Origin of the sequence: Corallococcus caeni, from assembly GCF_036245865.1 — a bacterium.
GTDB lineage: Bacteria > Myxococcota > Myxococcia > Myxococcales > Myxococcaceae > Corallococcus > Corallococcus caeni.
This window is the reverse complement of the sequence record NZ_BTTW01000005.1, coordinates 1-56992: the sequence shown is the minus strand read 5'-3', so window position 1 is coordinate 56992 and position 56992 is coordinate 1. Positions and strand designations below refer to the sequence as shown.

At 70.3% G+C, this 56992-nt stretch carries 47 protein-coding genes (1 of these 47 cut by a window edge); 21 read left to right on the top strand and 26 right to left on the bottom strand.

Annotated elements, in window-relative coordinates; all coding sequences use genetic code 11:
• Both dacB and AABA78_RS21610 read left to right on the top strand, forming a co-directional pair.
• Window positions 1-689 carry the end of a D-alanyl-D-alanine carboxypeptidase/D-alanyl-D-alanine endopeptidase gene (gene dacB / locus AABA78_RS21615; RefSeq protein ID WP_338265246.1) on the top strand. Its footprint begins 1549 nt before the window's first position, so 689 of the gene's 2238 nt are visible here — the last part of the coding sequence; the start codon falls outside the window, past its left edge; the stop codon is at window positions 687-689.
• Between the two features lie 252 nt (window positions 690-941).
• Complete coding sequence (locus AABA78_RS21610; RefSeq protein WP_338265244.1) at window positions 942-1460, top strand: single-stranded DNA-binding protein; 519 nt, start codon at window positions 942-944, stop codon at window positions 1458-1460.
• A 113-nt stretch (window positions 1461-1573) separates the two neighbouring features.
• On the opposite strand, the gene AABA78_RS21605 is transcribed toward AABA78_RS21610, so the two are convergent.
• Window positions 1574-2257 (bottom strand): succinate dehydrogenase/fumarate reductase transmembrane subunit, encoded by a 684-nt coding sequence (locus AABA78_RS21605; RefSeq protein WP_338265242.1) that lies wholly within the window; start codon window positions 2255-2257, stop codon window positions 1574-1576.
• 272 nt (window positions 2258-2529) lie between these two features.
• Here AABA78_RS21605 and AABA78_RS21600 point away from each other — a divergent pair, with 272 nt between their 5' ends.
• The 5 genes from AABA78_RS21600 (at window position 2530) to AABA78_RS21580 (ending at window position 10214) form a co-directional block, all read left to right on the top strand.
• Complete coding sequence (locus tag AABA78_RS21600) at window positions 2530-3423, top strand: Hsp33 family molecular chaperone HslO (RefSeq protein WP_338265241.1); 894 nt, start codon at window positions 2530-2532, stop codon at window positions 3421-3423.
• Window positions 3424-3585: 162 nt separating this feature from the next.
• Window positions 3586-4281 (top strand): phosphoribosyltransferase family protein, encoded by a 696-nt coding sequence (locus AABA78_RS21595; protein ID WP_171416008.1) that lies wholly within the window; start codon window positions 3586-3588, stop codon window positions 4279-4281.
• 43 nt (window positions 4282-4324) lie between these two features.
• Window positions 4325-6253, top strand: coding sequence for a selenocysteine-specific translation elongation factor (gene selB / locus AABA78_RS21590; RefSeq protein ID WP_338265238.1), 1929 nt, complete (start codon window positions 4325-4327; stop codon window positions 6251-6253).
• A complete protein-coding gene (locus AABA78_RS21585; RefSeq protein ID WP_338265235.1) occupies window positions 6250-8766 on the top strand; it encodes an ATP-binding protein in 2517 nt (838 codons plus the stop codon). The genes selB and AABA78_RS21585 overlap by 4 nt, the downstream gene beginning before the upstream one ends.
• The gene (locus tag AABA78_RS21580; RefSeq protein WP_338265234.1) at window positions 8763-10214 is read left to right on the top strand and encodes a sigma-54-dependent transcriptional regulator; all 1452 of its coding nucleotides are present in this window, start codon (window positions 8763-8765) and stop codon (window positions 10212-10214) included. Before AABA78_RS21585 ends, AABA78_RS21580 begins: the two co-directional genes overlap by 4 nt.
• Before the next feature lie 543 nt (window positions 10215-10757).
• Here the strand turns inward: AABA78_RS21580 and AABA78_RS21575 are convergent.
• Genes AABA78_RS21575 through AABA78_RS21545 form a run of 7 tightly spaced genes read right to left on the bottom strand, consistent with a single transcriptional unit; the run spans window position 10758 to window position 18976 of the window.
• Window positions 10758-12317 carry an NADH-quinone oxidoreductase subunit N gene (locus AABA78_RS21575; protein ID WP_338265231.1) on the bottom strand — a complete coding sequence of 520 codons (1560 nt, stop codon included), beginning with the start codon at window positions 12315-12317 and terminating at the stop codon, window positions 10758-10760.
• 15 nt (window positions 12318-12332) lie between these two features.
• Window positions 12333-14024, bottom strand: a complete 1692-nt coding sequence (locus AABA78_RS21570) for a complex I subunit 4 family protein (protein ID WP_338265229.1) — start codon at window positions 14022-14024, stop codon at window positions 12333-12335.
• On the bottom strand, window positions 14021-16246 hold the full coding sequence (gene nuoL, locus AABA78_RS21565) for an NADH-quinone oxidoreductase subunit L (RefSeq protein ID WP_338265226.1): 2226 nt from the start codon (window positions 16244-16246) through the stop codon (window positions 14021-14023). Before nuoL ends, AABA78_RS21570 begins: the two co-directional genes overlap by 4 nt.
• A gap of 25 nt (window positions 16247-16271) precedes the next feature.
• Complete coding sequence (gene nuoK / locus AABA78_RS21560; protein WP_171415993.1) at window positions 16272-16574, bottom strand: NADH-quinone oxidoreductase subunit NuoK; 303 nt, start codon at window positions 16572-16574, stop codon at window positions 16272-16274.
• A 26-nt stretch (window positions 16575-16600) separates the two neighbouring features.
• Window positions 16601-17107 (bottom strand): NADH-quinone oxidoreductase subunit J family protein, encoded by a 507-nt coding sequence (locus AABA78_RS21555; RefSeq protein WP_338265224.1) that lies wholly within the window; start codon window positions 17105-17107, stop codon window positions 16601-16603.
• On the bottom strand, window positions 17104-18447 hold the full coding sequence (gene nuoF, locus AABA78_RS21550; protein WP_171415988.1) for an NADH-quinone oxidoreductase subunit NuoF: 1344 nt from the start codon (window positions 18445-18447) through the stop codon (window positions 17104-17106). The genes AABA78_RS21555 and nuoF overlap by 4 nt, the downstream gene beginning before the upstream one ends.
• 40 nt (window positions 18448-18487) lie before the next feature.
• On the bottom strand, window positions 18488-18976 hold the full coding sequence (locus AABA78_RS21545) for an NADH-quinone oxidoreductase subunit NuoE family protein (RefSeq protein WP_171415986.1): 489 nt from the start codon (window positions 18974-18976) through the stop codon (window positions 18488-18490).
• 104 nt (window positions 18977-19080) lie between these two features.
• Here AABA78_RS21545 and AABA78_RS21540 point away from each other — a divergent pair, with 104 nt between their 5' ends.
• The 3 genes from AABA78_RS21540 (at window position 19081) to serB (ending at window position 22850) form a co-directional block, all read left to right on the top strand.
• Window positions 19081-19833, top strand: coding sequence for a TIGR02266 family protein (locus AABA78_RS21540; protein WP_171415984.1), 753 nt, complete (start codon window positions 19081-19083; stop codon window positions 19831-19833).
• A gap of 80 nt (window positions 19834-19913) precedes the next feature.
• Complete coding sequence (locus AABA78_RS21535) at window positions 19914-21566, top strand: serine/threonine-protein kinase (protein WP_338265217.1); 1653 nt, start codon at window positions 19914-19916, stop codon at window positions 21564-21566.
• Between the two features lie 78 nt (window positions 21567-21644).
• Complete coding sequence (serB, locus tag AABA78_RS21530; protein WP_338265216.1) at window positions 21645-22850, top strand: phosphoserine phosphatase SerB; 1206 nt, start codon at window positions 21645-21647, stop codon at window positions 22848-22850.
• Between the two features lie 15 nt (window positions 22851-22865).
• Here the strand turns inward: serB and AABA78_RS21525 are convergent, their stop codons facing one another.
• The gene (locus AABA78_RS21525; protein WP_338265213.1) at window positions 22866-23726 is read right to left on the bottom strand and encodes a GspE/PulE/PilB domain-containing protein; all 861 of its coding nucleotides are present in this window, start codon (window positions 23724-23726) and stop codon (window positions 22866-22868) included.
• A gap of 102 nt (window positions 23727-23828) precedes the next feature.
• Between AABA78_RS21525 and AABA78_RS21520 the strand changes: the two genes are divergently transcribed.
• Both AABA78_RS21520 and AABA78_RS21515 read left to right on the top strand, forming a co-directional pair.
• A complete protein-coding gene (locus AABA78_RS21520; RefSeq protein WP_338265210.1) occupies window positions 23829-24023 on the top strand; it encodes a CPXCG motif-containing cysteine-rich protein in 195 nt (64 codons plus the stop codon).
• Window positions 24024-24256: 233 nt separating this feature from the next.
• Window positions 24257-24703 (top strand): Hsp20/alpha crystallin family protein, encoded by a 447-nt coding sequence (locus tag AABA78_RS21515; RefSeq protein WP_338265207.1) that lies wholly within the window; start codon window positions 24257-24259, stop codon window positions 24701-24703.
• 123 nt (window positions 24704-24826) lie between these two features.
• Here the strand turns inward: AABA78_RS21515 and AABA78_RS21510 are convergent, their stop codons facing one another.
• From AABA78_RS21510 to AABA78_RS21485, 6 genes are all read right to left on the bottom strand, one after another.
• Window positions 24827-25456 carry a response regulator gene (locus AABA78_RS21510; protein ID WP_043321054.1) on the bottom strand — a complete coding sequence of 210 codons (630 nt, stop codon included), beginning with the start codon at window positions 25454-25456 and terminating at the stop codon, window positions 24827-24829.
• Between the two features lie 44 nt (window positions 25457-25500).
• Window positions 25501-26076 carry a KdsC family phosphatase gene (locus AABA78_RS21505; RefSeq protein ID WP_338266226.1) on the bottom strand — a complete coding sequence of 192 codons (576 nt, stop codon included), beginning with the start codon at window positions 26074-26076 and terminating at the stop codon, window positions 25501-25503.
• A 23-nt stretch (window positions 26077-26099) separates the two neighbouring features.
• The gene (gene kdsA / locus AABA78_RS21500) at window positions 26100-26936 is read right to left on the bottom strand and encodes a 3-deoxy-8-phosphooctulonate synthase (RefSeq protein WP_128794931.1); all 837 of its coding nucleotides are present in this window, start codon (window positions 26934-26936) and stop codon (window positions 26100-26102) included.
• On the bottom strand, window positions 26933-28582 hold the full coding sequence (gene pyrG, locus AABA78_RS21495; RefSeq protein WP_338265203.1) for a CTP synthase: 1650 nt from the start codon (window positions 28580-28582) through the stop codon (window positions 26933-26935). The genes kdsA and pyrG overlap by 4 nt, the downstream gene beginning before the upstream one ends.
• A gap of 87 nt (window positions 28583-28669) precedes the next feature.
• Complete coding sequence (locus AABA78_RS21490; RefSeq protein WP_120560722.1) at window positions 28670-28903, bottom strand: hypothetical protein; 234 nt, start codon at window positions 28901-28903, stop codon at window positions 28670-28672.
• Between the two features lie 327 nt (window positions 28904-29230).
• Window positions 29231-31000, bottom strand: coding sequence for an ABC transporter ATP-binding protein (locus tag AABA78_RS21485; RefSeq protein WP_338265200.1), 1770 nt, complete (start codon window positions 30998-31000; stop codon window positions 29231-29233).
• Window positions 31001-31127: 127 nt separating this feature from the next.
• Between AABA78_RS21485 and AABA78_RS21480 the strand changes: the two genes are divergently transcribed.
• Complete coding sequence (locus AABA78_RS21480) at window positions 31128-31976, top strand: aldo/keto reductase (protein WP_338265198.1); 849 nt, start codon at window positions 31128-31130, stop codon at window positions 31974-31976.
• On the opposite strand, the gene kdsB is transcribed toward AABA78_RS21480, so the two are convergent.
• A complete protein-coding gene (gene kdsB, locus AABA78_RS21475) occupies window positions 31969-32715 on the bottom strand; it encodes a 3-deoxy-manno-octulosonate cytidylyltransferase (protein WP_338265196.1) in 747 nt (248 codons plus the stop codon). The two genes, AABA78_RS21480 and kdsB, sit on opposite strands and share 8 nt — an antisense overlap.
• A gap of 105 nt (window positions 32716-32820) precedes the next feature.
• On the opposite strand from kdsB, the gene wecB reads away from it, so the two are divergent.
• Together wecB and AABA78_RS21465 are read left to right on the top strand one after the other, a co-directional pair.
• Window positions 32821-33945, top strand: coding sequence for a non-hydrolyzing UDP-N-acetylglucosamine 2-epimerase (wecB, locus tag AABA78_RS21470; protein WP_338266225.1), 1125 nt, complete (start codon window positions 32821-32823; stop codon window positions 33943-33945).
• Between the two features lie 107 nt (window positions 33946-34052).
• Complete coding sequence (locus AABA78_RS21465; RefSeq protein ID WP_338265194.1) at window positions 34053-35042, top strand: RluA family pseudouridine synthase; 990 nt, start codon at window positions 34053-34055, stop codon at window positions 35040-35042.
• Here the strand turns inward: AABA78_RS21465 and AABA78_RS21460 are convergent.
• The 7 genes from AABA78_RS21460 to purF form a co-directional block, all read right to left on the bottom strand.
• The gene (locus AABA78_RS21460) at window positions 35039-35836 is read right to left on the bottom strand and encodes an alpha/beta fold hydrolase (RefSeq protein WP_338265192.1); all 798 of its coding nucleotides are present in this window, start codon (window positions 35834-35836) and stop codon (window positions 35039-35041) included. The genes AABA78_RS21465 and AABA78_RS21460 overlap by 4 nt on opposite strands.
• Window positions 35837-35855: 19 nt before the next feature.
• Entirely contained in the window at window positions 35856-38990 is a 3135-nt protein-coding gene (locus tag AABA78_RS21455) for an efflux RND transporter permease subunit (protein ID WP_338265190.1), read from the bottom strand.
• Between the two features lie 28 nt (window positions 38991-39018).
• Window positions 39019-40212 (bottom strand): efflux RND transporter periplasmic adaptor subunit, encoded by a 1194-nt coding sequence (locus tag AABA78_RS21450; RefSeq protein ID WP_338265188.1) that lies wholly within the window; start codon window positions 40210-40212, stop codon window positions 39019-39021.
• A 30-nt stretch (window positions 40213-40242) separates the two neighbouring features.
• Entirely contained in the window at window positions 40243-41568 is a 1326-nt protein-coding gene (locus AABA78_RS21445) for a TolC family protein (RefSeq protein WP_338265186.1), read from the bottom strand.
• Window positions 41569-41737: 169 nt separating this feature from the next.
• Complete coding sequence (locus AABA78_RS21440) at window positions 41738-43105, bottom strand: sigma-54-dependent transcriptional regulator (RefSeq protein ID WP_338265184.1); 1368 nt, start codon at window positions 43103-43105, stop codon at window positions 41738-41740.
• Window positions 43102-44682, bottom strand: a complete 1581-nt coding sequence (locus AABA78_RS21435; RefSeq protein ID WP_338265182.1) for an ATP-binding protein — start codon at window positions 44680-44682, stop codon at window positions 43102-43104. Before AABA78_RS21435 ends, AABA78_RS21440 begins: the two co-directional genes overlap by 4 nt.
• 55 nt (window positions 44683-44737) lie before the next feature.
• Window positions 44738-46123 (bottom strand): amidophosphoribosyltransferase, encoded by a 1386-nt coding sequence (gene purF / locus AABA78_RS21430; RefSeq protein WP_338265179.1) that lies wholly within the window; start codon window positions 46121-46123, stop codon window positions 44738-44740.
• 166 nt (window positions 46124-46289) lie between these two features.
• Here purF and AABA78_RS21425 point away from each other — a divergent pair, with 166 nt between their 5' ends.
• Both AABA78_RS21425 and ypfJ read left to right on the top strand, forming a co-directional pair.
• Window positions 46290-47606, top strand: a complete 1317-nt coding sequence (locus tag AABA78_RS21425; RefSeq protein WP_338265176.1) for a neutral/alkaline non-lysosomal ceramidase N-terminal domain-containing protein — start codon at window positions 46290-46292, stop codon at window positions 47604-47606.
• Between the two features lie 144 nt (window positions 47607-47750).
• Window positions 47751-48608 (top strand): KPN_02809 family neutral zinc metallopeptidase, encoded by an 858-nt coding sequence (ypfJ, locus tag AABA78_RS21420; protein ID WP_338265173.1) that lies wholly within the window; start codon window positions 47751-47753, stop codon window positions 48606-48608.
• A gap of 16 nt (window positions 48609-48624) precedes the next feature.
• On the opposite strand, the gene AABA78_RS21415 is transcribed toward ypfJ, so the two are convergent.
• Window positions 48625-49056, bottom strand: a complete 432-nt coding sequence (locus AABA78_RS21415; protein ID WP_338265171.1) for a hypothetical protein — start codon at window positions 49054-49056, stop codon at window positions 48625-48627.
• A 350-nt stretch (window positions 49057-49406) separates the two neighbouring features.
• Here AABA78_RS21415 and AABA78_RS21410 point away from each other — a divergent pair, with 350 nt between their 5' ends.
• The 4 genes from AABA78_RS21410 to AABA78_RS21395 all read left to right on the top strand — a co-directional run bounded on the left by AABA78_RS21410 (window position 49407) and on the right by AABA78_RS21395 (window position 53226).
• A complete protein-coding gene (locus AABA78_RS21410; protein WP_338265169.1) occupies window positions 49407-50960 on the top strand; it encodes a parallel beta-helix domain-containing protein in 1554 nt (517 codons plus the stop codon).
• Between the two features lie 39 nt (window positions 50961-50999).
• Window positions 51000-52214: an SO2930 family diheme c-type cytochrome gene (locus AABA78_RS21405; RefSeq protein ID WP_338265166.1), complete on the top strand. Its 1215-nt coding sequence runs from the start codon at window positions 51000-51002 to the stop codon at window positions 52212-52214.
• A 78-nt stretch (window positions 52215-52292) separates the two neighbouring features.
• Entirely contained in the window at window positions 52293-52487 is a 195-nt protein-coding gene (locus AABA78_RS21400) for a hypothetical protein (protein ID WP_120620287.1), read from the top strand.
• A gap of 25 nt (window positions 52488-52512) precedes the next feature.
• Complete coding sequence (locus AABA78_RS21395) at window positions 52513-53226, top strand: S8/S53 family peptidase (protein WP_338265162.1); 714 nt, start codon at window positions 52513-52515, stop codon at window positions 53224-53226.
• Window positions 53227-53248: 22 nt separating this feature from the next.
• Here the strand turns inward: AABA78_RS21395 and AABA78_RS21390 are convergent, their stop codons facing one another.
• Window positions 53249-55363 carry a catalase gene (locus AABA78_RS21390; protein ID WP_338265161.1) on the bottom strand — a complete coding sequence of 705 codons (2115 nt, stop codon included), beginning with the start codon at window positions 55361-55363 and terminating at the stop codon, window positions 53249-53251.
• Between the two features lie 142 nt (window positions 55364-55505).
• Complete coding sequence (locus tag AABA78_RS21385) at window positions 55506-56525, bottom strand: NADP-dependent oxidoreductase (RefSeq protein ID WP_338265159.1); 1020 nt, start codon at window positions 56523-56525, stop codon at window positions 55506-55508.
• Window positions 56526-56992: the final 467 nt, after the last annotated feature.

Here is a 56992-nt window from a genome sequence, read left to right as displayed (position 1 = left end):
ACCTGGAGCTGGGCAAGCAGCGGGACCAACGCAACATCGGCTTCCTGCGCACCGCGTGGCGCAGCGAGCGCGACCCCGCCGTGCGCGCCGTGCTGGCGGAGAGCCTCTACCAGTCCAACCCGCACGACTACCTGGGCACGCGCACGCTCCTGGACAGCTACTCCGCCACGGATGACGTCTACGGCCGCCTGCGTCAGGTGGCCCACGCCCTGTCGGTGGGCGTGCCCGGCGTGAGCAGCATGGTGGAGCTGGCGTCCGGCGGGAACACGGAGGCCCTGGCCCGCGTGCTGGAGCTGTGCCGCGCGGCGGACGTCGCCCGTGATGCGCAGGCGCAGGAGGAGCTGGTGGACGGCCTGGGCGAAGTGGCCCGCACGGCCCCCGAGGAGCTGGTGGCCACCCTGCGCGCCGCGAGCCCCGCCGAGCGCGACGCGACCGTGCCGCTGCTGGCCCAGGGCCTGGTGAAGGCCGGTGACACCACGCACCCGTTCTGGAAGTCCCTGCGCAAGCTGGGCTCCGGCGGGACGGATGCGCAGCTCGTCGCCTTCGCCAAGGGGCTGGACTCCACCCTCACCACCAAGACGGCCGAGGCCCGGACCTCCCAGCGCGCCCAGCCCGTCCAGGTGGTCGCGCCCGCGTCCGCCACGCCCAACGTCGTCCCCGCCTCCGGCGTCCTCCGCCCGGGCGGGTAGTCCGCTTCACGCCGCACCGCCGCCCGGACGCCCCGCGTCCGGGCGGGGGGTTCCCCCCCATCATTCCCAAGTCCCTGGAATCCCTGGCGCCTCCCGCCCGGGGAGCAGGCAGGCGTGCGTCCCCACTGGCCCTGGCCGTTTTGTGGCCGGGGGAATGTCAGTGGTGGATGCTATGGGCTGAAGGACCTGTCGGGGCGTGTGGCCTCGCAGGGTGCACCTGACCCGTCGGTGGGTCAGGTATCGGGAGGAAACATGGCTGGAGGCGTGAACAAGGTCATTCTCATCGGCAATCTCGGGGCGGACCCCGAGGTGCGCTTCACCCCGGGCGGTCAGGCCGTGGCGAACTTCCGCATCGCGACGAGCGAGAGCTGGAACGACAAGAACGGCCAGAAGCAGGAGCGCACCGAGTGGCACCGCATCGTCGTCTGGGGAAAGCTCGCGGAGCTGTGCGGCGAGTACCTCAAGAAGGGGCGGCAGTGCTTCGTCGAAGGCCGTCTGCAGACGCGCGAGTGGATGGATAAGGAGAACAAGAAGAACTACACCACCGAGGTCGTCGCCACCTCCGTCACCTTCCTCGGCGGCCGTGACGCCGGTGAGGGCTACAGCGGCGGCGCGAGCAATGGCGGTGGGCGCCGGCAGCAGCAGGGCAACGGCGGCTACTCCCAGGGGCGTGACGACTACGGCCAGCCGCCTCCCATGGGCATGGACGACGGTGGCGGCATGGGCGGTGGCGGCCACGGCGGCGCGGCGGACGAAGACATCCCGTTCTGACGCCTGGGGCCTCTGCCCTTGAAAAGCGAACCGGCCGCTCCTGGATGTCAGGGGCGGCCGGTCGTGTTTTCAGGGGGCGCTTCGGTTGAAGCGCCCCGGCCTCGCGGCCTGCTTCAGCCGACGTCCAGGCCCGCCGGGCCGTACGCCGCGCCCGCCGTGTAGAGGGCGTAGATGGCGCCCCAGGACATGGCCAGCAGGAGGAGGAAGATGAGGATGGAGACGGGCTCGAAGCGGCGCATGGAGCGGTCGCTCGCGAGGATGCCCCAGCCCATGCCGAAGGTCTGCAGGCCGTTGGCCAGGTGGTACGCGGTGCCCAGCGTGCCCAGCAGGTAAACCATCAGCGTGGGGCCGTGGTAGTGCATCTCCCGCGCGATATCCATGAAGGGCTCCGCGTGGCCCTCCACCAGGCGCGGGTGCAGGAACGCCAGCCAGATGTGCGCGCCCAGGAACGCGAGCACGCCCAGGCCGGCCACGCGCTGCACGATGTACTTGAGGTTGCCGTAGTTGTTGTAGGCGAGGTTGTTGGGCTTCATGCTGAAGATGCGCACCAGCCCCCACGCCGTGTGGATGAGCAGCGGCAGCATGACGATGATGAACGTGAACGCCTGGGCGAACGGGTTCGCGTACTCCGTCACCGACTTTTCCCACGCCGTCGCGCCGTAGAAGGCGGACAGGTTGTCCCACAGATGGTTGATGACCCAGATGCTCAGGGGCACCACGGCGAGGAACGAACCCAGCCGCGACTTCAAGAGGGGCGTCCGGTCGGTGATGGCTTCGGCGGTGGCTTGGGTGCTCATCGAGTCTCCAGCGGGGCGCGCGGACGGGTGGGGTGAGGACCCCCGCGAGCCCAAGTCAGGGCCTGGGTGCTACGGCCAACAGGCGGTTTATAGCCGTTCCGTCACGCTGGCTGGATTTCTTCCGTATCCGTCCGTGCCAGCCGCAAGACACCGACTCATAAGCCCGGGCGATGCCAGCCCCCCGCCCTGACTGCTGGCCGCCAGGCGGGCGTCCCGTCCCCGTCCCTCTTCCGTTGGCGGGCGCGAACGGGTGGGGCACGCTAACCAGCCCTATGCCCGATGAGCTCGTCAGTGGATTGTTGAAGGCGTCGGACCTGCGCCTCGTCCTCGCCACCACCGGGGCCCTGTCCCGCCAGGCCCGCGCCGCGCACCAGAGCATGCCGGCCTCCGCCGCCCTCCTGTCCCAGGGCCTCACCGCCGCCGCCCTCATGGGCGCGCTCCGCAAGGGCACGGACTCCCGGATCAACCTGCAACTGGAGTGCGACGGCCCCCTGCGCGGCCTCTTCGTGGACGGCGACGCGAACGGCGTCGTGCGCGGCTACGTGAAGAACACCCTGGTGGAGTACGTGGGGACGGAGGGCAAGTACCACTGGCGCCCGGTGCTCGGGAACCACGGCTTCCTGTCCGTGCTGCGCGACCAGGGCGGCGGCGAGTACTACCGCTCGTCCGTGGAGCTGGAGCACTTCGACCTGGTGGCGGACCTGGAGCGCTACTTCCACCAGTCGGATCAGGTCCCCTCGCACCTGATGATGGCGCAGCTGCCCGGCGTGGTGGACGGCCAGGAGGACGCGCTCGGCACCGTGGTGGGCCTGCTCGTGCAGCCCCTGCCCAACGGGGACAGGGACGCCTTCAAGGCGCTGGGCACCCGGCTCAAGGCGCAGTTCCAGACCGCCGTGCAGGCGCACGCGCAGGACGGGGCGCTGACCCTGCTGCGCTCGCTGGTGCCGGAGGCGGACCTGGAGGTCATGTCGCGCTACCCCCTGCGCTTCACCTGTTCGTGCAGCCGCGACCGCGTGAAGCTCGCGCTGCTCGCCATGGGCCGCGAGGAGCTCCAGGACCTGCTGGCGAAGGAAGGCCAGGCGGAGGCCACCTGCCAGTTCTGCACGACGCGCTATGTCATCCCCGGGGCGGAGATCCAGCAGATGCTCACGGAAGGCACCGCCTGACGCGGCCCCCGGTGGGCCCGGTGGCTTGAAGACAGACATCCTTCCGGCGCTGGGGATGTTTCAGCGCCTCACATCATCCAGGGAAGCGGGCGCGGCGGTTGTGGCGGGGTCGCGGTGCTCGGGATATGACAGGGCCGCCGCACCTCACCCGGAGCTTTCGCCGTGGCCATCAAGCGGGCAGCGCCGCCGAAGTCCCAGGACCAGCGCAACCCTTCCCCGAAGCCTGTCGTGCCCTCCGCAGCCCAGAAGGACGGGGCGGAGAAGCTCGTCTCCATTCCCAATGACATGGTGCTGGCGCCCCAGGTGGAGGCCCCGCGCCAACCCACCGGCCGCGACCAGTCCCGGCACAAGTCCACCGGCGTGGTGGAGCTGTCGTGGGCGGAGTTCGACCGCAAGGTGCAGAAGCTGGCGCGCACCATCCGTCAGGCGTGGGAGCCGCAGGCGGTGGTGGGCGTGGCCCACGGCGGCGTGTTCGTGGGCGGGGCGCTCGCGGGCGCGCTCGGCTGCGAGTTCTTCCCCGTGCGCATCAGCCGCCGCAGCCGCGACAAGGGCGAGCGCACCCAGGAGCGCGGCCAGCCGCAGGTGAGCGAGGAGATGCCCACGGAGATCAAGGGCCGCCGCGTGCTCATCGTGGACGACATCGCGTCCAGCGGGGACACGCTGGAGCTGGCCACGGCGCTCGCGAAGAAGGTGGGCGCGAAGGAGATCCGCACCGCGTGCCTGATTGCGCGGCCGGAGGGCTTCACGCCGGACCACGTGGGGCTGTCCACGGACTCGCTCTTCGTCTTCCCGTGGGACTACGAGCCGGTGATGGGCGACGCGCACTTCGACGACGACCCGGACAAGGCCGGGGCCTAGTTTCCGGGCTCCGGGGGCTCCAGGACAAGGCGCTGACGCGGCGATGATCATCGGGACGGCGGGGCACATCGACCACGGCAAGACGTCCCTCGTGAAGGCGCTGACGGGCACCGACACCGACCGGCTCCCGGAGGAGAAGCGGCGGGGCATCACCCTGGAGCTGGGCTTCGCCCACCTGCGCCTGCCGGACGGACAGGTGGCGGGCGTGGTGGACGTGCCCGGCCACGAGCGCTTCGTGAAGGCCATGGCCGCGGGCGCGGGCGGCGTGGACCTGGCGGTGCTGGTGGTGGCAGCCGACGAGGGCGTCATGCCCCAGACGCGCGAGCACCTGGACATCTGCCGCCTGCTCGGCGTGAAGGCGGGCGTCGTCGCGCTCACCAAGGCGGACCTGCTGGACGCGCTGGGTGAAGACTGGCGCGCGCTGGTGGAGGCGGACCTCGCCGCGCTCACCGCCGGCACCTTCCTGGAGGCCGCGCCCGTGGTGCCGGTGTCGTCGCGCACGGGCGCGGGGCTGCCGGAGCTGAAGGCCGCGCTCGGCCGCGCGGGCGGCGCGCTGCCACGGCGCCCCTCCGAGGGCCCCGCGTTCCTCCCCGTGGACCGGGCCTTCACCATCAAGGGCTTCGGCACGGTGGTGACGGGCACGCTGTTGTCCGGCGCGCTGGCGGTGGACGACGCGGTGGCGCTGCTGCCGCGGGCCTCCGGCGCGCGGCCGGGCCCCTTTCGCGTCCGGGGCGTGCAGGTGCACGGCCAGCCGGTGGCGCGCGTGGAGGCGGGGCATCGCGCGGCGGTGAACGTGGCGGACGTGCAGCCAGAGGACGTGCACCGGGGCATGGTGCTCACGCGCGCGGGCGAATTGCCGGAGACGTCCATGCTGGACGTGGAGCTGACGCTGCTGCCCGCCGCGGAGGCGCCGCTGCCCAAGCGCCGCAAGCTGCTCTTGCACCTGGGCACCGCGCAGGTGGAGGCCACGGTGGCGCTCCTGGACCTGGACTCGCTCGCGCCCGGGGAGACGGGGCTCGCGCAGCTGCGGCTGGAGTCGCCGGTGGGGGCGCTCGTCGGCCAGCGCTTCATCCTGCGTGGCTCGCGCGCGCTGCCGGGCCGGGGCGCCACGGTGGCCGGGGGGCGCGTGCTCTCCATCACGCCGCCGCGCCGGCGCAAGGGGGCGGCCTCGGTGGTGCGGCCGCTCCTGGAGGCGGACGCGGCCGGACAGGTGGCGTGGCTCCTGCGGCAGGCGGGCTACGCGGGGCTCACGCAGACGGAGCTGTTCGGCCGCTCGGGGCTTTCGCCCAAGGTGCTGGCGCGCACGCTGGAGCTGCTGGGCGCGAAGGGGCAGGTGCTGCTGGTGGACCGCGACCGGCGGCTCTACGTGGCGCAGGACGTGTTCGAGGGCCTGCGTCAGCGCTCGCTCGCGCTGCTCGCCGCGTTCCACGAGCGCGAGCCCATGCGGGACGGCCTGTCGCGCGAGGAGCTCCGTCAGCGGCTCTCCGCCCAACTGGACGGCCGCCTGTTCCAGCGCGTGGTTCAGGCGCTGGTGGACGCGGGCGGCGTGGAGGCGGAGAAGGACCTGGTGCGCCTGCGGGGCCGGGGTCGTACGCTGACGCTGGGCGACGAGGCCGCGCGCACGCGCCTGTCCGCGGAGCTGTCCGCGGCGGGGCTCGCGCCGCCCACGGTCACGGAGCTGGCGCAGAAGCTGGCGCTTCCGCCCGCGAAGCTGCAGGAGCTGTTGAAGGTGCTGGTGGCGTCGGGCGTGGGCGTGCGGGTGAGCGAGGAGCTGTGCTTCGACGCGGGTGCGCTGGAGGACCTGCGCGGCCGGCTGGTGACGTACCTGAAGGACCAGAAGGAGATCACCACGCAGGCCTTCAAGGAGCTGGTGGGCCAGAGCCGCAAGTTCACCATCCCCCTGTCGGAGTACTTCGACCGGGAGAAGGTCACGCTGAGGGTGGGGGACAAACGGGTGCTGCGTCGCGGATGAGTCCCAAGGTCTACAGCGAGCGGGAGCTGCGCGCCCTGGTGGAGCCCTTCACCCAGCCCATGCTGGTGGTGGAGGCGGAGGGGCGCGTCCAGGTGGCCAACGCCGCGTACGCGCGGCTCTTGGGGCTGCCCCTGGAGCAGGTGGAGGGCCGCTCCTTCCTGGACTTCGTGCAGCCGGAGGAGCGCAGCCGGATGGGGGACCGCTTCCACCGGCTGGCCACGGGCGCGCCGCTGGACGGACGCCCGCAGCTCTACAAGGTGCTCAGCGTCCACGGCGCGCCGGGCGAGGTGTACGTGCAGGCCAACCCCCTGCGGCTGGAGGGGGAGCGCTTCGCCCTGTTGCTCAGCTGCATGGTGATGTCGGACCGGCCCATGGAGCTGATGGTGGCGGAGCGGCTGGTGGACACGTCCGCGGGGCTGGTGTCCGCGCGCTCGGAGGAGGGCGTGCGGCGCGTGGCGCTGGCGGGCCTGGAGGCCGCGGGCTTCCGGGCGCGCATCCTGCGCTGGGACGGCACGCGGCTGGTGGTGCGCGACGGCGTGTCCCTGCCGGCGGATTCGCACCTGGCGCTGGAGGCCCTGTCGGACGGGCGGCCGGTGTTCGGCGGCGCGGACCAGGCGCAGCCCACGCACGCGTATCTGCCGGTGGGCGGACCCCAGTCGGAGGTGCTGTGGGTCGCGGGCCCGTGGGTGGCGCCCCGGCACGGCTCGGTGCTGACGCTGTTCGCGAAGGTGGTGGGCGCGGCGCTCGCGGACGCGCACCTCCATGCGGATGGCGCGCGCAGCCGCTGGGAGGTGGAGGCGGTGGCGGAGATGGCGCGCTTCGTGGCGCAGCCCGTGCCCCCGTCGCCGGAGACGTTCCTCGCGCGCGTGGCGGAGCTGCTCCAGGCGCGCGGGGTGGCGCTGCACGTCACCTCCGAACCGGGACAGGCGCCCCGGCTCGCCGCCCACGTGGGGCTGGAGGAGGGGAGCGTGACGGCGGGGGACGCGGCCCGGGCCACCGGCGTGCTCCTGGCCTCGTCGCTGCGGGAGGACGGAGGGGTGCTGTCGTCGGAGGCGCAGGGCCGCGCGCTGGAGACGCTGTCCCAGGGCCGCTTCGGCAGCGGGACGGCGGCGCGGCTCACCCGCGGCGGTGAGTGCGTGGGCGTGGTGCAGGCGCTGCGCGCGAAGGAGCGCCCCTTCGACGAGCGAGACGCGCGGCTGCTGGCCACGCTCGCGGAGCTGCTGGTGACGCTGTTGGAGCAGCGCCGCCTGCGGGCGGAGTCCGCGCGCCAGCTCACGGAGTCGCGCCTCCTGCTGGACCTGGCGCGCACCACGTCGGGCGTGCTGGAGACGGCGAGCATCCTGGACGTCGCGTCCGACTTCCTGGTGCACCTGCTGGACGTGTCCAACTGCTTCATCCTGCTCTACGACGAACAGGCCAAGGTGCTGCGGGGCGCGGCGGCGTCGGCGGCCCACCGCGACCTGTTCCGCACGGTGGTGGTGCCGCTGGACAGCGACGACCTGGCCGCGCGCGTGGCCCTGGAGCGCAAGCCCATCGCGGTGGAGGACCTGACGTCGGCGAGCGTCTCCGTCAGCGCCGTGCTCATCGACCGGCTGGGAGAGAAGGCCCTGCTGGGCCTGCCGCTCACCTCGCGCGAGGAGCTCATCGGCGTGGTGCTGGTGGACGACGTGCGCGGCCCGCGCCCCTTCGGCCCGGAGCTCATCGAGCTGGCGGAGGCGACGTGCGGCCAACTGGCGCTGTCCATCGCCAACGCGCGCCTCTATGAATCCCTGTGGGCCAGCTACGCGGAGCTGGCCGCCACCCGCGCGGAGATGGTGAAGCGTGAACGCTTCGCCGCGCTGGGCGAGCTGTCCGCCATCGTCGCCCACGAGGTGCGCAACCCCCTGGGCGTCATCTTCAACGCGGTGGCCACGCTCCGGCGCATCATGAATCCCACCGGCGACACCGCGATGTTGCTGGACATCGTCGCGGAGGAGAGCGACCGCCTGAACCGGATGGTGGCCGACCTGCTGGACTTCACCCGCCCGCGCAACCCGGTGCTCCAGCCGGAGGACCTGCTGCGCGTGCTCCAGGACGCCCTGGAGGCCGCGCGGGCCCAGGCCTCCACGGAGCGCCCGGTGAACGTCCACGTGGAGGTGGAGCCCGGCCTCGCCACGGTGCCCATGGACCGGCGGCAGATCCGCCAGGCCCTGTTCAACGTGGCCGTCAACGCCATCCAGGCCATGCCCCAGGGGGGCGAGGTCTGGGTGCACGCGCGCCGGGACACCCACGGCGGCCGCGAGCAGCTGCGCATCGACGTGATGGACCAGGGGCCGGGCATCCCGGCGGAGCTGCTCCACCGCGTCTTCGAACCCTTCTTCACCACCAAGGCCCAGGGCACTGGCCTGGGGCTGGCGGTGGTGAAGCGCATCCTGGAGGAGCACCGCGGTGAAATCGCCGTGGAGAGCGCCCCCGGACGCGGAACCACCTTCACCTTCTGGCTGCCGCTCACGCAGCCCCAGTCCCTCTCATGACCGACGCCACCACCCCGGTTCCCCGAGGCCGCATCCTCGTGGTGGACGACCAGCGCAACATGCGCGCCACCACCGCGCTGCTCCTGAAGCAGGCGGGCTACACCGTCTCCGAATCCGCCACCGGCGAGGAGGCCCTCGACGTGCTCGCGAAGGAGCGCGTGGACCTGCTCCTCACGGACCTGAAGATGGAGCCCATGGACGGGCTCACGCTCCTGCGGCGCGCGCTGGAGGTCGCCCCGCGCCTCCAGGTCATCATGATGACGGCCTTCGGCTCCATCGAGAGCGCGGTGGAGGCCATGCGCCTGGGGGCGTACGACTACGTCACCAAGCCCTTCAAGGAAGGCGAGCTGCGCTACCGCGTGGAGCGCGCCCTGGAGCGCGCCAAGCTCCAGGCGGCGGTGGACAACTTCGCCGCGGAGTTCGCGGAGCGCCACGGCCTGTCCGCGCTGGTGGGCCGCAGCCCCGCGATGCGCGAGCTCACCACGCGCCTGGTGCGCGTCGCGCAGAGCGACGCCACCGTCCTCATCCAGGGCGAGAGCGGCACGGGCAAGGAGTTGGTGGCCCGCGCCCTCCACGCGCACAGCCGCCGCAACAAGCAGCCCTTCGTGCCCGTCAACTGCGCGGCCATCAGCGAAACGCTGCTGGAGAGCGAGCTCTTCGGCCACGCCAAGGGCGCCTTCACCGGCGCGGTGAAGGCGCGCCGGGGCCTCTTCGAGGAAGCGGACAACGGCACGCTCTTCATCGACGAGGTGACGGAGACCAGCCCCACCTTCCAGTCCAAGCTCCTGCGCACGCTCCAGGACGGCGAGGTGCGCCGCGTGGGCGAGTCCACCTCGCTGCGCGTGGACGTCCGCATCGCCGCGGCCACCAACCGCGACATCGAGCTGGAGGTGAAGGAGAAGCGCTTCCGCCAGGACCTCTACTACCGCCTCAACGTGGTGATGCTGCGCGTGCCCCCGCTGCGCGAGCGCCTGGAGGACGTGCCCGCGCTGGCGCAGCACTTCCTGGATCGCGCCAACGCCCGCAGCCCCCGGACCCGGCGCCTGTCCGAGTCCGCCGTGGCGCACCTGATGACGTACCGCTTCCCCGGCAACGTGCGCGAGCTGGAGAACCTGGTGGAGCAGGCCGCCGCGCTCGCGGAAGGGGACGAACTGGCCCCCGAGGACTTTCCGCTGCGCCCCCAGGGCCGCGTGCTCCCGGCCGCCACCACCCCTGAAGCCGCGGGCCTGCCGCCCAGCGACGCCCCGCGCCCCACCGGTGCGGAGGCCACGGGGCCCACGCTGGCGGAGGTGGTGGAGGACGCGGAGCGCCGCGCCATCGTCCAGGCCCTGGAGCGCCACGGGGTGGACCTGGCCAGCGTGGCGGACGAGCTGGGCGTCTCCTCCACCACGCTCTGGCGGAAGATGAAGCGGCTCAACCTCCGGCCCCCCGCGGGCGCCCGCGAATAGCCTCCCAGCGGATCTCCCCACAGCCTCCCGGTACGACTTCAGATCCGAAATCACCCCCGTTCAGGGATGAAAAAACCAACCGCCTGAATTCGTTGGGTGTTTTCATCCCTGAAACGTGATTTCAGCCCTGCAATGGGGGAGGGCTGGGGCAGGACTGTCGCCCTGTCGTCCAAGTGCCTGAGAACGTTGGAGTTTCGTCCCGCGAGAGCGCTGGCACGGCACCTGCTAAAGCTCACGTCGGGACGCATCGAAGCGAGGCTGAAAGTGGTTCCCCCCCACCCTTTCAGCACTTCCGGTGTGTCACCTTGAGAAGACCCGCGGCCCGACACCCTCACGGGTGCCGGGCCGCCTTCTTTTCCGCTCCCCGCATCGTCCGCCGCGCTGAAGCCGCCCCGCATGACGCGGCGCGGATCCATTTCACTTCTGCAATGCGCGCCCGGACCTGACGGGCCGTGACGCCGTGAGCCATGCCCGCAACGACAACGCCCGCCAGGGCCAGGGGCCGAGGCGGGCGTCGGGTGCCGCGAGCTGACGGCGTAGCGGCTACTGGCCGAACAGCGTGCCGGCCTGGGCGAGCCAGTCGGTGACGTGGCCGGGGAGGATGCCCAGCAGCACCACGGCGACGGTGGCGATGACGAGCGCGGCCTCCGTGCCCCAGTTGCGCTCCAGCGGCTGGGCGCCCTCGGGGATGGGGTGCATGAACATGTAGACCACGACGCGCAGGTAGTAATACGCGCCCGCCGCGCTGCTGAGCACCGCGACCACCGTGAGGCCCACGAGGCCCACGTCGATGGCGGCCTGGAAGATGAGCAGCTTGCTCATGAAGCCCACGGTGGGGGGGATGCCGCCCAGCGACAGCATGAAGGCCGCCATGGCGAAGGCCCAACCCGGACGCCGCTGCGCGAGGCCCGCGAAGCGCTCCAGGTCCCACGCGGTCCCCTTCTCCTCGTCCTCGCGGCGCTCCAGCGCGGAGACCATGGCGAAGGCGCCCGCCGCGCTGAAGGTGTACGCCAGCAGGTAGTACAGGATGCCGCGCAGCGCGTCCGAGCGCGCCACGTCCAGCGGCGTGCCACCGGACAGCGACGACGCGGACAGCAGGCGGAAGTGCTCGCCCGGGGCCGCGACGAACAGCGCCGCCACGCCCAGCAGCAGGTAGCCCGCGTGCGCGATGGAGGAGTACGCCAGCATGCGCTTCACGTTGCGCTGGGGAATCGCCATCAGGTTGCCGGCCACCATCGTGAGCAGCGCCAGCGTGGCGAAGAGCATCAGCGGCAGCTTGGGGTCCATGCCCTTGCCCACCGTGACGAACACGCGCACCAGCGACGCGAACGCCGCCGCCTTCACGCCCGCGCTCATGAGCGCCGTCACCGGGGTGGGGGCGCCCTCGTACACGTCCGGCGTCCACATGTGGAACGGCACGGCCGCCACCTTGAACGCGAAGCCCGCGGCGATGAGCACCGCGCCCACGTAGACGAGCGCCGGGGACGTGGTCAGCGCCTGCTGCAGCGGCCCGGCGATCTCGTTGAGCTTCGTGGTGCCCGTGGCGCCGTACAAGAGCGCCGTGCCGTACAGCAGGATGGCGGAGGAGAAGGCGCCCAGGATGAAGTACTTGAAGCCCGCCTCGCTGGGACGCGTGCCGCGGCGCAGGTACGCCGTCAGCGCGTACGTCGCGATGGAGAGCACCTCGATGTTGACGAAGATGGTGATGAACTCCGACGACATCGCCAGCAGGCTCATGCCCGCGGAGGCGAAGAGCATCAGCGCGTAGAACTCACCGCGCTCCGCGCCGCGACGGCGCAGGAAGCCCACCGCGCTCAGCGCCGCCAGCCCCAGGCCCACGCTCACCACCAGGGTGAGGAAGCTGGAGAAGGGGTCCAGCACGCCGAAGCCGAGGAACACCTCGCGCGGCGGCTCGAACATCAGGCCCACGGCCACGGCGCCGCTGGCCACCGCCGCCACGACGGTGAGCACCGCCTGGTAGCCGCGGGACGCCGTCGCGGAGAGGAACACCTCCGACAACAGCAGGACGGAGGCCGCCACCACCATGATGATGGCGGGCAGCATGGGGAGGAATTCCGCCAGGGTGATATTTGGCAGGTTCATGGAGTCTTTCGGGGCCTACTCGCGAACGGCGAGCGGCGCGGCGGGAACGGAGGGGCGGGCCACGGCGGCGGTGGAGGGCAGCGACATCACCTCCACGCGCAGCTGGTCGTCCTTCGCCTGGGTGGCGCCCGGAGCGCCCACGCTGGCGCGCGCCACGTAGCGGTCCGTGGACGGGGCGATGCGGTCCAGGAAGGGCTGCGGCATCAGGCCCATCACCGCCACCAGCACGATGAAGGGGGCCGTGGTGAGCATCTCGCGCACGTTCATGTCGCGCAGGTGCTGGTTCTCCCGGTGCGTGATGCTGCCGAAGAACACCTTCTGCACCATCCACAGCATGTACGCCGCGCCCAGGATGACGCCCAGCGTGGCGAACGCGCCGAAGCCCAGGGGCAGGCTGCTCTTGAACGTGCCCATCAGCACCAGGAACTCGCCGATGAAGCCGTTGGTGCCAGGCACCGCCACCGACGAGAACGTGATGATGACGAACGCCGCGGTGAACACCGGCATCACCTTGGCGATGCCGCCGTAGTCCGACATGAGGCGCGTGTGGCGGCGCTCGTAGAGGAAGCCGAACAGGAGGAACAGCGCGCCCGTGGAGATGCCGTGGTTGAGCATCTGGTACGCACTGCCCGTGGCGCCCTCACCGGTGACGGCGAGCAGGCCCAGCATGCAGTAGCCCAGGTGGCTGACGGACGAGTACGCGATGAGCTTCTTGATGTCCCGCTGCGCCAGGCACATCAGCGCGCCGTACACGATGCCGATGACGGCCAGCACCGCGAGGAACGGCCGGGCCTGGTGCGCCGCCACCGGGAAGAGCGGGATGGCGAAGCGCCAGAAGCCGTAGGTGCCCATCTTCAGCATCACGCCGGCAAGAATCATGGAGCCCGCCACCGGCGCCTGCACGTGCGCGTCCGGCAACCAGGTGTGCACCGGCCACATGGGGACCTTGATGGCGAACGCCAGCGCGAACGCGGCGAACATCCACGGCCCGTAGGTGTGCAGCGTGGCGGCAAGGCCCGACAGGCCCGCGCAAGCGCCCTCCGGCCCGCTGCTGCACGCGGCCAGTTGCTGATTGGCGGCGAGCAGGTTGTTGTAGAGCGTGCCGTAGTCGAACGAGCGCACACCCGGGCCGCCGCTGATGAAGTACACGGCCACGATGGCCACCAGCATCAGCAGCGAGCCGACCAGCGTGTAGAGGAAGAACTTCACCGCCGCCATGCGCCGGTCCTCGGCGCCCCACACACCCACCATCAGGTACATGGGGATGAGCATGGCCTCGAAGAAGATGTAGAAGAGCAGGACGTCCATCGACGCCAGCGCGCCCAGCATCGTCGTCTGGAGCACCAGCAGCGCCAGGTGGAACTCCTTGATGCGGTGCTGGATGTACGTGGTGGAGGCGAGCACCACCAGCGGGCCCAGGAACACCGTCAGGAGCAGCAGGCTCACGGCCAGGCCGTCCACGCCCAGGTGGTAGCTCATCCCGAACTGCTGGAACCACGGGACGCGGAACTCCATCTGGAACTCCGAGCCGGAGGGCTCGAAGCGGAAGTACGCCCAGACGCCGAACACCAGGTCCAGCAGCATGCCCACGAACGTGATGGCGCGGACCTGCCCGTGCTCGCTGGCAGGGAGCATCAGCACCAGCGCCGCGAAGACGAGCGGCAGGTAGATGACGACGTTCAACAGGTGGGTGTCGAAGAAGCTCATGAAAGCACCTGCAGGAGGGCGTAGACCGCGCCGCCCAGGATGGCGAGCGCCATGATGGCGGCGTAGGCCTGCGCGTCACCCGTCTGGAGCCGGCGCAACCCGAGGCCCACCTTCTCCGTGACGTACGCGGTGCCTCGCACCAGCACCGTGTCGATGACGAGCGCGTCCACCACGCGGAAGAGGATGAAGGCCGTGAACTTCACCGGCCGGATGAGGATGAACTCGTAGAGCTCATCCACGTAGAACTTGTTGAGGGCCGTGCGGCGCACCGCGCGCGCGAACGCCGGCACGGGCTGACCCACGCGCGAGGGGAAGAACTTCAGGTAGGCGAACGCCGCCGCCCCGCCGCCCAGGAGCGCCCACATCCACGCGAAGGCGTAGTCCCCGAGGGAGGGCGAGCTGGTGTCGATGTGCACCGTCTCCGCCACGCGGGCCACCGTCTCCGCCGGGCGCAGCACGGGGGACAGGAAGTTCTCGAACACCGGCTGCGTCCCACCGCCCGTGCGGGGCATCAGGGGCAGGGCGTAGGTGAACGTGATGAAGGCCAGGAACGCCAGGATGACCAGGGGCAGCGTCATGTGCCACGCGCTCTCATGCGCGTGCGCCAGCTTTGCCTCCGGGGACCGCTTGCCCGTGAAGGTGAGCAGGTAGACGCGCGACATGTAGAACGCCGTGGCTGCGGTGATGAGCAGGCCCATCACGTAGACGAAGGTGGAGACCCACTCCAGCCCGTGCAGGTGGTTGTGGTGCACGCCGTGGAAGATGGCGTCCTTGGAGAAGAAGCCGGACATGATGGGGAAGATGCCGGTGATGGCCAGCGTGGAGACGAGGAAGGTGGCGTGCGTCACCTTCATCTCCTTCCACAGGCCGCCCAGCTTCTTGATGTCCGTCTCGTCACCGTTGCCGTGCATCACGCTGCCGGCGCCCAGGAAGAGGCAGGCCTTGAAGAACGCGTGCGTCATCAGGTGCATCTCGGCGGCCCAGAAGACGCCCATGCCCACGCCCATGAACATGATGCCCAGCTGGGACACCGTGGAGTAGGCGAGCACCTTCTTGATGTCGTCCTGCGCGAACGCGATGAGCGCGGCCAGCAGCGACGTGAGCGCGCCCACGATGGCGATGGTCGCCATGGCGGTGGGGGAGAGCACCAGCAGCGCGCTCATGCGGCAGAAGAGGTACACGCCCGCGGTCACCATCGTGGCGGCGTGGATGAGCGCGGACACCGGCGTCGGGCCGGCCATCGCGTCCGGCAGCCAGACGTAGAGCGGCAGCTGCGCGCTCTTGCCCGCGGCGCCCAGCAGGAAGAGCAGCATGATGGACGTCATCACGCCGCCGAAGGTGTAGCCGGACAGCGGCCCGGACTCGATGGGCGTGGCCAGGGACACCGCGCCGCCCGTGCCTTCCGGCAGGGCCAGGGCCAGCTTCTCCAGGCCCTTGAAGGTGACGGGGCCCTTCTGGGAGATGCCCTGCTCGTAGCGCGCCCGGCTGCTGCCCGCGGCGTTGTAGTCGCGCGCGTCCGCCTGGCGGTTGAAGGCGCCCACCGTGAGGATGAGCAGGAACGTGGCGATGAGGAACGCGAAGTCACCGATGCGGTTGGTGACGAACGCCTTGCGGCCCGCCCACGCCTTCGCGCTGTCCGTGTACCAGAAGCCGATGAGCAGGTAGCTGGCCATGCCGACGCCCTCCCAGCCCACGAAGAGCAGGACCAGGTTGTCGGCCATCACCAGCGTGAGCATCGCGGCGACGAAGAGGTTCAGGTACGCGAAGAAGCGCCAGTACCCGTCGTCGTGCTCCATGTAGCTGGTGGAGTACAGGTGGATGAGGAAGCCGACGCCCGTGATGATGAGCAGCAGGATGCCCGACAGGTGGTCCACCAGCAGGCCGAAGTTCACCCGGAAGTCACCCGCGGCGAACCACGTCCCGTAGTCGTGCGCGATGGCGTAGCGGATGGTGTCCCGCTCGATGCCGAACGGGTTGGGCATGCTCACCACGCGCCCGCCCGCCGCGTCGCTGGTGGCCCAGAAGGCCAGCACGCTCAGCACGAAGGCGCCGGCGATGGCGGAGCACGCCACCAGGTGCACGTTGGCCCGGCCCAGCCACTTGCCGAACACGCCGCACACGAACGCGCCCAAAAGCGGCAGCAGGATGATCAGCCCCAGGGAGGGTGCGAACACCTCCGGAGGGATGGGTGCCGTTCTGAAGAATTCGACGATTCCGTCCATGGATGGGCTCAGGGGTGACGGGGCGTTAGTGCTTCATCGTCCGGATGTCGTCGACGTTCACGGAGCCGCGACTGCGGAAGACCGCGATGACGATGGCCAGACCGATGGCCGCTTCCGCGGCCGCCACGGCGATGACGAAGAAGGCGGACACGTGCCCGGTGCCCTCGCCATGCATGCGCGAGAAGGCCAGGAACGTCAGGTTGACCGCGTTGAGCATCAGCTCCACGCACATGAAGACGACCAGCGCGTTGGTACGCACCAGCACGCCGAACATGCCCATGCAGAAGAGGGCCGCGGCCAGCAGGAGGTAGTAGGTGATGGGGACCATTGGGTTGTCCTGAGGGGCGCTGAAGGTCAGATGCGGGACTTGGCCACCACCACCGCGCCCACCATGGCCACCAGCAGGAGCAGGCTGACCGCTTCGAACGGCAGCAGCCAGGTGGTGAAGATGGACTGGCCGATGGCCGCCATGGTGCCGAACGCCGCCTGGCTCTTCGCGTCCAGCTGCGCGGGCTGCGCGTTCACGCGGCCCAGCGTCACGACCAGCACCGCCAGCAGGCCCAGCGCGGAGGCGCCGCCCAAGAGCCGCGTCACCGTGGGCTTGCCGCGGTGGGGCGCGTCCCCCAGGTTGAGCAGCATGATGACGAAGAGGAAGAGCACCATGATGGCGCCCGCGTACACGAGCACCTGCACCGCGGCCACCGTGTGCGCCCAGAGCAGCACGTAGATGCCGGCCAGGAAGAAGAACGTCGACACCAGGGCCATGGCGGAGTTGATGGGGCTCCGCGCGGTGATGACCAGCCCCGCCGACAGCAGCGTCATGACGGCGAAGACGCCGAAGAGGACCAATTCGATGTTCAAGACCAGTCTCCGAAGGAACCCCAGGGGTGGTCACCGAACGGGCAGCGATGCTCCCGCACGTGAGCCTCGAACTCGTCCCGGAACCGCATGAGGAAGGAGTGCGTGGGCAGCGCCGCCGCGTCACCGAGCGCGCAGATGGTGTTGCCCAGGCCGATGGGGGGGTAGGGCGCGATGGAGGACGCGACGTTCGACAGCATGTCGATGTCGCTCAGCTCCGCGCGGCCTTCCTCGATCTTGCGCAGGAGGCGCGTCTGCCAGGGCGTGCCCTCGCGGCACGGCGTGCACTGGCCGCAGGACTCTTCCGCGTAGAAGCGGGCCACGCGCCAGAGGCTGCGCACCATGCAGGTGGCGTCGTCCATCACGATGACGCCGCCGGAGCCGGCCATCGTCTGCTTCATCTTCAGCGCCTCGAACTCCAGCGCCACGTCCAGCTCGTCCGCGCCCAGCACCGGCGCCGACGAGCCGCCCGGGATGACCGCCTTGACCTTGCGGCCCTTGGGCATGCCCTGGCCGTACTTGTCGTCGTGGATCAGCTCCAGGATGGTGGTGTGCATCCCCACCTCGTAGACGCCGGGGCGGTTCACGGAGCCGGACAGGCACACCAGGTGCGTGCCGCCGGACTTGTCCGTGCCCAGCTTCGCGTACCACTCCGCGCCCTTGGCGAGGATGGGCGGCACGCTGGCGAGCGTCTCCACGTTGTTCACCACCGTGGGGCTGCCGAACAGGCCCACCACCGCGGGGAAGGGGGGCTTCAAGCGGGGCCAGCCCTTCTTGCCCTCCAGGGACTCCAGCAGCGCCGTCTCCTCGCCGCAGATGTACGCGCCCGCGCCGCGGACGACGTAGCAGTCGAGCGCGAAGCCCTCCTTGCCCATCAGCGACTTGCCGAAGATGCCGGCCTTGTAGGCTTCATCGATGGCCGCCTGGGTGCGCTCCGCCTGGAACTTGAACTCGCCGCGCAGGTACACGTAGCAGGTGTGCACGCCCAGCGCGTACGACGCGATGGCGATGCCCTCCAGCATCATGTGCGGGTCGTTCTCCAGGATGTAGCGGTCCTTGAAGGTGCCCGGCTCGGACTCGTCGCCGTTGACGGCGAGGTACTTGGGCTTGGGGCTGTCCTTGGGGACGAAGCTCCACTTCATGCCCGTGGGGAAGCCCGCGCCGCCGCGGCCGCGCAGGTTGGACTTCTTCACCTCGTCGATGATGGCGGCGGGCTCCATGGAGAGCGCGCGCTTGAGCCCGTCATAGCCACCGCGCGACCGGTAGCTGTCGAGGGTCCAGGACTGGGGCTTGCCCCAGGCCGCCGAGATGACGGGTTCGACCGCCTTTGCCGTAGAGGCCATGGATGAACGTCCTAGGAAAGCGAGGGGGAGGAGGGGCGACTCACGACAGCCGGGCCAGGATGGCGTCCAGCTTGGCCTGGGTCAGGCGCTCGTGGTGATCCTCGTTGATCTGCAGGCAGGGCGCCGTCCCGCAGGACGCCAGGCATTCCGTCTCGCGCAGGGTGAACTTGTCGTTCGTCTCCCCGGCGGCCAGGCCCAGCTTCTGCTCCAGGTACGCGAGCATCTTCTCCGCGCCCCAGAGGGAGCAGGAGAGGTTCGTGCAGACGTCGATGACGTACTTGCCCGGCTTCTTGAGGTGGTACATCACGTAGAAGCTGGCGACCTCGTAGGCGCGCTCCGGCGTGACCTCCAGGTTCTTCGCCACCAGCCGAAGACCTTCAGGAGGCAACCACCCCTTGAGGTCCTGCAGCAGGCGCAGCGCGGGAAGCATGCCGGCGCTTTTGCGATCAGAGGGGTAGTGCGAGAGGATTTCCGCGATCCCCGCGTCGAACTTCTTCTGCTCTTCAGGAGTGAACAGGGGCTCCGCCATGGCGGGCCGTACGTATTGCCGCAATGGCTTCGTTGTCAACATAAACCCTCGGCGGTAGACTGGACCGCCATCAGCAAATTTCCGAGCGATTTCAACCCCTTGTTATGAGCCCGGACCCTGCGGACCAGCGGCAGCACCCTCGTGTCCCCACCATCCTCCGGGTGGACTACCCGCATGGGCGTCCACTGCGGGACGTGACGGAAAACCTCTCCGCCGGGGGCTTCTTCGTCCAGACCGAGCAGCTCTTCGCGGTGGGGGACGAGCTTCGACTTGCTCTTTCTTTCCCGGGACTGCTGGATCCGGTAGAAGTCGCGGGGACGGTGGCGTGGGTGCGCATCGCCGCGCCCGATCAGCCGGGCGGCGTGGGCATCCGTGTGGAGAGCGAGCAGGACCGGCGGCGACTGGGTGACATCTTGAGTTCGGCGGGACCCAACGACAGCGCGGTGACCCCTTCGGAGCAGGACGGGTACCGTGTGCTCATCGTCGAGGACAACCCCCACATCATCGAGATGTACAGCTACGTGCTGAAGAAGCTGGCGAGCAACGACCTGCACGGCAAGGTGCCGCTGGAGGTCCACTTCGCGCCGGACGGGCACCACGCCCTCTTGCGGCTGCGCGAGGACCGCTTCAGCCTGGTGATGCTGGACCTCTACATGCCGGTGATGGACGGCTTCGCCCTGGTGGAGCGCATCCGGGAGGAGGAGGAGCTCAAGGGCATCCCGGTCATCGCCATCTCCGCCGGCGGCAAGGAGGCCCAGGACCGGGCGATGCAACTGGGCGTGGACATCTACCTGCGCAAGCCGGTGCGGTTCGTGGAAGTGCTGGAGACGGTGAAGCAGCTCCTGCGCATCCGGTAGGGCGCGGGGGCTTCCCCGGGCTTCTTCGACACACCAGACGTTGAAGCGCCGGGCGGGTGCCGCGTAGAGTCCGCGCACCCATGACGAAGCCGGCCATCCATCGTGACACCGTCAGTGGCGAGGCGCTGCTCATCCTGCAGAATCTGCGGGAGAACGGCCGCCTGGGACGCTCGAACAAGCTGGCGGACGTGAAGGCCGCCCTCGAGCCGTCCGTCTCGCTGGAGTTCGACAGCTACTTCTTCTTCCTGCGCAAGTTCCACTACATCGCCATGGACCGCGAGGCCCAGCTGAAGCTCACCGAAACGGGTGAGCGGGTGGTGGAGGGGGACCTGCAGGACCGGTTCGCGTCGGAGGTCGACGACTTCTTCGCGGATCAGCTCCTCCCGGCGGAGGACGCCACGCACATCGGCCGTCCGCTGGACGAGGACGAACCGATGAGTGTCCCGCCGCCGCCGCCGGAGCTGCTGCTGGACGAGGCGGAGGTGGACGCATCCTCCGCCCAGTCCCAGGGAGGGCCGCCGCCCATGCCGCCGTCGCGCACGCACCGCGTGGCGATGCCGGCCCTGGACCTGTCGCAGGCCGCGACGCAGATGCAGCCCGCGGCGCCCCCGCCCATCGCGACGCCGCAGCCGCAGCCGGCGTCCCGCCAGGACGGCCCGGCGGAAGGACGCCGGGAGACCTTCATCGGGCTGCCGCCGACGCCCGCTCCGGTTGCCCAGCCCCTCGTGGTGACCGCGCCCATCCCCAGCGCGTCCCAGCCGCTCATCATCACCCCTCCGCTCTCCGCCGCGCCCGCTCCGATGCCCCCTCCCTCCACGACGCCCGCTCCCGCAGCCCCGGTCCCCAATGCCGCCGCCGCGGCCGCCGCGAAGGGCGCCAGCGACCTGGACCTGCGCTACCAGAAGTTCGACCCCATTGGCACGGGGCCGCTGGGCACGGTCTTCAAGGGCCGCTACAACGCCCTGGGCCTGGACATCTGCATCAAGGAGCTGAAGGACATCTTCGGCTACTTCTCCTTCCTGCAGCGCGGGGAGGTCCTCAAGCGCCTGAAGAAGGAGCTGTGCGCGCAGGCGCAGGTGCGCCACCCGGGCGTGGTGCAGATCCTCGACCAGAACGTGGACACGGCGCGGCCCTACTTCGTGGTGGAGCTGATGCGCGGCAGCCTGAAGGAGCGGCTGGAGGCCGCGGGCGGCAAGGGCATTGAGGTGCCGCACGCGCTGCGCACCTTCCTGCAGCTGGCGTACGGCCTGCGGGCCGCGCACGCCGCGGGGCTCACCCACCACAACATCAAGCCGGAGAACGTCCTCTTCGACGCGTACGGCAACGCGAAGCTCGCGGACTTCGGCATGAGCCGCGTGGTGGAGGTGGACGCCACCAAGGGCATGCCCCAGGTGTTCGTGGGCACGGGCGGCATGGTGTACATGGCGCCGGAGCTGATGAACCGGGGCGCCAAGGAGCCGGGCCCGTCCGCGGACGTGTACGGCCTGGGCATCCTGCTCTACGAGATGTTCACCGGGCAGATCCCGGGCCGCCGCTCGCCGCTGCCCTCGGAGGTGAACCCGGAGGCGCCCAGCGGGTTGGATCAGCTCTTCGACAAGGCCACGCAGGACAAGCGCGAGCAGCGCTACCCGGACGTGGACGCGATGCTGGAGGACTTCTACAAGGCCTTCCCGGAGCGCGAGTACCTGGACCGCGGCTCGCTCATCGTGTCGTCGGATCCGACGCAGGAGTAGCGGGTTGCCAGCGGGCAGGCGGGCCTCCTCGCGAGGCTCGCCCGGGCCCGCGTGGACCTGTCAGACTGCGGCGCGCCCATGCACACGCGCCCCTCCGACAGCGTCCTCCTCACCGTCACCGGCAGGGACGGCCCCGACACCACCGCCCGCCTCACCGGCCTGCTCGCGGACGCGGGCGCGGAGCTGCTCGACGTGGAGCAGGGGGTGGTGCAGGGCCTGCTCACCCTGGCCCTGTGGGTGCGCCTGCCGGAGGGTGCCCGGGTGGGGGAGTCCCTGCGGGCGCTCCCCGAGCTGGCCCGCGAGCTGGGCGTCACGGTGGACGTGCGCGCGGTGCCCCCGGCCGCGTCTCCGGAGCCAGGGCCGGAGCCGCTGCGCTACGTCGTCACCGCGACGGGCAAGGCGCTGGGCGTGCGCGACGTGCACTCGCTGACGCGGGAGCTGGCGGCGGGCAACGCGCGCGTGGAGCGCATCACCCGGCTGAGCGAGACGCCGCTCGCGGCGGTGGAGCTGCACGTCACGCTGCCCGCGGACGCGGACCCCACGGCGCTCAAGGGCGCGCTGCTGGCGCTGTCCATGGCGAGCCCCACGTTCGACGTGGCCCTCCAGCGCGAGAGCCTCTACCGGCGGGGCAAGCGGATGGTGGTGATGGACATGGACTCCACGCTCATCCGCATCGAGGTCATCGACGAGCTGGCGCGGGCGTACGGCGTCCACGCCAAGGTGGCCGCCATCACCGAGCGCGCGATGCACGGGGAGATGGACTACGACGAGTCCCTGCGCCAGCGCGTGGCGCTGCTCGCGGGGCTGGACGCGCGCGTGCTGCACGACCTGGCCGCGAACCTGCCGCTCACCGAGGGGGCGGAGACGCTCATCCGCGTGCTCCGGCGCCTGGGCTACCGCACCGCGGTCATCAGCGGCGGCTTCTCCGTGGCGGCGGAGGCGCTCCAGAAGCGGCTGGGCATCGACTTCGCGTACTCCAACGCGCTGGAGGTGCAGGACGGGAAGCTCACCGGACGCACCGTGGGCACCATCGTCAACGCGCGCCGCAAGGCGGAGCTGCTGGAGACGCTGGCGAAGCAGGAGGGCATCCTCCTGGAGCAGGTCATCGCCGTGGGCGACGGGGCCAACGACCTGCTGATGCTGGAGAAGGCGGGCCTGGGCATCGCCTTCCGCGCCAAGCCGAAGCTGCGCGAGGCCGCCGACACGTCCATCTCCGCCGGCGGGCTGGACACCATCCTCACGCTGCTGGGGCTCACCGCGCGCGAGCTGCGCGAGGTGGGCTGAGCAAGGCAGCGCGGCTCAGAGGCGCATGCGCGCGGCCAGCTCGCGCTGCTGCACCTGGCCCTTCTCGAAGACGAGCTCCAGCAGGGCGCGCAGGATCTTGGAGCTCTTCTCCTGGTTCTGCTGCACCGTCTGCAGCCGGGCCAGGTCCTCGTCCGTCCACTCGGAGGTGGGCGAGCCGCCCGCGAGGATTTCGTCCAGGATGTCCGAGGCGCTGGAGTTCGCGCTCGCGGCGGCGGGCGCGGGAGCCGCACGCGGCGCGGGGGCGGGCGCGGCGGGCGGCGGGGCGGCGTTCGGGTCGACGATGTCGCTGATGCGTTTGACGACCGTCTTGCCGCTCATGTCCACGACCTTGAACTCCTCCTCCTCCGGGAGCTCGCCCGCGTCCTGCTGCTTGTTGGTGTCCGGCTTGAAGCGCTTCTTCTCCACCGGCTCCTGGCCGCGGTAGTGGCGCAGGATGGCGTGCTCGATTTCACGGTCGCCCGCCACCATGGGGACCACGCGGGCACGGCTGCGCGCCGCGACCTGATCCAACGTGGCCAGGTCCGTGGGGTCGGACATGGCCAGCACCAGCGTCTTCCCGTTGTCCTTGAGCTGCACGGGGAAGACGCCCTTCTGCTCGGCGAGCCCCACGTCCACGCGTGAGAGCGCGGCCGCGTCCTTCGTCAGGTTGCCCAGCTGCACGCGCGGCATTCCCAGGCCCTGGCAGATGGCCTGGGTGATGGTCTCCTCGGAGGCCAGGCCCAGGTCCGCGATGACGCGCGACACGCGTCCGCCCCACTGGTCCAGCGACGCGAGCGCGCTGCGTAGCTGCAACTCGTCGATGACGCGCGCCTTGACGAGGATGTCCGCGATGCGATTCCGGGAAGGGGGAGCCATGGGGTGGGGATTCTAGCGTCTGATGGCGCGGACGCTCAGTCCACGTCAATGAACATGCCTGAAGGCATGGGAACATGCCTTGAGAGCAAGGAGGCTTGCCCCATGCAGCCCTTCGCGGACGCCGCCACCCAGCTGTGCCCCTACTGCGGTGAGGAGGTGGAAGTCGACGTGGACTCGCTGGGCGCCTCCGCCGAGTCCTACGTGGAGGACTGCCCCGTCTGCTGCCGCCCCTGGCAGGTGCGCGTCACCCGGGACGACGACGGCGCCAGCGTCGTGCTGGGCCGCGACGACGACTGACACCCCGGCGGCGTCCTCCTGGCAGGAGGGCAGGCGGGCGGGCGTGGAGGGCCATTCCAGGGCCTCCAGGACGGCGGGGGCCGTTCCTTGACACGTCCCGAAGCATGGTTCTCTTGAGTCTGTGAGGGCGCTGCCGGGCGCTCCTGGAAACAGGGTCCCGGCCGCCCGCTTCGACAACGACCGTGAACCCGCACAACGTGCGTCCAATGGGACGTCACGAACAGGAGACGACCATGCTGAACAGCCGCAATCCCTACAACGCCGCCGTTGCCCTCCCCCTGCTGCGCGACTTCGACTTCCTCTTCCGCGAGCTGGCCTCGCCGGGCGCCCGCAACGACGCCGAGCGCACCGTCACGCCCGCGGCGGACATCCTGGAGGCCGAGTCCGGCATCACGCTGCGCGTGGACCTGCCCGGCCACGACGCCAAGGCCATCCAGGTGAAGGTGGAGGACGGCGTGCTGACCGTGCGCTCCGAGCGCAAGGCGGAGACCGTTCCGGAAGGGAGCACCCTGCGCCGCCAGGAGCGCGCCTCGGGCGTCTACGCGCGCCAGTTCCGCCTGCCTGACACGGTGGATGCCACCCGCGTGGAGGCCCGCTACGACAATGGCGTGCTCACCCTCACCCTGCCGCGCCGCGAGGAGACCAAGCCCCGCGTCGTCGAGGTGAAGGTCCAGGGTTGATGCACGTGCATCCACACCCCATGAGGGAGGCCGCTGCCCTCGCTGCGGCGAGGCGCGGCGACTCCCGCAAGCATCCTTGCGACCCGAGGGCTTCCGCGGTGGCCGGCGGAAGCCCCCGTCCCCTTACTTGCGAGCAGCGCTGGTGTTGAGCGCCAGCGGAACCCGGAACAGCTCCATCACCTGCGTCACGTCCAGCGGCTTGGCCAGGCACGCCACCGCGCCGGCCTGCTTGGACTGCTCCACGACGTCGGGCGTGTGATTGCTCGTCATGGTGATGAGGCGCACGCCCTCCATCTGCTTGCGCGCGCGGATGCGCTTGCAGACCTCGATGCCGTCGATGTCCGGCATGTTGAGGTCGATGATCATCCCGTGCGGCTTCTGCTCCGACACCAGCAGCAGGGCCTCCACGCCGCTCGTCGTCGTCTGGAGCTCCACCTGGTTCGCATGCGGCTTGAACGCGCGCTTGATGGCGTCCAGCACCGGGCGCTCGTCGTCCACGACCAGCAGGCGCACCGTGCTGCTGCCCAGCTCCTCGGGCACGGGCATCTGGTGGGTGACCAGGAAGGTGCGCAGGTCGGTTGAACGCACGCGTCGGTGGCCACCCGGAGTCCGGAAGGCCATCAGGATGCCGCGGTCGATCCACTTGCTCACCGTCGACGGGTCCACCTGAAGCAACCGACTGATGTCGTGCGTCGTGTAGAGCTGGTCCGTCATCGCCGTACTCCCCTCGGACTGCATCGTTCCACTAGCCATGGAAATAAACACCTACCTTGAATGCGGGGTTTGATCAACCCACCCTACGACGTGCTGCGTTTACCTGTGCTTCGCATCAGACCCACGGCGTCTTCCCAACGGCCACTGGCACGGAGGCACAGCTCGACCAGCTCACGGGCGGCTCCGTGACCGCCCACGTTCTGCGTAACGAAGTCCGCTTCCTGGCGCACCTCTGGAACGGCATCCGCCGGACAGGCGGAAAGCCCGGAGAGCGACATGGGGTCCAGGTCGTTGAGGTCGTCTCCCATATACGCGCACTGATTCGCGGGTATCTGGAGTTGGGCGAGCAATTCCTGGAGAGCGGGACCCTTCTCCTTGCGGCCCTGGAAGACGGCGGCAAGGCCGAGTTCCCGGCCTCGCGCTTCCACGATGCGGGAGCTGCGCGCGGTGAGGATGGCGGCGGGCAGGCCCACCAGCCGGGCCATGACGAGCGCATGGCCGTCCTTCACGTTGAAGCGCTTCATCACCTCGCCGTTGTCGCCGTAGTACAGCGCGCCGTCGGTGAGGACGCCATCCACGTCGAACACGAGCAGTCGCACGCGCGACGCACGGGACGTCAGCTCTTCCTTACCCGGCTTGGAAGGCGCTTCCGTCTGCATGGCCTCCTCACCTTTCGCGTCCATCAACTGGCTTCGTGACCCAGCGCGCGGCGGATGCTGAGCACATCTCGTACCACGTCCTCGAACATCTGTGGATTGAGCGAGCACGGACCGTCACACAGGGCACGGTCGGGGTCTTCGTGGACTTCTGTGAATAAAGCGTCAATCCCGGCGGCGGCGGCGCTGCGGGCGAGCAGTGAGACGAACCGGCGCTCGCCGCCTGTCTTTCCGTCGCTGGAGGAGGGGAGCTGGACGGCGTGGGTCGCGTCCATGCACACCACGAGGCCGGCCTCGCGCATCTGGGCGAAGCCGCGCATGTCCACGACGAGGTTGTTGTAGCCGAAGGACGAGCCGCGCTCGGTGACGAGCACGTTGGGGTTGCCCGCCTCCACGGCCTTTCGCGCCGAGTGGACGATGTCCTTGGGGGCGACGAACTGTCCCTTCTTCAAGTTCACCCCCTTGCCCGAGCGGGCCACCGCCTCCACGAGGTCCGTCTGGCGGCAGAGGAAGGCGGGTATCTGGATGATATCCACGACTTCAGCGGCAGGCCCGACGTGGCTGGTTTCATGGACGTCCGTGAGAACGGGCACCCCCACCTCCCGACGGACACGGTCCAGGATTCTCAGACCTTCCTTCAAACCCGGTCCGCGGAAGGACTTGCCGCTGGTCCGGTTGGCCTTGTCATAGGAACATTTGAAGGCATACGGGACGCCCAGCCGGGCGGTGATGCCCTTGAGCAGGTGGGCGTGGCGCAGGGCCATCTCCTCGGACTCGATGCTGTCCGGGCCGGCGATGACGAAGAGGCGCTGGCCGGGGCCGACCTTGTGGCCGCACAGCTCGATGGAGGGGGTGTTGCTCATGCGCGCACCGGGGTGGCAGGGGCCTGGGTCCGGTGGGCGTCGCGCTGGGCGAGCGCCGCGCCGATGAAGCCGGAGAACAGGGGGTGGGGGGCGAAGGGCTTGCTCTTGAACTCCGGGTGGAACTGGCAGCCGACGAAGTACGGGTGGTCCGCCAGTTCAATCATCTCCACCAGGTTCAGCTCCGGGTTGTGGCCGGAGATGACGAGCCCGGCCTCCTGGAGGCGGCCGCGGTAGGCGTTGTTGACCTCGTAGCGGTGGCGGTGGCGCTCCTGGATGGACTCCTGGGCATAGAGCTTGTGCGCGACGGTGCCGGCCTTGAGGGCGCACGCGTAGCTGCCCAGGCGCATGGTGCCGCCCTTGTCCTGCACCTTCACCTGGCTCTCCATGAGCGTCACCACCGGGTGCGGGGTGTGCTCGTCGAACTCCAGGCTGTTGGCGCCCTTCAGGCCCAGCACGGTGCGGCTGAACTCCACCACGGCCATCTGGAGGCCCAGGCAGATGCCGAAGAAGGGAAGCTTGTTCTCCCGCGCGTAGCGGACCGCGGCGATCTTCCCTTCGGTGCCGCGCACGCCGAAGCCGCCGGGCACGAGCACCGCGTCCACGCCCGCGAGCGTCTTCTCCGGCCCCTGCGCCTCCACGTCCTGGCTGTCCACGAAGCGCAAGCGCACGCGCACGTCGTTGGCGATGCCGCCGTGGAGCAGGGACTCGTTGAGGCTCTTGTAGCTCTCCGTGAGGTTCACGTACTTGCCCACGATGGCGACGGTGACTTCACCGCGCGCGGGCTCGTAGATCTTCCGGACGATGGTCTCCCACTTCTCCAGGTGGGGGGCGCGGCTCCAGATGTTGAGCACCTCCGCCAGCCGCTCATCCAGGCCCTGGCGGTGCAGCTCCAGGGGCAGTTCGTAGATGCTGCGCACGTCCGGGGACGTGAACACGTTGCCGTTGTCCACGTTGCAGAACATGGCGATCTTGTCCTTCAGCTCGCGCGAGATCTCCCGGTCCGTGCGGCACAGCAGGAAGTCCGGCTGGATGCCGATCTCGCGCAGCTTCATCACCGAGTGCTGCGTGGGCTTGGTCTTCACCTCGCCCGCGGCGCCGATGTACGGCAGCAGCGTCAGGTGGATGTAGACCGCGTTCTGGCTGCCCACGTCGTAGCGCATCTGGCGGATGGCCTCGAGGAAGGGCAGGGACTCGATGTCGCCCACCGTGCCGCCGACCTCCACGATGACGACGTCCACGTCCTGGGCGGCCTGGCGGATGCTGGCCTTGATCTCATCCGTGATGTGCGGAATCACCTGGACCGTCTTGCCCAGGTACTCACCCCGGCGTTCCTTGGTGATGACCGCGTTGTAGATGCGGCCGGACGTGAAATTGTTGAGGCGGCTCATCCGGGCGTGGGTGAACCGCTCGTAGTGGCCCAGGTCCATGTCGGTCTCGCCACCGTCCTCGGTGACGAAGACTTCGCCGTGCTGGAAGGGGCTCATCGTGCCCGGATCCACGTTGATGTAGGGATCCAGCTTGATGAGGGTGATGTCCAGCCCGCGGTTCTCGAGGAGGGCGCCAATGGATGCGGAGGCCAGTCCCTTCCCCAGCGAGCTGACCACGCCGCCCGTCACGAAGATGAACTTGGTTTTCTTGGAGCGCATGTCCCTTCCTGCCAAGAGGGCCAGGGGGCGTCAAATAATCTCTGCCGGCTGGACGCCCGGCTGGCCCCGACCCGCGGCGTCAGCCCTTCACTGCGCGTCCCAACCGCCAGGGCGGGCGACCGCGAACTGCTGGGCGGTGGGCTGGCCCACGCGGAAGCGCCGCAGGTCGCACCCCCGGCAACTCCAGCCTTCCCAGCCTTTCTTCACCACCTGGTGCAGGCAGGCGTCGTAGTTGGGACAAAAAAGATTGCGCTGGTCATCCACCGTCTCTTCATCACGGAGGGCGGAGGGCAGGGGGATGGGACACGGCGTGATGGACACGGCAGTTCTCCGGCAGGCGACCCCAACGGTCGTGGATGGCGCTTCCCCCCGGCGGCCACGAACCGGTGGGTGGGCAGGACATTCCCGGTGGGGAGGGGGACAAAAAAAGTCGCCCCCGCCGGCAAAGGCGGGGGCGACTCTGTACCGCAGGCGTCACTTCCGCCGGGCAGACACCGTGTTAGCGGGCCACCGCGACGGAGGTGGACGCCTTGATCTTGCTGTCGTTCAAGGCATCACCTCCTTTCTTGCGGCAGCAGAGATAATGCGTGCCCCCATTTCGCGCCACGAAGACCACGGCGGGGCGGGGCCCGCCCGGGGGACGAGCGTTCAGGCGGCGACGACCTGGCGCTCCACGAGGCGGCGGTACAGGCCGTCCTGCGTCATGAGGGAGGCGTGGGTGCCGCTCTGCACCACGCGGCCCGACTCCAGCACCAGCACGCGCTGGGCGTTGGCCACGGTGGACAGGCGGTGGGCGATGATGAGCGTGGTGCGGCCCTGCATCAGCCGGTCCAGGGCGTCCTTGACCAGGTGCTCGCTCTCCGCGTCCAGGGCGGACGTCGCCTCGTCCAGGATGAGGATGCGCGGGTCCTTGAGCACGGCCCGCGCGATGGCCACGCGCTGCTTCTGGCCGCCGGACAGTTGCACGCCGCGCTCGCCCACCTCCGTGCGGTAGCCGTCCGGGAAGCGCTGGATGAAGTCGTGCGCGTTGGCGGCCCGGGCGGCGGCCTCCACCTGCGCTTCCGTGGCGTCCGGGCGGCCGTAGCGGATGTTGTCCGCGATGGAGCAGGAGAAGAGCAGGGGCTCCTGGGCGACCATGCCCACGTGGCGCCGCAGCCAGCTGGGGTCCAGGGACGGGAGGGGGCGGCCGTCCAGCAGCAGCTGGCCCTGGAGCGGATCATAGAAGCGGGACAGGAGGGCGGCGAGGGTGGACTTGCCCGCGCCGGAGGAGCCCACCACGGCGACGACCTCGCCGGCCTTCAGCGTGAGGTCGATGCCCTGGAGCACCGGCACGTCCGGGCGCGTGGGGTAGGCGAAGTGCACGTCCCGCAGCTCCACGCGGCCCTCGACGGTGGTGGGGCGCTCGCCTTGCGTGGCGGGGATGGCGGGCGTGCGGTCCATCAATTCGAAGACGCGCTCGGCGGCGCCCGAGGCGCGCATGAAGTCCGCCCAGAGGTCGGCCAGGGAGCCCAGGGAGACGGCCACGAGCATGGTGTAGATGAGGAACGAGGTGAGGGCGCCCACGGAGAGTTCTCCGTTCACCACCAGCCGGCCGCCGTACCAGAACACCACCACCGCGGAGATGTAGCCCGCGCTGGAGGCGCCCCCCATGAAGGCGGAGGACTGGCGCGCGCGGTGGCGGGCGACCTCGTAGGCGTGGCGCACGGTGTTGCCGTAGCGCGCGACCTCCGACGGCTCCGCCGCGAAGGAGCGCACGGTGCGCAGGCCGGACAGGCTCTCCTCGGCGACCTCGCTGGCCTTGGCGAGCGCGTCCTGCACGTCGCGAGACAGCCCGCGCACGCGCCGGCCGTAGACCATTGCGCCCACGACCACGAGGGGCACGATGGCGAGCATCAGGAACGTGAGCGACGCGGAGGTGTAGAAGAGCAGCACGATGCCGCCCAGGACCTGCACGACGTTGCGCAGCCCCTGGGAGATGTTCACGCTCACGGTGTTCTGGAGCACGGTGGTGTCGGAGGCGAGCCGGCTGGTGAGCTCTCCGGTGCGGTGCGTGTCGAAGAAGGCCACCTCCTGGTCCATGAGGCGCTGGAAGAAGTCATGGCGCAGGCGCATGACCACGCGCTCGCCGGCGGTGCTGAAGAGGTAGTAGCGCAGGGCGGTCGCGACGCCCTGGACCAGGAAGACGGCCAGCATGACGAGCGCGGCCTTGTCGATGAGGTCGCGGTTCTTCGCGTTGAGGGCCTCGTCGATGAGGATGCGGACGCCCTGGGGGTACACGAGGCTGGCGCCGCTGCTGATGAGCAGGAAGACGGAGGCGAACAGCAGCGCGCCGGCCTCGGGGCGGGCGAGGGTCAGCAGGCGGCGGGCGGTGACCCCGGAGGGGCGGCGGGATGTCGGAGCGGTGACGGAGGGAGGCACCGGCGGAGCCTACTGGACTGTCGGGGGGCGCGCAGCCTGCCTGGTGACGCAGGGCCGGGATGCAGGCGGGAGGCCCGGGTGGTATTCCGGGGAGGATTCCAAGAAGCGTTCCACGGGAGGAGGGGCCATGGAGAAGCGCGTCTTTGGCAACACCGGGGTGGCGGTGCCCGTCATCGGACAGGGCACCTGGCAGATGGAGGACGACGACGCGGAAGGGGCCATCCGCGCGCTGCGCGCCGGGTTGGACCTGGGGCTCACGCACCTGGACACCGCGGAGCTCTACGGGCACGGCCGCGTGGAGGAGACGCTGGTGGCGAAGGCCATCGCGGGCCGGCGCGACGAGGTGTTCCTCGTCTCCAAGGTGATGCCGTCCAACGCGACGCGCCGGGGCGCGGTGGCCGCCTGCGAGCGCAGCCTGAAGCGGCTGGGCACGGACCGGCTGGACTGCTACCTGCTGCACTGGCCCGGCTCCCACCCGCTGGAGGGCACGGTGGAGGCCTTCGAGGAGCTGGTGGCGGCCGGGAAGATCCGCTCCTGGGGCGTGAGCAACTTCGGGGTGGAGGACCTGGAGGAGGTGCTGGCGCTGGCGGGCAAGGGCCGCATCGCGTGCAACCAGGTGCTGTACCACCTGGAGGAGCGCGCCATCGAGCACGCCGTCGTCCCGTGGTGCGAGGCGCAGGGCGTGGCGGTGGTGGCCTACAGCCCGTTCGGCAACGGGCGGTTCCCGTCGCCCACCAGCGCGGGCGGCAAGGTGCTGGCGTCCATCGCGAAGGCGCACGGCGTGACGCCCTTCCAGGTGGCGCTCCAGTTCCTCGTGCGCCGGCCGTCCATGTTCGCCATCCCCAAGGCGAGCGACGTGGCGCACGTGCGCGACAACGCGAGCGCGGCCTCGCTGAAGCTCACGCAGGAGGAGCTCCAGCGCATCGACGCGGCCTTCCCGAAGGGCGCCGAGCCGGACGAATTGCCGGTCATCTGACGACGGCGCGCTCGCGCATCACGGCCTCCACGCGGGCCACGTCCTCCGGCACGTCCACCGCCACCGTGCGCCAGGACACCCGGGCGCAGCGGATGCGCAGGCCGTGCTCCAGGGCGCGCAGCTGCTCCAGCTTCTCCGCCTCCTCCAGCGGGGTGGGCTCCAGCGTGGCCAACTGGAGCAGCGTGTCCCGCCGGTAGCCGTAGAGGCCCAGGTGGGCCCAGCGGTTGACGGGCGTGCCGGGCTCGCGGGCGTGGGGCACCGCGGCGCGGCTGAAGTAGAGCGCGTCGCCGTTGAGGGCGAGCACGGCCTTCACCACGTTGGGGTTGTCCACCTCCGCCGCTTCCAGGGGGCGCACCAGGGTGCCCATGTGCACGGCGGGGTCCTGGAAGAGGCCCGCCAGCACCTGGAGTGCGGCGGGGTCGACGAGCGGTTCATCCCCCTGTACGTTCACCCACACGTCCACGTCCGGGCGGGCGCGGGCCACCTCCGCGATGCGGTCCGTGCCGGTGGGGCAGGTGGGGCTGGTCATCACCGCGCGGCCGCCGAAGCCCTCCACGACGTCGCGGATCCGCGCGTCGTCGGTGGCCACCCACACCTCGTCGAAGGCGCTGGCTTCCTGACAGCGGCGCCAGACGTGTTCGACCATGGGAGTGCCGGCGATGAGGGCGAGCGGCTTGCCAGGGAAGCGGGTGCTGGCATGGCGGGCGGGGATGACGGCCACGGTGCGGGAGGCGGGCATGGGGCGGCATCTATCAGATTCAGGACGTCCCGCTGCTTCCGGGAGGTGGCTGGCGGTTACCCACCACTGGCCAGAAATGGCGCCGTGCCTAGCTTCCGGGGCGACATGAAGAAGGTCATCCACATCGTTGGCGCGCGTCCGAATTTCATGAAGGTGGCACCCATTCACCGGGCCATCTCCGCGCGTACTTCCCTGCAGCAGCTCGTCATCCACACCGGCCAGCACTACGACGCGAAGATGAGCGACGTCTTCTTCGCGGACCTGGGGCTGCCTCCGCCCGAAATCCACCTGGGCATCGGCTCCGGGAGCCATGCCGAGCAGACGGCGAAGATGATGGTGGAGATGGAGAAGGTCTTCCTCAAGGAGAAGCCGGACCTGGTCTCCGTGGTGGGCGACGTGAACAGCACCATCGCCGCGGCGCTGGTCACGTCCAAGCTGGCCATCCCGCTGTCCCACGTGGAAGCGGGCCTGCGCAGCTTCGAGCGGCACCAGCCGGAGGAGATCAACCGCGTCGTCACCGACCGGCTCTCCGACCTGCTGCTCACGCCGTCGCGCGACGCGGACGCGAACCTCCTGAAGGAGGGCATCGACCCGAAGTACATCCACCTGGTGGGCAACGTGATGATCGACTCGCTCCTGTCGTCCAAGGAGAAGGCCGACCAGCTGCCCACGCTGAAGACCCTGGGCCTGGAGCCCAAGGGCTACGTGGTGGCGACGCTGCACCGGCCGTCCAACGTGGACAACCCGAAGCTGCTGGCGGGCCTGCTGGGCGTGCTGATGGACGTGGCGAAGGAGCTGCCCGTCGTGTTCCCGGTGCACCCGCGCACGCGCAAGATGATTTCCGAGCAGGGCCTGGGCCCGAAGCTGGAGCAGACGCCGGGGCTCAAGCTGGTGGACCCCATGGGCTACCTGGAGTTCCTGTCCGTCACGTCGCAGGCGAAGCTGGTGATGACGGACTCGGGCGGCCTGCAGGAGGAGACCACGGCGCTGAACGTGCCGTGCCTCACCATGCGCGAGCAGACCGAGCGCCCCATCACCGTGGAGGTCGGCTCCAACGAGGTGGTGGGCACCGACCCCGCGCGCATCCGCGAGGCCGCGAACCGCGTGCTGGCCGGCGACTTCAAGAAGGGCCGCGTGCCGGAGCTGTGGGACGGCCGCACGGGCGAGCGCATCGCGGACCTGTACGCGCGCTTCCTGGGCGTGGCGGAGACGAAGCGCGCCTTCGGGTGAGCGGAACGCGTCGCGTGAAGCAATCAGGCCGCCGGGTGCTCGCGTCTTCGTGCGCGGGGGCCGGGCGGCCTTCGCGTTTCAAGGCGTGGTAGAGCTTCAGGCCCGCCATGCTTGAAGACGCCGACAGCGCTCCGGCCGTGCCCGACGGCTACGTCGACATCCCGTTCGTCGTGGAGCCGAACTACGCCGGGTGGCGGCTGGACCGCTACCTCTGCGAGAAGATCCGCCGCATGGACCTGGAGCGCGTGCGCGGCATCATCCTGCGCGGCGTCCTGTGCGACGAGTACCGCCTCAAGCCCTCCACGCCCGTGTACCCGGGGCTCACGTTCCGCATCCGCCGTCCCGCGAGCCAGGAGCCCGTGACGCCCACGGCGCTGCCCGTCGTGTTCTCCGATGACTGGCTGCTGGTGCTCGACAAGCCGGCGGGGCTGCCCATCCACCCCACCGCGCGCTACCACAAGGGCACGCTGGTGACGCTCTTGCGCGAGCGCTTCGGTGAGCGCTTCGCGGAGCCCGCGCACCGGCTGGACCGCGAGACGAGCGGGCTGGTGGTGTGCGGCCGCACCACCGAGTCCTGCCGCGTGCTGGGCGGGCTGTTCCTGTCGCGTGACGTGCACAAGGAGTACCTGGCGCTGTGCGAGGGCCAGCCCTCCGCGGACACCTTCGTCGTGGACGCGCCCATCGCGGAGGGCACGGACCTCATCCGCATCGCCGTGCGCATCGACCCGGTGGCGGGCAAGCCCAGCCGTACTCGCTTCCAGGTGCTCCAGCGCTTCACGCAGGGCGGTGCGCCGTTCGCGCTGCTGCGCTGCTTTCCGGAGACGGGGCGGCAGCATCAGATCCGCATCCACCTGCGCGAGGCGGGCTTCCCGCTGGTGGGGGACAAGATGTACGGGCCGGACCCGGGCTACTTCGACCGCTTCAGCAAGCACACGCTGGAGCCGGAGGCGTGGGAGCGGCTGCGGCTGCCGCGGCACGCGCTCCACGCGGAGCGCATCACGTTCCCGCACCCCGGAACCGGGGAGACCGTCACCTTCGCGTCGCCGCTTCCCGATGACCTGAAGGACTTCATCGCCGGGAAGGCTCCGGCCTCCTAAGCCAGCTCACGCAAGAACGACGCGACCCCCTCCGCCAGGCGCTCGGGTTGGTCATACGGGAGGCCGTGGCCAGCGTCCTGGACCTCTTCGATTCGCACGCGCGGGTTGAGGCCCCGCAGCTCCGTCGCCAGCTCGAATGTGACGACAGGGCTGCTGTCTCCAATGACGAGGAGGGTCGGGACCTCGATCGCGCTCACCACCTCGCGATACCCGGGGTTGGGCGGCGTGAGGACGTCGAGGGCCTCCATGCGGGTCTTCAGCCTCGCCTCGGCGAGATGCTCGATGAGCTCGGGCGAGCGATGCGGCTGCCGGGCTCGGGCCTGGGCCACGAGGTCGGACTTCTGGAGGCCGAGGGCCCGGCGGTGTTGTTCGGCGACGTCGCTGGCGTGCACCTCGCGCTGGCGCTCGGGGCTCAGGAACGTCGGGTCGACGAGGATGAGGCCTCGGAGGTTTGCTGCCCCTTGGCTCGCCACCACCGCGGCGGTCATGCCGCCCATCGAGTGGCCCAGCAGCACCGGACGGGAGAGTTCCAGGCCTCGGATGAGTCCCTCTACGTCGTTCGCGTGTTCGTCGTACCGGTAGCCGTGGTGCGGCGTGCTCGAACCGCCATGCCCTCTTGCGTCGGGCATGACGACGTCGAATTCACCTTCGAGCACGCGCGCGACGGGAGTCCAGCAGGCGCCGCTCCCCATCAATCCATGGAGCAGCACGACGGGAGGTCTGGCGCCTCCCGTCCGGAGGTAGTGGAGGCGGATGCCGTTCGTTTCACAGACTCCACTCGTCCAGGTCGGCATGAGGCTCCGTGAGCTTCCATCAGCTTGCCTTGCGGAGGTTCTTCGCTCCGGGCACCACGCGCAACAGCTGCGCGGGCATCCGGTCCACGAACTGCTCCGTGAAGCGGGCGAAGATGCGGAAGAGCACCGGCAACAGCACCAGCGTCAGCGCGCACGCGGAAATCGTTCCGGACACGATGACGATGGCCAGGGGCTTCTGCATCTCCGAGCCGATGCCGTTGCTCAAGCACGCCGGCACCAGACCCAGCGCCGCCAGCGCGGCGGTCATCAGCACCGGGCGCAGGCGTTCGCGGCTGCCGTGGAGGATGGCGTCGTCCAGTGACTCGCCGGCCTCCCTTCGCTCCGCGATGGCGCTCATCACCAGCACGCCGTTGAGCGCCGCCTGTCCGATGAGGGCGATGAAGCCCACCGCCGCCGCCACGCTCAGCGGCATCCCCGCCCAGTACAGGCCGAACACTCCTCCCATCAGCGCGAAGGGCACGTTGAGCAGCGTCACCACCGCCCGGCCAAAGGAGTTGAACGCCTTGAAGAGGAGCAGCAGCGTGAGGACGAGCGCCACCGGGAGCACCGTGAGGAGGCGGCTCATCGCCCGCTCCTTGCTCTCGAATTCGCCGCCCCATTCGATGCTCGTTCCCGCTGGGGGCGGGGCTTCCTTCTCCACGAGTGCCTGTGCGTCCTTCACGAAGGAGCCCAGGTCCCGGCCTCGCACGTTCATCCGCACGCCGATGTAGCGGCGGCCGTTCTCCCGGTTGATGGAGGCCCGGCCGAAGCCCGTCTTCACCTTGGCCAGCTCGCTCAGCGGCACCAGCACGCCTCCCTCCACCGGCACCCGCAGGCGGGAGATCTTCTCCACGTCGTCGCGGCTGGACATGGGCAGGCGCATCACCACGTCGAAGCGGCGCTCACCCTCCCAGAACTCGCTGAGCGGCCGGCCGCCCACCGCCGTCTGGAAGACGTGCTGGAAGTCTCCCAGCGACATGCCGTGACGGGCCAGGGCCACGCGGTCCGGCGTCACCTGGATGCTGGGCACCTCTCCGCTCTTCACGATGCCCAGGTCCGCGACGCCGTCCACGCGCGACAGCGTGCGCTTCACCTTCTGCGAATACTCCTGGAGCACCTGGAGGTCGTCGCCGAAGAGCTTCACCGCGAGCTGACCCTGCTGGCCGCTGATGCTCTCGTTCACGTTGTCGCCAATGGGCTGGCTGAAGCTGACCTCCATGCCCGGGACCTCCGATACGGAGCGCTGGAGGACCTCCAACACGTCGTCCAGCTTGGGGGTGCTCTTGGGCCACTCGGCGGGCGGCTTGAGCTTCACGAAGAACTCCAGGTTGTTGGTGAGCTTCGCGTCGGTGCCGTCCTCCGGGCGGCCCAGCTGGCTGAGCACTCCGTCCACCTGCGGCGCCTGTCGCAGCAGGCCTTCGATGCGCGGCACCAGCTTGCGGCCCTCCGACAGGGAGATGTTCGAGGGCATGGTGAAGGTCAGGTAGAGGCTGCCTTCGTTGAGCGCCGGGAGGAACTCGCTGCCCATGCGCGGGATGAGCGCTCCCGCGCAGAGCAGGCCCGCCGTGCACAGCGCGACGACAGTGCCCGGGTGCTTGAGGCTCCAGGTCAACACGGGCCCGTAGGCCTTGTCCGCGGCGCGCAGCACCGGCGATTCCTTGTGCTTCACCGGCTTGCGGTAGACGAATGAGGCCAGCACCGGGATGAGCGTGACGGAGAAGACGAGCGCGCCCAGGAGCGCCGCCACCACCGTGTTCGCCATGGGCGCGAAGATGCGGCCCTCCACCCGCTGCAACATGAAGATGGGCAGGTACGCCGCGATGATGATCAGCAGCGAGAACACCGTGGGGCGCACCACCGCCTTCGTCGCGCGCTGGATGCGCTCGAGCGGGGTCTCCCCCTCGAACTGGTGGCCGGACATGCGCGCGAGGATGCTCTCGATGATGACCACGCCGCCGTCCACGATGACGCCGAAGTCCACCGCGCCCATGGACAGCAGGTTCGCCGACATGCCCCGCATCTTCAGGTAGATGAACGAGGCCAGCAGCGAGAGGGGAATCAGCACGCCCACGACGATGGCGGCCCGCAGGTCCAGCAGGAAGATGAAGAGGACCAGCGTGACGAGCAGCGCGCCCTCCAGCAGGTTGTGGCCCACCGTGCGCAGCGTCGTGTTCACCAGGTCCGTGCGGTCGTAGAACGGATCGATGCGCGCGTCCTCCGCCTGGAGGTGGCCGTTCACCGCGGCCACCGCGTCGCGCACGCGTGAGAGCACCACGGAGGGGTTCTCTCCCCGGCGCATCAGCACGATGCCCTGCACCACGTCACCGTCCCCGTCGCGGCTGACCACGCCCTGGCGGGGCGACCAGCCTTCGTTCACGTCCGCCACGTCCTTGAGGAACACGGGCGTGCCCTCGTGCGTGGCCACCCGCACGTCGCGGATGTCATCCAACGAGCGGAAGAGCCCCTCGCTGCGGATGACGAACTGCTCGGAGCCCCGCTCCAGCACGCCGCCGCTCGCGTTCTCCGAGCCGTCCTTCAGCGCGTCCTCCACGTCGTCCAGCGTGAGGCCGAACGCGGCGAGCCGGGCAGGGTCCGGCTGGATGTGGATCTCCTTGAGCAGGCCGCCGTAGCTGACCACGTCCGCGACGCCGTCCACTCGCAGGAGGCCCGGCCGCACCACCCAGTCCTGGAGGGTGCGCAGCTTCATGGGGTCGCCCTTCGCGCCCTTGAGCGTGTAGCGGTAGATCTCCCCGATGGGCGTCGCCAGCGGGCCCAGGGAGGGCGTGAGGCCCTCAGGCAGCTCCGCGTCGCGCAGGCGCTCCAGGACCTGGGCGCGGGCGAAGAGGACGTCGGTGTTGTCGTTGAAGCTCAGGGTGACGAACGACAGGCCGAACATGGAGAGGTTGCGCAGGCGCGTCAGGCCCGGCATGCCGTTGAGAGCCCGCTCCAGGGGCAGGCCAATCTGGCGCTCCACTTCTTCGGATGGCTGGCCCGGGTAGAGGGTGATGACGTTGACCTGCGTGTCGGTGGGATCCGGGAAGGCCTCCACGGTGAGGTCGCTGAAGCAGAACCAGCCCCAGATGGCGGTGAGCAGCGTGAGGAACACCACCGCCGCGCGGTTCTTCAGGCTGAAGTCGACGAGCTTTTCGAACATGGGTGTCTTTCGGTTCGCCGTGGGGGCTTCAGTCCGCCAGTTCGATCTGGTTCTCCAGGAGCAGGGCGCCCCGGGCGACGAACCGGTCTCCGGAGGCGAGGCCCCCGCGCAGCTCCACCTCGCCGTCGCGGCGGCGGCCCGGCGTCACGGCGACGCGCTCCAGGCGGTTCGCGTCGCGGGCGACGAAGACCACGGAGCGCGCTCCGTCCGTCACCACCGCGCTGTCGGGCACGCGTACGCGCTTGATGCCCTCGGGCGGCGTGGGCGTCACCTCCACGAAGGCGTTGGGGCGGAAGCGGCGGTCGTTGTTGGGGACCCGCACCCGCACTTCGACCGTGCGGCGCAGCGGATCCACGACCTCGGAGACGCGGTCCACCTTGCCAGCGCGGGTGATGCCGTCACGCGTGGTGACGGTGACGTCCTGGCCGGGGGACATGTCCAGCGCGTCCGCTTCCTGGAGGTCCGCGACCACCATCACCTGATCCAGGTCCGACAGGCGGATGAGCGGCCTGTCGCGGTCTGGCGTCACCTCCTGGCTGGCCACCAGGTCCAGGTCCACCACCGTGCCGGAGCGCGGTGCCGTCACCCAGAAGAGGTTCTCGCCTCGGGAGGACACCCGGAGGCTGCCCTGCTTCGCCTTCGCGGCTTCAAGCGAGAGCTCCGCCTGACGCAGCTCCGTCTGGGCGGCGAGCAGCTCCTTCTCCGGGGCGGCGCTCAGGGCCACCAGCTCCTTGAGGCGCTCCGCGTTGCGGCGCTTCTCCGCGAGCTCGGCCTCCGCGCCGCGCTGTTCGCGCAGGAGCTCCGCGAAGGCTCCGGACCGCACGCTGAAGAGGTCGTCGCCCTGCTTCACGCGGTCGCCGGGGCGCACGCGCACCTCTTCGACCCGGCCTGAGAGCGGGGCTCCCACGGACGCGGTGCGCGCTTCGTCGAACTGCACTCGCGCGGGGGAGGGGAGCGGGGTGAGGGCGCTGCCCTCCGTGGCCACCGCGAGCTGCACGTAGTGCCACTGCGGCGCGCCGTCCGGCAGGTGCACCGTTTCGCCCTTCACGGTAGGGCCGGAGACGGCGGTCTCGCTCTCCGCGATGGAGTCGGTGGGGGCCAGCACGTAGAGCAGCACGCCGGTGCCCAGGAGGCCCGCTCCGGCGAAGGCCATCCAGACCGGTGCTCGGCGGGACGGAGTGGTGCTGGACGTCGGGGCGGCGGCGGTGTCGGGGGTGTTCATGGCGTGGGGGCTTTCGAAGAGGGGAAGAGCTCAGGAGCGGGGATTGATCAGCGTGTCCGGGGCGCGGGGACCGGCGGCGCTGGCCCGGGCGATGGCGATGGTGAGGTGGTAGGCGGTCTGGTCCAGGTCGGCCGCGTGCAGCACCAGCTCTCCGTAGGTGCGGCGCGCGAGGAGCAGGTCCTGCAGCGCCGCGCCTCCGGCCTTCACAGCCGCGTCCAGGCGCTGCACCACGCCTTCGGCCAGCGGCAGCGTCCGCGTGTGGAGCTTCTGCCTGCGCTCCTGCACGGCCCGCAGTTGCTGGTTCAGGACCTCCGTCTCCCGCGAGGCCTGGGCCGTGAGCAGCTCCCGCGCGACCCTCGCGGACTCGGCGCTCGCGCTGGCTGCGTGCGCGTCCGCCTGTCCGTGGTCGAAGAGAGGGAGCGGAACCGACAGGCCCACGAAGAGGCTGTTCTTCTGGTTGCCGGCGATGACGAACTGGTCCCGCGTGTAGCCGGCTCGCACCGTTGGATCCGGGATCCACCGGCGCCGCGCCAGCGTCAGCGAGGACCGGGCCGCGTCCTCCCGCGCGCTCAGGGCCTTCAGGTCCGGTCTGGCGTCGATGGCGCCGGGCCCGGGCACCCGGTCGAGCCGGGACTCGAGGAAGGACATCGCCCGCTCGTGGCTTCCGAAGGGCTCACACGGCAGGCCCGCGAGCTGCGCGCACGCGAGCAGCGCATCCGCCAGCTTCGCGCGCTCCTCGCCCAGCGCCGTCTCCAGCGACTGCGCCTCCAGCGTGGAGCGGTCCACGTCCAGCCCCGCCGCGTCGCCGTGCTGCTGCCTGGCGCGTTGCAGGTCCGTGAGCTTCAGCGCGTCCTCGGTGAGCTTCGTCAGCTCCGCGATGCGCACCTCCGTGGTGGCCACGTCCGCTGCCCGCTCCAGCACGTCGTAGGTGCGGGCTCGCAGCGCCGCGTGCACGTCCAGCGTGGTGGCGGACAGCGCCGCCCTGGCCGCGTCCTGACGCGGGCCCCGCTTGCCCAGCTCCACCAGCTCCGACAGGCCCACGACGTAGTTGGGCACGTCGTCCAGGCGGCGCAGGCCCGGTGGGTTCGTGGCCCCGATGGGGATGGTGTTCATCGACACGTCCAGCTCCGGGTTGGGCAGCAGGTGCGTGCGCTGGTGATCCGCTCGCGAGGCGGCGAGGCGGGCGCGGTCGTCCGCGAAGTCCGCGGAGCGCTCCCAGAGGAGCTCCGCCAGCCCGTCCTCGTCCGGGAGGGTGGAGAGCAGCAGCGTGGCGGAGGAGGTGGGGTGCTGCTCGGCACCGGCGGTGAGGCCGAGCAGGGTGCCCAGGGCGACGAGAGCGGGGAGGAAACGGCGCAAGCGGCAGGCTCCGGTGAGAATCCGGAATCAGCCCATCGCAAGCCGTGTGCCCGCCCTGGCCCCAGCAAATCCGCGCGGATGCGACGCCGCGCGACTTCAAAATCCTTTCAGTGCCCGCGACTTCAAAATCCTTTCATCGCCCTGGCGGGGCGGGCACTGCAAATTCCCTTCAGTCGTCGCCCAGGCGCTTGAGGAAGGTCGGATAGGACAACCCGAGCGCCTTCGCCGCCTCCATGCGCCGGCCGCCCAGCCGCTCCAGCACCCAGCGCACGTATGCCTGCTCCAGGTCCTCCATGGGCACGGGCTCCGTCACGCTGAACGCTCCCGGCGCCACCGCGGCCGGTGCCTCCACCTTCACCGCGCTGCTCACGGAGGGCGTGCCGCCCAGCACCTCCAGCTCCAGCTCCGGTCCGGGCTCCAGCACCAGCGCCCGCTCGAGGATGTTGCGCAGCTCGCGCACGTTGCCCGGGAAGGCATAGGCCCCCAGCCTCGCGCGGGCCTTCGCCCCCAGGCGGATGTCGCGCCGGCCCAGCTCCCGGCCCAGGTCCGCGAGCATCCCTTCCGCCAGCGGGAGGATGTCGTCGCGCCGCTTGCGCAGCGGGGGGATGTCGATGCGGAACACGCCCAGGCGGAACCAGAGGTCCTCGCGGAAGTTGCCGCCCGACATCTGCTTCGGCAGGTCCCGGTTGGTGGCGGCCACGATGCGCGCGGTGCTCGTCTGCTCCGTGGTGCCGCCCAGCCGGCGGAACCTCCCCGAGTCCAGGAACGTCAGCAGCTTCGCCTGGAGCGCCAGCGGCAGTTCGCCCACTTCATCCAGGAAGAGCACGCCGCCGTGTGCCACCTCCACCAGCCCGCGCCTCGCGGTGCGCGCGTCCGTGAAGGCGCCCTTCTCGTGGCCGAACAGCTCGCTCTCCACCGTCTGCTCGGGCAGCGCCGCGCAGTTGATGTGCACGAAGGGCGCGCCGCCGTCCTTCGACGCGAGCGCGTGCAGGTGCCGGGCGAGCTGCTCCTTGCCCACGCCCGTCTCCCCCAGCAGCAGCACCGGGCTTCGCGGCGACGCGGCGATGCGCTCCAGCATCGCGAACACCCGCTGCATGGCGGCGGACGTGGGGGGCACCAGCCGGCGGCGGCCGGACAGCTCCGCCTCCGCCGTCTCCAGCCGGTCCCGCAGGCGGCTGGCATCCAGGGCCCGGCGCGCGCGCAGCACCAGGTCCGCCAGCTCCACGGGCTTGGCCAGGTAGTCCGCCGCGCCCGCGCGCACCGCCTCCACCGCGCTGGCGATGTCCCCGTGCGCCGTCACCATCACCACCGCCACGCCGGGCGCGTGCGCCTTGAGCTCCGGCAGGAACGCGAGCCCGTCTCCGTCCGGCAGGCGGCGGTCCAGCACCACCAGCGCGGGCGTGGCCTTCGCGAGCGTCGCGCGGGCCTCGTGCAGCGAGTGCGCCACCGTGAGGTGGAAGCCCTCGCGCTGGAGCGCCACCGCCGCGATGGAGGAGAAGGCGCGGTCGTCATCCACCAAGAGGACGGGGAGGCTCATGGCCGGGGCGCTCGGGGCAGGTGCAGGAGGAAGAGGCATCCGTCGGGGAGCCGCTCGAAGGAGAGGTGTCCGCCCTGATGCTCCAGCGCCTGGCGCGTCATGGCCAGCCCCAGGCCGATGCCTTTCGGCTTGGAGGTGCGGAAGGGCTCGAAGAGGTGTTCCTCCACGTCCGGCGGCGGCCCGCCCCCGTTGTCCTCCACGGACACCACCGCCGCGTCCCCGTCCAGGCGGGCGCGCACGCGCACCCGGGGCTGGGCCACCTTGCCCAGGTCCTTGGCCGCCACCGTGGCCTCCATCGCGTTGCGCACCAGGTTGTCCAGCGCGGTGGTGAGCAGCAGCGGGTCGCACGACAGGAGCGCCCCTTCGGGGGGCACGTCCACGTCCACGCGCACCTCGCCCGCCTCCGGCAGCGAGCGCAGGCCCTCCACCACGTCGCGCACCACCTGGGACAGGTCCACGTCCACGCGGCGCACGACGGGCGGCTTGCCGAAGTTGAGCAGCGACGTGGCCAGGTGCGCCAGCCGGTCAATCTGGCCGTGCAGCGTGCGCACCACGAGCCCGCCTTCGCCTTCCGGGGAGACGAGGCCCGTGGCGGCCTTGAGGCCGTTGAGGGAGTTCTTCACCTCGTGCGCGATGAGGCTGGCGGCGCTGCCCAGCGCGGCCATCTTCTCCTGCTGCGAGGAGCGCGACTCCACCTCGCGGAACAGGCCGTAGACGCGGCGCCAGTGCACGGTGAAGAGCACCAGCGTGCCCACCTGGAGCAGCGCCAGCACCAGCAGCTGCACGAGGAAGCGGTCGCGCAGGCCGGACAGCAGCGCCGTCTCGTCCGCGGCGAGCAGCAGGTGCAGCCCCGTGCCGGGCACGGGCGTGGCGGTGAGGAAGGTCTCCGGCATCGCGTCCAGCGACGGGGGCCGGACGCCCTCGCGGATGAAGTCGCGCAGCTCCCCGGACGCGCGAGACACGCTGGCCCACGAGGGCGGGGCGCTCGGCAGGAAGAGGTCGCCGGAGGCGTTGAGGACGAGCAGCTCCAGGTCGCTGCTCAAAGGGCGCCCGCCGGGGAGCGCCATCTCCGTGTCCAGCAGGCCCGCGAGCACCGCCGTGGTCTGTCCCGCGCGCACCACCGGCACCGCGACGACGAAGAGGGACGCGCCCGGCGCGATGGCGTCCACCACCGACGTCTGGCGCGCGAGCACCTGCTGGAACCAGGGCCGCGTGGCGAAGCCGCCCGGGGCTTCGGCTTCCGCGAGCGGCGGGTCGCTCCAGCGCAGCTTGCCCTGCGCGTCCAGCACCATCACGCCCGCGTGGAAGAGGCCGGCGCGGGGCGTGGTGAGGTCCTGGAGGTCCTCCGTGGGCAGCTCGCGCTTCACGTCCGGGCCCACGCCCTCGGACACGCGCAGGAGCTCCGTCTGGAGCAGCTTCAGGTGCAGGCCCAGCGCCTCCGCGTAGACGCGCGCCTCCCGCGTCATGCGGGACTGGAACTCCGCGCGGGCCCCGGCGACGTCGCTGCGGTAGGAGAGCAGCGGGCCGGCGACGGCGACCGCGCCCAACAACACCAGGCCCGCGACGACGGAGCGCACGAACTGCCGCTCCGCCTGGGCGAGCCCGGGCCGGCCCTGGGGCGCGGCCCGCGTCTCAGGCGCTGAGCTTGGTGGCGCCACCCGCGCTCTGGGACAGCTTGTCGGTGAGGTACTGCCCGGAGAAGCACGCGGTGCAGTAGGTGCTCCGCTTCGGGTCCTCCACCGCGGTGCCCAGGCCCTCCAGCGACAGGTAGCCCAGGGAGTCCGCCGTCACGTACTTCGCGATCTCCTCCGTGGTGTGCGTGGCCGCGATGAGCTCCGTGCGGCTGGGCGTGTCGATGCCGTAGTAGCAGGGCCACTGCGTGGGCGGCGACGAGATGCGCAGGTGCACCTCCACGGCGCCCGCGGCCTTGAGCATCTTCACGATTTTGCGGCTGGTGGTGCCGCGCACGATGGAGTCGTCCACCACCACCACGCGCTTGCCCTTGAGGACGCTGCGCACGGCGGACAGCTTCAGCTTCACGCCGAAGTGGCGGATGGACTGCTGCGGTTCGATGAAGGTGCGGCCCACGTAGTGGCTGCGGATGAGGCCCACGTCGTAGGGGATGCCGCTCGCCTGCGAGAAGCCGATGGCCGCGGGCACGCCGGAGTCCGGCACCGCGATGACCAGGTCCGCCTCCGCGGGCTGCTCGCGCGCCAGCTGCATGCCCAGGCGCTTGCGCACTTCGTAGACGCTGCTGCCGAAGAGCACCGAGTCCGGCTTGGCGAAGTAGACGTGCTCGAAGATGCAGCGCCCCAGCCGCGCGGCGGGCTTGAAGGGCATGCTGGTGCACAGCACGCCGTTCTCGATGACGACCAGCTCGCCGGGCTCCAGCTCGCGGACGATTTCGGCCTCGATGAGGTCCAGCGCCGTCGTCTCGCTGGCGAGCACGTACGCGCCTTCCTTCATCTTGCCCAGCACCAGCGGCCGGAAGCCGTTGGGGTCGCGCACCGCGATGAGCTTGTCCTCGGTGAGGAGCAGGATGCTGTAGGCGCCCTCCACCCGGCGGAGCGCTTCCACGAGGCGCGCCTCGAAGGTGGGCTGCTTGGAGCGGGCGAGGAGGTGCATCACCACCTCCGTGTCCGCGTCCGACTGGAACAGCGCGCCCTCCGCCTCCAGCTCCGCCTTGAGCTCCGTCGCGTTCACCAGGTTGCCGTTGTGCGCGATGGAGAACTGGCCGCCCGCGTAGTTCACGAACAGCGGCTGGGCGTTCTTGATGCCGCTGCCACCCGCCGTGCTGTAGCGCACGTGGCCGATGGCCGCCTGGCCGGGGAGGTTCTCAATCACCGGCGCGGTGAAGATGTCCGCCACCAGGCCCATCTGCCGGTGCGCGCGCAGGGTGTGCCCGTCGGACGCGACGATGCCGGCGGACTCCTGTCCGCGGTGCTGCAGGGCGTGCAACCCCAGGTACGTCAGGTTGGACGCCTCTCCGTGACCCACGATTCCGAAGATGCCGCACATGGTGCGCTGCCTTACCCCTTTCGACCGCGAAGCGGAACAGGAACGCACGCCTTGAAGCCAGGTATTCCACCTGCTGACGACGTCGGCCCTTGTAGGCCAGGCAAGGTGCCGTTGCCCGAAAGGTAGGAGCCGCCCGGAGGCGCCGAGGGGGTACGCTCCCCGCGGCATGTCCTCCTCCCGGCGCTCCTTCTTCCGCACCCTGCTGCCCTTCGTCTTGCTAACGGCGGGGGCCGCCTACGCGCTCGCCTCGTGGAACTGGTGTGGACGCTGGGAGGAGCGCACGCCCGAGGTGCTGTCACAGGTGCGTGGCGAAGGCCCCCTGCGGGCGGGCGCGGCGAAGGTGGCCCTCTCCCCGCCCTTCCCGGTGGTGGTGGCGGGCTATCCGCCCCCCCGGCCCGAGGCGAGCCAGGCCGAGCAGCCCCTCCATGCGAGGGCCCTGGTGGTGGAGGCCGGTGGGGCGCGCGTGGCCGTGGTGTCGCTGGAGCTGCTCCTGGTGACCCCGGAAATCACGGCGCGGGTGCGCGAGCGCGCCGCGAAGGCGGGGGTGAAGGAGGTGCTGGTGGTGGCCACGCACACGCACTCCTCCTTTGGAGGGTACGACGAGCGCTGGATGGCCGAGCTGTCCGGGACGGGGCGCTACCAGGAGGCCTCCGTGAACGCGGCGGTGGCCGGCGCGAGCGAGGCGCTGGAGAAGGCCGCGGCCTCGATGACGGACGTGGGGCTGGAGGTGGGCGGCGCGGCGGACGCGGGGCTCGTCTATTCCCGCTCCGGAGGTGACGCCCCGGACGGCCAGCTCACGCGGGTGGTGTTTCGCGGGCCCGCGGGGCCGGTGGCGGAGTTGCTGGTGTTCGCCGCGCACGCGGCGCTCATTCCCCGGCAGCGGGCGCTGGTGGATCCGGACTACCCGGGCCGGCTGAGCACGCTGCGCGAGGAGGCGGGCGGTGGCGTCTCCCTGCTCGTGCAGGGCAGCGCGGGCAACGCGTCCGTGGCCTTCTCCGAGGGCCAGGGCCCCGAGCGCGCCCTGGGCTTCGCGCGCAAGCTGTCGGCGCTGGCGGACACGGCGGCCGGGGTGCCCGAGCCAGGGCCGGTGCGGCTGGCGTTCGCGCGGGTCCGCACGGCGCTGCCCCGGCCGGACGCGTCGCGGCTGGCGCCGGCCTTCACCCGGGCGGCGGGGGACAACTTCCTGTGCGCCTCCTCCCCGCGCGACGCGGAGGTGGACGCGCTGGCGCTGGGGCCGCTGGAGCTGCTGGCCATCCCGGGCGAGCCCACCGTGGGCGCGGGCCGGGCGCTGGCGGACCTCTCCGGGGCCACGCACGTGCTGGGGCTCGCCAACGGCTACGTGGGCTACCTGGACACGGCGGAGCAGGTGCGCGCGGGGCAGGGCGAGTCCCGGCGCCAGTACTTCGGCCCTGGACTGCTGGAGCGCCTGGGCACCGCCGCGCGCGTGGCCTCCGGCGCGGTGGGCTTCTCCGCCGGCAGGTAGACCGGGCGTCCAGGCCGTGGGCCCGTTTGCCCGCCTGCCCTGGGGACCTCCTGACGTCCGTCCGCCGTGGGCCGCACCGTCGCTGACGGAGGGCCCGCTGCCTACCTTGCTCCCCAGATCATCTTTGCGTTCAGGGGGCACGGGATGAGGTGGGAAGGCGGACGTCGCAGCTCGAACATCGAGGACCGGCGGGGAGGTGGCTTCGGGCGCCCGCTCGCGGTGGGCGGTGGCGCCGCGTCGCTGGTGGTGGCGCTGCTGGTGATGCTGCTGGGCGGGGACCCGTCCGACGTGCAGATCGGCACGCGCGACTCTCCATATTCCGACCCTGCCACGGGCGGCTCCGGGAACGTGGACCCCCAGCAGGAGAAGATGAAGGACTTCGCCTCCGTCGTCCTCGCGGACACGGAGGACACCTGGCCCCGCCTGCTGGAGCCGCAGGGCGTGCGCTACGTGCAGCCGCACCTGGTGCTGTTCACGGACGCGGTGCAGTCCGCGTGCGGCGCGCAGGAGAGCGCGGTGGGGCCGTTCTACTGCCCGGGCGACCAGAAGGTGTACCTGGACCTGAGCTTCTTCGACGAGCTGGAGAGCCGCTTCGGGGCGCCCGGTGACTTCGGCCGCGCGTACGTCATCGCGCACGAGGTGGGCCACCACGTGCAGAACCTGCTGGGCATCTCCCGCAAGGTGCAGTCGCTGCGCAACCGCACGAGCGAGGAGCAGGCCAACCAGCTCTCCGTGCTGACGGAGCTCCAGGCGGACTGCTTCGCCGGCATCTGGGCCAACCACGCCCAGAAGGACCGCAACATCCTGGAGCAGGGGGACGTGGAGGAGGGCCTGGGCGCCGCCAGCGCCGTGGGCGACGACACCCTCCAGAAGCGCGCCCGGGGCTACGTCGTCCCCGAGTCCTTCACCCACGGCTCCGCCGCGCAGCGCATGACCTGGTTCAAGCGCGGCCTGGAGCAGGGGACGCTGGAGGCGTGCGACACCTTCAACGCCCGGCGGTAGGCGCGCCCGCTTCCGCTCAACGGCGGCGCGGCTGCTGCGTCCCGTTGAGCGGCTGCTGGAGCTGGTACGTCCCGTTGAGGGGCTGCTGGAGCTGATAGGTGCCGATGAGCGGCTGCTGGAGCTGGTACGTCCCGTTCAACGGCTGCTGGAGTTGATACGTGCCGTTGAGGGGCTGCTGGAGCTGGTACGTCCCGATGAGGGGCTGCTCCAGCTGGTACGAGCCGGCGGGCGGCTGCTGGAACCCGCCGCCGTTCGCGGGCGGCTGATACCAGTAATTGTCCCAGAAGGCGCTGTCGCCGGAACCGCTTGTCAGTGATTGCCGGTCATCCAGGTTCTGCGAGTCATTGCCCTCCGGGGCAGTCGCCGCTTCGTCCTGCTGCGCCAACGCCGTCATGGCCGGGCCGGACGCGAGCGCCACCACCAGGGTCACCAGGGTGCCTGCGCGCATGGGAGTCCTCCTGCTTTCCGTCGCGGGAGAGGGGGAACCGCGCCGCGACCTGCTCCTCAAGATGACCGCCCGGGTGGGCTCCGGGGAGCACGCGGCCCCTCCACCCCGCCTGCCCGGGCGCCTGCCGTGGAGCCTTGCGTCAATCGCGTTCCGGACACATTGCGGACGATAGGCTTACCGCGTGCGCGTGCTTTTCCAGACGTGGCAAAGGGGCGCCGCGTCAAAACACAAACGCGTAACTTGTGCTTGTCGTCAGTGTGTCTTTGCTCCGAGCATGCCGCCTTCCCGCTGCTTCGCGGGCCCGGGAGCTTGCCCGCGGCCCATGCGGAGCGGCCTCGCGGAGGAATGACATGCCCCGTTTGCAGTGGACCCGCGCAACGAGCGCGACCCTTCTGGCCCTGGTGGGGGCCCTCTCGCTGACCGCCTGCTCGGATGACGACGACACCACGCCGGACTCGGGCGTGAAGGTGGACGCGGGCACGACCACGGACGCGGGCAGCGACGCGGGCACGACGGACGCGGGCAGCGACGCGGGCTCCGTGGACACGGGCATCCCCTGGGATGGCGGCAGCGCGGGCACCTTCTCCTGCGAGGGGAAGGCGCAGACGACGCTGAACTTCGCGCCGGGCCAGGAAGAGGCGTTCCAGGACCAGGTGAACACGCTGGCCGAGTGCACCACCATCACCCTGGCGCCGGGCACGTACACCTTCGACAACGCCATCACCATCCGCAAGAACGGCATCACGCTGGTGGGCGCGGGCAAGGGCAAGAAGGGCGAGGGCACGGGCGGGGCGGACAGCACGGTGCTGGTGTTCACCAACGCCGCGGCGAACTCCAACGGCCTGGACGTGGTGGGTGACCGCTTCACGGTGAGCAACCTGGCCGTGTGGAACGCCAAGAAGGACGCCATCCGCGTGGAGTCCTCCACGGACGTGGTGATGCGCGGCGTGCGCACGGAGTGGGCGGAGGCCAACAAGGAGAGCAATGGCAAGTACGGCCTGTACCCGGTGAAGTCCAAGTATGTCCTCATCGAGGACTGCGAGGCCTACAACGCCGCGGACGCGGGCATCTACGTGGGCCAGACGCAGTACGCCGTCGTGCGCAACAGCGTGGCGAAGCAGAACGTGGCGGGCATCGAGATTGAAAACACGAAGTACGCCTACGTGCTGGGCAACACCGCCCAGGACAACACCACGGGCCTGGTGGTGTTCGACCTGCCGGGCAACCCCATCAAGGGGACGGACATCCGGGTGAAGAACAACATCATCACCGGCAACAACCGGAACAACTTCGCGTCCGTCCAGTCCAGCAGCAGCACGGTGTCGCAGGTGCCGGCGGGCACGGGCACGTTCCTCCTGGCGTCGCGCCGCGTGGAGCTGACGGGCAACACCTGGGGGAACAACAACACGGTGGACGTGGCGGTGCTGAGCGGCCTCGCCATCGAGTCCGACCCGGCGCAGTGGGTCGCGGGCGGTCTGAACTTCGCGAGCGCGGACATCAGCATCCACGACAACACCTTCCAGGGTGGCAGCGGCGACAACGTGGACAACGGCAACACGAGCCAGTCGCTGCGGCCCCTGGGCGCGGCCCTGGCGGCGCTCTACGCCTACGGCGAGACGCAGGGCACGCTCGGCGTGGAGCACCTGCTGTGGGACGGCCTGGATCCCTTCGGCCATGACCGCGCGCAGCTCAACCCCATCAACATCTGCTTCGCCAACAACACGCTGCCCACGGGCACCACCACGGCCATCGTGGACCTGGACCTCCAGGCCGCCGCCACCCTGGCGGGCCAGGGCAACCTGCCGGGCGCGTGGGCCAAGACGCGGCACTACGCGGCCAACAAGGCCGAGTTCAACTGCTCGGGCTTCAGCCCCGCGCTGACGATTGGCGACTTCATCCAGTAACCGCGGTCAGGGAGCGTGACACCCATGTGGACGCCGTTCGTGAACCCCCGTCTCTCCGTGGTGCTGCTGGCGCTGTCGCTGGCGGCCTGCGGTTCCTCCGACCCGGAAGGCCCCAGGCCCACACCCGACGCGGGGACCTCCGTGCCGGATGCCGGAACAGAGGACGCGGGGGTTCCCGACGCGGGTTCACCGGACGCGGGGCCCGTGGACTCCGGAACGCCCGACGCGGGCGAGCCGGACGCGGGCCCCCCGCTGGTCATCCCCAACACGCTGTCGGGCTACGGGCTGTTCACCGGGAGCCCGGCGGACGGGGGCCTCGTCCCGGTGGAGGGCAACGTGCCCTACACGCTGTCCACCGCGCTGTTCTCCGACTACGCGGTCAAGTCACGCACGCTCTACATCCCCCCCGGCAAGACGGCGCACTACGAGCCCATGGCCGCGCTGGACCTGCCGGTGGGGACGCTCATCACCAAGACGTTCGCCTTCCCGGCGGACCTGCGGAAGCCGGACCAGGACGTGCGGGTCATCGAGACGCGCGTCCTGGTGCACCAGCCCGCGGGCTGGGAGGCGTGGCCGTACGTCTGGAACACGGAGCAGACGGAGGCCACGCTGGCCACCGGCGGCCGCTCCCGCGACGTGACGTTCATCGACACGGATGGGGAGAGCCGGTCGTTCAAGTACTCGGTGCCCTCCAAGAACCAGTGCCAGCAGTGCCACCACCTCCTGGACGACCAGGGGGCGCAGGTGATGCACCCCATTGGCGTGAAGGCGCGCTACCTGCACCACAACAACACCTACGGCGGCGTGGAGCGTGATCAACTGGAGTACCTGGCGTCGCTGGGCAAGCTGGACGGGCTGCCCGCCCCGGCGGACCTGCCGAAGGCGCCGGACGCGTTCGACCCGCAGGCGGCGGACCTGACCACGCGGGCGCGCACGTACCTGGACATCAACTGCGCGCATTGTCACAACCCGAAGGGGACGGCGGGCGTCACCAGCCAGCTGTTCCTCGACATCGGGACCACGAGCATGTTCAGCCTGGGCGAGTGCAAGCGCCCGGGCTCCGCGGGCAGCGGCGTGGGCGGCGAGTTCGACATCCTCCCCGGCAACCACGCGGAGTCCATCCTCTGGTACCGGATGCACACGGAGGAGTCCGGCAAGATGATGCCGCAGATTGGCCGCACGGTTCACCACGCGGAGGGCTCGCAGCTCATCGCGGATTGGATCGACTCGCTGCCGGCGAAGACCTGCAAGTAGCGCTCAAGTGGACCGGCGGACCCCAGCCCCCTAGGCTCCTGTCCGCCTTTCCCCCCATCCAACGCCGGGAGTGCTCCCTTGAAATTCACGAGCAAGGACGTGTCGAAGCTGCTGGAGGACGTGAGCGGGTCCGAGGACCTCATCGGGTACGCCTGCGCCACGTCGTACATGAACGGCTACCAGTGGACCTGGAACGGCACCCAGTGGGTGGGGACCTACTACCCGACGCAGCTCAAGATGCCGGTGGGTGAGGACTCCTCCGGCTCCTGCTAGGCCGCGTCTCAAGGTCCTGACTCCCGTGAAGGTCGCCATCGTGGACAGTGGTGTGTCGGTGGGCTTCCTTCGCGGGGCGGGGCTGTCGCTTGCCGGAGCGGCCAGCTTCACGCTGGACCGGGAGTCGCGGCGGCTGGAGTCCCGCGTCCACTCGCGTGAGGAGCTGGCCGCCTGGTGCGGCGGCGGCTCCGCGCTGGAGGACCTGGAGGACACGCACGGTCACGGCACCGCGGTGCTGAGCATCCTGCTGGACCAGGGCCGCCCCGGTGACGACGTGGAGTGGTACGTCGCGCGCGTGCTGGATGGGCGGATGCGCGGGGACTCGCTGTGCCTGCTGGAGGCGCTGGAGTGGCTGACGCAGGAGGTGCGCCCGGACGTCATCAACCTGAGCCTGGGCACCGTGGGCCGCGCCTTCGAGGCGCCCCTCACCGCGCTGCTGGACCGGGCGGTGGAGCAGGGCAGCCTCGTGCTCTGCGCCGCGGGGCCCGTGTCGGGCCTGCCGTCCGGGATGTCGTCGGTGGTGACGGTGGCGGACGCGGCCACGGCCCATGCGCTGCGCAAGGGCGACATCGTGGACCACGTCGAGGACGCGGCCACGGTGCGGCTGTATGCGGACGGTGCCTGGAAGGAGCAGCCCCTCACGAGCAGCTACGCGTGCGCCCTCGCGGCGGCGCGGGTGCTGCGCGAGGGCTGTCCTCCGGGATGGCGGCGCGTCACCGCGTCACACCGGACGCGGTGACGGCACTCTTTCGCGCAGGGGCTCAGGCCGGGACGCGGGTGTTGTCCTTGCGGTCCCAGTGCCGGTGCTTCGCGAGCGCCTGGGAGAACGCGGTGGCCAGCGCGGTGCCAGCGCCCGCCTTGGAGCCCGCGACGATGCCGGGCGCGGCAGGGTCGATTTCGCAGGCCTTCAAGAGCTCCTCCGCGTCCTTGGACGCGCCCACCGTCTTGCAGTGCAGGTAGGCCTCCTGCACGAAGTGGCGTGACTCGCCGTCCTTCTTCAGCGTCGCCACGCTCGCGGCGCCGCCGGGGATGAAGACGCCGTCGTACTCCACGGACGCCGTCGTCATCGCGCTCTTGTCCACCGGCACGTCCTTGCCGTTGGAGGCCTTCACCGTGCCCAGGCGCCTGGCGATGAGCTTCACCTTCGCGCCCTGCGCCTCCAGCTCCTTGCGCACCGCCATCAACTCGTCCGCGTCCACGCCGTCCGCGACGAGCACGCCAATCTTCCGGGTCTTGATGGACGGCGGCATGGCCAGCTTCATCGCCTCCATGCTCAGGGCCTTGGACGCCGGCGGGCCCTTGGGGGTGACGGGCGTGGCCTTGGGGGCGGGCAGGCCCAGCCCTTCCGCCACGGCGGACACCAGCAGGGCGTCAATCTTCGCGAAGTGCTCCAGCACGCGCTCCTGGATGGCGCGCGTCTCCACCTTGCCCAGTTCGAAGCGGCAGGCGTCGATGAGGTGCTCCTGCTCCGGCGCGGAGAGGCTGCGGAAGAACAGCGCCGCCTGGCTGTAGTGGTCGTTGAAGGAGGCGGCGCGCTCGCGCACCTTCTTTCCGCTCACCTGCTCCGGGTGGTGCACGTAGCCGCCCTGCTGCTGGGACGCGAGGAACGGGCAGCCGCCGCCCAGCGAGTTGGGGAAGTAGTTGGCGCGGCCCGCGTTGCTCGTGTGCCGGCCGAAGCCGTCCTGCTGGTGGTTGTGCACCGGCGCCAGCGGGCGGTTGATGGGGATCTCCGCGAAGTTCGGTCCGCCCAGGCGCGTCAGCTGCGTGTCCAGGTACGAGAAGAGCCGCGCCTGCATCAGCGGATCATCCGTGAAGTCGATGCCCGGCACGATGTTGGCCACGCAGAAGGCGACCTGCTCCGTCTCCGCGAAGAAGTTCGTCGGGTTGCGGTTGAGCGTGAGCTTGCCCACGGGCATCACCGGGGCCACCTCCTCCGGGATGAGCTTGGTGGCGTCCAGCAGGTCCACGCCCAGCGCCTGCGCGTCCTTCTCCTCCAGGATCTGGATGCCCAGCTCGTACTCGGGGAAGTCCCCCTGCTCGATGGCCTCGTACAGGTCGCGGCGGTGGAAGTCCGGGTCCTTGCCCGCCAGCTTCTGCGCTTCATCCCAGACGAGCGAGTGCGTGCCCAACAGCGGCTTCCAGTGGAACTTCACGAAGCGCGAGGTGTTCTTCTCGTCGATGAAGCGGAAGGTGTGGACGCCGAAGCCCTGCATCATCCGGAGGCTGCGCGGGATGGCGCGGTCGGACATGGTCCACATGACCATGTGCATGGTCTCCGGGACGAGCGACACGAAGTCCCAGAACGAGTCGTGCGCGGTGGCCGCCTGGGGAATCTCGTGGTGGGGCTCCGCCTTGGCGGCGTGGATGATGTCGGGGAATTTGATGCCGTCCTGGATGAAGAAGACGGGGATGTTGTTGCCCACCAGGTCCCAGTTGCCCTCCTCCGTGTAGAACTTCACCGCGAAGCCGCGCACGTCGCGCACGGTGTCCGCGGAGCCGCGCGAGCCCGCGACGGTGGAGAAGCGCACGAAGACAGGCGTCTTCTTGGACGGGTCCTGGAGGAACTTCGCGCGGGTGTACTTCGCCTGCGACTCGTACACCTGGAAGTAGCCGTGGGCGCCCGCGCCGCGCGCATGGACGACGCGCTCGGGGATCCGCTCGTGGTCGAAGCGGGTCATCTTCTCGCGGAAGTGGAAGTCCTCCAGCAGCGTGGGGCCGCGCGCGCCAATCTTGAGCGAGTCGTCGGTGTGCTCGACGCGGATGCCCTGGTCCGTGGTGAGGAAGTTGCCCGTGGGCTCCGAGCGGTCCTTCGCGAGCTGCTGGTCCTTGCTCTTCTCGTCGACGTTCACCGGGGCCGGCTGCTTCTGTGAGCTCACTGCACTGCCTCCTTCAAAAAGGGCGTGCAGGGTGCCGGATGCGCTGGAGGCCGCACGCCTTGCTGTCTGCCTTTGGGAGGTGCAGGACGGAGGGCGGCGGCTGTGTCCGGTTGCGTTCGTTCGGGACGTTGGCCAGCGAGCGTCAGGCGTCCTGGGCCAGGCGCACCAGCATCTTGCCGGTGTTGTCCCCGCGCAGCAGGCCGATGAAGGCACCGACGGCGTGGTCCAGGCCGTCCACCACGGTGGACACGTCCTTCACCTTGCCCTCGCGCAGCCACTGGCCCATGTCGCGGAGGAAGTCCGGGCGGCGGTCCGCGTGGTCCATGATGATGTATCCCTGGAGGGTGAGGCGCTTGCCCACGGCGAGCCCCAGGTTGCGCGGGCCGGGTGCGGGGTCGGTGGCGTTGTACTGGGAGATGGAGCCGCACAGGACGATGCGGCCGTGGTTGTTCATCAGGCCGATGGCGGCCTCCAGGTGGTCGCCGCCCACGTTGTCGAAGTAGACGTCGATGCCGTCCGGGCAGGCCTTCGCCAGGGACTCGGCGATGGGGGCGGCCTTGTAGTTGAGGGCGGCGTCGAACTTCAGGTCGTCGCGGACGTGCTTCACCTTCGCGTCCGAGCCGACGCTGCCCACCACGCGGCAGCCCTGGATGCGGGCAATCTGTCCCACGACGCCGCCGACAGCGCCCGCCGCGGCGGACACGAAGACGGTGTCGCCGGCCTTCGGCTTGCCGATGTCGAGCAGGCCCACGTACGCGGTCATGCCCGGCATGCCGAGCACGCCGAGGTACGCGGAGAGCGGGCCCACGGACGGGTCGGCCTTCTGGTAGTGCTTCGCGGGCGCGACGGCGTACTCGCGCCAGCCGCCGGTGCCGACGACGAAGTCCCCTTCCTTGAAGTCGGGCGAGCGCGAGCGGAGGACCTGGCCCACGCTGCCGCCGTCCAGTGCTTCGCCCAGCTTGAAGGGCGGGACGTAGGACTTCGCGTCGTTCATGCGGCCGCGCATGTACGGATCCACGGACATGAAGTGGTTGCGCACGAGGACCTGGCCCTCGGTGGGTTCCGGGACGGAGACGGTGACGGTCTCGAAGTTGTCCGGCGTGGGTTCACCGTGCGGGCGGGACTTCAGGCGGATTTCACGACCCTGGAGTGGCGTGGCCATGGGGGCCTTTCGTGGAAGGAGGATGAAGATGCGGGCCTCTTAACCACGCGGGCGCGGTGGGGCAGGGAATTGGGCGGGGAACCGATGGAAGACGTGTAAGGTAGGGCTTCGGACGTGTGCCCTGTCATGTCGGACGGGCGTGCTACCTCTCGCCGCCATGGATAGAGTGGGGGGCGGCGAGGAATGGGGAGACGTGATGGGAAAGAAGCCCGCGACCTATGCGGATTTGGAGGCGCTTCCCGAGCATGTCGTGGGGGAGATCGTCGCGGGGGAGCTGTATGCGAGCCCACGGCCGACGATGCGGCATGGCACGGTTACCCACCGTCTGGGAGGCGAGCTCCTAACCCCCTTCAGGGAAGTTGGGTAAGGGACCGGCGGTTGCTCCATGGAGGGGGCGCTTCCATGGCGTGGCAGCCGAGGCGTTGGACGACCCAGCAACTGGAGGAGCGGCGGCTTGCGGCCGGACG

What these genes read in the sequence shown, in the direction of transcription:
- AABA78_RS21610 (WP_338265244.1), top strand. Translation starts at nt 942, where the DNA reads ATGGCTGGAGGCGTGAACAAGGTCATTCTCATCGGCAATCTCGGGGCG.
- AABA78_RS21605 (WP_338265242.1), bottom strand. Translation starts at nt 2,257, where the DNA reads ATGAGCACCCAAGCCACCGCCGAAGCCATCACCGACCGGACGCCCCTC.
- AABA78_RS21600 (WP_338265241.1), top strand. Translation starts at nt 2,530, where the DNA reads ATGCCCGATGAGCTCGTCAGTGGATTGTTGAAGGCGTCGGACCTGCGC.
- selB (WP_338265238.1), top strand. Translation starts at nt 4,325, where the DNA reads ATGATCATCGGGACGGCGGGGCACATCGACCACGGCAAGACGTCCCTC.
- AABA78_RS21585 (WP_338265235.1), top strand. Translation starts at nt 6,250, where the DNA reads ATGAGTCCCAAGGTCTACAGCGAGCGGGAGCTGCGCGCCCTGGTGGAG.
- AABA78_RS21580 (WP_338265234.1), top strand. Translation starts at nt 8,763, where the DNA reads ATGACCGACGCCACCACCCCGGTTCCCCGAGGCCGCATCCTCGTGGTG.
- AABA78_RS21575 (WP_338265231.1), bottom strand. Translation starts at nt 12,317, where the DNA reads ATGAACCTGCCAAATATCACCCTGGCGGAATTCCTCCCCATGCTGCCC.
- AABA78_RS21570 (WP_338265229.1), bottom strand. Translation starts at nt 14,024, where the DNA reads ATGAGCTTCTTCGACACCCACCTGTTGAACGTCGTCATCTACCTGCCG.
- nuoL (WP_338265226.1), bottom strand. Translation starts at nt 16,246, where the DNA reads ATGGACGGAATCGTCGAATTCTTCAGAACGGCACCCATCCCTCCGGAG.
- nuoK (WP_171415993.1), bottom strand. Translation starts at nt 16,574, where the DNA reads ATGGTCCCCATCACCTACTACCTCCTGCTGGCCGCGGCCCTCTTCTGC.
- nuoF (WP_171415988.1), bottom strand. Translation starts at nt 18,447, where the DNA reads ATGGCCTCTACGGCAAAGGCGGTCGAACCCGTCATCTCGGCGGCCTGG.
- AABA78_RS21545 (WP_171415986.1), bottom strand. Translation starts at nt 18,976, where the DNA reads ATGGCGGAGCCCCTGTTCACTCCTGAAGAGCAGAAGAAGTTCGACGCG.
- AABA78_RS21540 (WP_171415984.1), top strand. Translation starts at nt 19,081, where the DNA reads ATGAGCCCGGACCCTGCGGACCAGCGGCAGCACCCTCGTGTCCCCACC.
- AABA78_RS21535 (WP_338265217.1), top strand. Translation starts at nt 19,914, where the DNA reads ATGACGAAGCCGGCCATCCATCGTGACACCGTCAGTGGCGAGGCGCTG.
- serB (WP_338265216.1), top strand. Translation starts at nt 21,645, where the DNA reads ATGCACACGCGCCCCTCCGACAGCGTCCTCCTCACCGTCACCGGCAGG.
- AABA78_RS21525 (WP_338265213.1), bottom strand. Translation starts at nt 23,726, where the DNA reads ATGGCTCCCCCTTCCCGGAATCGCATCGCGGACATCCTCGTCAAGGCG.
- AABA78_RS21520 (WP_338265210.1), top strand. Translation starts at nt 23,829, where the DNA reads ATGCAGCCCTTCGCGGACGCCGCCACCCAGCTGTGCCCCTACTGCGGT.
- AABA78_RS21515 (WP_338265207.1), top strand. Translation starts at nt 24,257, where the DNA reads ATGCTGAACAGCCGCAATCCCTACAACGCCGCCGTTGCCCTCCCCCTG.
- AABA78_RS21510 (WP_043321054.1), bottom strand. Translation starts at nt 25,456, where the DNA reads ATGGCTAGTGGAACGATGCAGTCCGAGGGGAGTACGGCGATGACGGAC.
- AABA78_RS21505 (WP_338266226.1), bottom strand. Translation starts at nt 26,076, where the DNA reads ATGCAGACGGAAGCGCCTTCCAAGCCGGGTAAGGAAGAGCTGACGTCC.
- kdsA (WP_128794931.1), bottom strand. Translation starts at nt 26,936, where the DNA reads ATGAGCAACACCCCCTCCATCGAGCTGTGCGGCCACAAGGTCGGCCCC.
- pyrG (WP_338265203.1), bottom strand. Translation starts at nt 28,582, where the DNA reads ATGCGCTCCAAGAAAACCAAGTTCATCTTCGTGACGGGCGGCGTGGTC.
- AABA78_RS21480 (WP_338265198.1), top strand. Translation starts at nt 31,128, where the DNA reads ATGGAGAAGCGCGTCTTTGGCAACACCGGGGTGGCGGTGCCCGTCATC.
- kdsB (WP_338265196.1), bottom strand. Translation starts at nt 32,715, where the DNA reads ATGCCCGCCTCCCGCACCGTGGCCGTCATCCCCGCCCGCCATGCCAGC.
- wecB (WP_338266225.1), top strand. Translation starts at nt 32,821, where the DNA reads ATGAAGAAGGTCATCCACATCGTTGGCGCGCGTCCGAATTTCATGAAG.
- AABA78_RS21465 (WP_338265194.1), top strand. Translation starts at nt 34,053, where the DNA reads ATGCTTGAAGACGCCGACAGCGCTCCGGCCGTGCCCGACGGCTACGTC.
- AABA78_RS21460 (WP_338265192.1), bottom strand. Translation starts at nt 35,836, where the DNA reads ATGCCGACCTGGACGAGTGGAGTCTGTGAAACGAACGGCATCCGCCTC.
- AABA78_RS21455 (WP_338265190.1), bottom strand. Translation starts at nt 38,990, where the DNA reads ATGTTCGAAAAGCTCGTCGACTTCAGCCTGAAGAACCGCGCGGCGGTG.
- AABA78_RS21450 (WP_338265188.1), bottom strand. Translation starts at nt 40,212, where the DNA reads ATGAACACCCCCGACACCGCCGCCGCCCCGACGTCCAGCACCACTCCG.
- AABA78_RS21440 (WP_338265184.1), bottom strand. Translation starts at nt 43,105, where the DNA reads ATGAGCCTCCCCGTCCTCTTGGTGGATGACGACCGCGCCTTCTCCTCC.
- purF (WP_338265179.1), bottom strand. Translation starts at nt 46,123, where the DNA reads ATGTGCGGCATCTTCGGAATCGTGGGTCACGGAGAGGCGTCCAACCTG.
- AABA78_RS21425 (WP_338265176.1), top strand. Translation starts at nt 46,290, where the DNA reads ATGTCCTCCTCCCGGCGCTCCTTCTTCCGCACCCTGCTGCCCTTCGTC.
- ypfJ (WP_338265173.1), top strand. Translation starts at nt 47,751, where the DNA reads ATGAGGTGGGAAGGCGGACGTCGCAGCTCGAACATCGAGGACCGGCGG.
- AABA78_RS21415 (WP_338265171.1), bottom strand. Translation starts at nt 49,056, where the DNA reads ATGCGCGCAGGCACCCTGGTGACCCTGGTGGTGGCGCTCGCGTCCGGC.
- AABA78_RS21410 (WP_338265169.1), top strand. Translation starts at nt 49,407, where the DNA reads ATGCCCCGTTTGCAGTGGACCCGCGCAACGAGCGCGACCCTTCTGGCC.
- AABA78_RS21385 (WP_338265159.1), bottom strand. Translation starts at nt 56,525, where the DNA reads ATGGCCACGCCACTCCAGGGTCGTGAAATCCGCCTGAAGTCCCGCCCG.